General features: G+C 47.3%; 44 protein-coding genes and 2 CRISPR repeat arrays (1 of these 46 running past the window's edge). Of the genes, 34 read left to right on the top strand and 10 right to left on the bottom strand.

Annotation, left to right across the window (positions count from 1 at the left end):
• The 4 genes from SFV55_RS20920 to SFV55_RS20905 form a co-directional block, all read right to left on the bottom strand.
• Nucleotides 1-819: the 5' end (the start) of a tetratricopeptide repeat protein gene (locus tag SFV55_RS20920; RefSeq protein ID WP_320031501.1), read on the bottom strand. It extends 1,515 nt beyond the left edge of the window; the window shows 819 of its 2,334 coding nt (coding positions 1-819); its start codon is at nucleotides 817-819; its stop codon lies off the left edge, out of view.
• 336 nt (nucleotides 820-1,155) lie between these two features.
• On the bottom strand, nucleotides 1,156-1,536 hold the full coding sequence (locus tag SFV55_RS20915; RefSeq protein ID WP_320031500.1) for a hypothetical protein: 381 nt from the start codon (nucleotides 1,534-1,536) through the stop codon (nucleotides 1,156-1,158).
• 35 nt (nucleotides 1,537-1,571) lie between these two features.
• Nucleotides 1,572-4,445 (bottom strand): tetratricopeptide repeat protein, encoded by a 2,874-nt coding sequence (locus SFV55_RS20910; RefSeq protein WP_320031499.1) that lies wholly within the window; start codon nucleotides 4,443-4,445, stop codon nucleotides 1,572-1,574.
• 108 nt (nucleotides 4,446-4,553) lie between these two features.
• Nucleotides 4,554-6,239, bottom strand: coding sequence for a CHAT domain-containing protein (locus SFV55_RS20905; protein WP_320031498.1), 1,686 nt, complete (start codon nucleotides 6,237-6,239; stop codon nucleotides 4,554-4,556).
• Nucleotides 6,240-6,327: 88 nt separating this feature from the next.
• On the opposite strand from SFV55_RS20905, the gene SFV55_RS20900 reads away from it, so the two are divergent.
• Nucleotides 6,328-6,798 carry a helix-turn-helix domain-containing protein gene (locus SFV55_RS20900; RefSeq protein WP_320031497.1) on the top strand — a complete coding sequence of 157 codons (471 nt, stop codon included), beginning with the start codon at nucleotides 6,328-6,330 and terminating at the stop codon, nucleotides 6,796-6,798.
• Entirely contained in the window at nucleotides 6,795-7,445 is a 651-nt protein-coding gene (locus SFV55_RS20895; protein WP_320031496.1) for an IS630 family transposase, read from the top strand. The genes SFV55_RS20900 and SFV55_RS20895 overlap by 4 nt, the downstream gene beginning before the upstream one ends.
• A gap of 217 nt (nucleotides 7,446-7,662) precedes the next feature.
• Here SFV55_RS20895 and SFV55_RS20890 read toward each other — a convergent pair whose 3' ends face one another.
• Complete coding sequence (locus tag SFV55_RS20890; protein ID WP_320031495.1) at nucleotides 7,663-10,968, bottom strand: tetratricopeptide repeat protein; 3,306 nt, start codon at nucleotides 10,966-10,968, stop codon at nucleotides 7,663-7,665.
• A 15-nt stretch (nucleotides 10,969-10,983) separates the two neighbouring features.
• Entirely contained in the window at nucleotides 10,984-11,991 is a 1,008-nt protein-coding gene (locus tag SFV55_RS20885) for a virulence RhuM family protein (protein ID WP_320031494.1), read from the bottom strand.
• A 306-nt stretch (nucleotides 11,992-12,297) separates the two neighbouring features.
• On the opposite strand from SFV55_RS20885, the gene SFV55_RS20880 reads away from it, so the two are divergent.
• On the top strand, nucleotides 12,298-12,519 hold the full coding sequence (locus SFV55_RS20880; RefSeq protein WP_320031493.1) for a hypothetical protein: 222 nt from the start codon (nucleotides 12,298-12,300) through the stop codon (nucleotides 12,517-12,519).
• Here SFV55_RS20880 and SFV55_RS20875 read toward each other — a convergent pair.
• Together SFV55_RS20875 and SFV55_RS20870 are read right to left on the bottom strand one after the other, a co-directional pair.
• Nucleotides 12,514-12,909 carry an SLOG family protein gene (locus SFV55_RS20875; RefSeq protein ID WP_320031492.1) on the bottom strand — a complete coding sequence of 132 codons (396 nt, stop codon included), beginning with the start codon at nucleotides 12,907-12,909 and terminating at the stop codon, nucleotides 12,514-12,516. The two genes, SFV55_RS20880 and SFV55_RS20875, sit on opposite strands and share 6 nt — an antisense overlap.
• Nucleotides 12,906-13,052 (bottom strand): hypothetical protein, encoded by a 147-nt coding sequence (locus SFV55_RS20870; RefSeq protein WP_320031491.1) that lies wholly within the window; start codon nucleotides 13,050-13,052, stop codon nucleotides 12,906-12,908. Before SFV55_RS20870 ends, SFV55_RS20875 begins: the two co-directional genes overlap by 4 nt.
• A gap of 192 nt (nucleotides 13,053-13,244) precedes the next feature.
• Between SFV55_RS20870 and SFV55_RS20865 the strand changes: the two genes are divergently transcribed.
• The 9 genes from SFV55_RS20865 to SFV55_RS20825 all read left to right on the top strand — a co-directional run bounded on the left by SFV55_RS20865 (nucleotide 13,245) and on the right by SFV55_RS20825 (nucleotide 20,195).
• On the top strand, nucleotides 13,245-13,742 hold the full coding sequence (locus SFV55_RS20865; RefSeq protein WP_320031490.1) for a hypothetical protein: 498 nt from the start codon (nucleotides 13,245-13,247) through the stop codon (nucleotides 13,740-13,742).
• Between the two features lie 40 nt (nucleotides 13,743-13,782).
• Nucleotides 13,783-14,013, top strand: a complete 231-nt coding sequence (locus SFV55_RS20860; RefSeq protein ID WP_320031489.1) for a hypothetical protein — start codon at nucleotides 13,783-13,785, stop codon at nucleotides 14,011-14,013.
• Nucleotides 14,014-14,225: 212 nt separating this feature from the next.
• Entirely contained in the window at nucleotides 14,226-14,873 is a 648-nt protein-coding gene (locus tag SFV55_RS20855; RefSeq protein ID WP_320031488.1) for a hypothetical protein, read from the top strand.
• A 68-nt stretch (nucleotides 14,874-14,941) separates the two neighbouring features.
• Nucleotides 14,942-15,148 carry a hypothetical protein gene (locus SFV55_RS20850; RefSeq protein ID WP_320031487.1) on the top strand — a complete coding sequence of 69 codons (207 nt, stop codon included), beginning with the start codon at nucleotides 14,942-14,944 and terminating at the stop codon, nucleotides 15,146-15,148.
• 164 nt (nucleotides 15,149-15,312) lie between these two features.
• Nucleotides 15,313-16,308: an Rpn family recombination-promoting nuclease/putative transposase gene (locus tag SFV55_RS20845; RefSeq protein ID WP_320031486.1), complete on the top strand. Its 996-nt coding sequence runs from the start codon at nucleotides 15,313-15,315 to the stop codon at nucleotides 16,306-16,308.
• Between the two features lie 130 nt (nucleotides 16,309-16,438).
• Nucleotides 16,439-16,783: an element excision factor XisI family protein gene (locus SFV55_RS20840; protein ID WP_320031485.1), complete on the top strand. Its 345-nt coding sequence runs from the start codon at nucleotides 16,439-16,441 to the stop codon at nucleotides 16,781-16,783.
• A gap of 451 nt (nucleotides 16,784-17,234) precedes the next feature.
• Nucleotides 17,235-18,092, top strand: coding sequence for a Bro-N domain-containing protein (locus tag SFV55_RS20835; protein WP_320031484.1), 858 nt, complete (start codon nucleotides 17,235-17,237; stop codon nucleotides 18,090-18,092).
• 45 nt (nucleotides 18,093-18,137) lie between these two features.
• Nucleotides 18,138-18,368 (top strand): hypothetical protein, encoded by a 231-nt coding sequence (locus SFV55_RS20830; RefSeq protein WP_320031483.1) that lies wholly within the window; start codon nucleotides 18,138-18,140, stop codon nucleotides 18,366-18,368.
• A 375-nt stretch (nucleotides 18,369-18,743) separates the two neighbouring features.
• Entirely contained in the window at nucleotides 18,744-20,195 is a 1,452-nt protein-coding gene (locus SFV55_RS20825) for a tetratricopeptide repeat protein (RefSeq protein WP_320031482.1), read from the top strand.
• A gap of 271 nt (nucleotides 20,196-20,466) precedes the next feature.
• Here the strand turns inward: SFV55_RS20825 and SFV55_RS20820 are convergent, their stop codons facing one another.
• Nucleotides 20,467-20,715, bottom strand: a complete 249-nt coding sequence (locus SFV55_RS20820; protein ID WP_320031481.1) for a hypothetical protein — start codon at nucleotides 20,713-20,715, stop codon at nucleotides 20,467-20,469.
• 542 nt (nucleotides 20,716-21,257) lie between these two features.
• Here SFV55_RS20820 and SFV55_RS20815 point away from each other — a divergent pair.
• From SFV55_RS20815 to SFV55_RS20780, 8 genes are all read left to right on the top strand, one after another.
• Entirely contained in the window at nucleotides 21,258-22,595 is a 1,338-nt protein-coding gene (locus SFV55_RS20815) for a toll/interleukin-1 receptor domain-containing protein (protein WP_320031480.1), read from the top strand.
• Nucleotides 22,592-24,304: a hypothetical protein gene (locus tag SFV55_RS20810; protein ID WP_320031479.1), complete on the top strand. Its 1,713-nt coding sequence runs from the start codon at nucleotides 22,592-22,594 to the stop codon at nucleotides 24,302-24,304. The genes SFV55_RS20815 and SFV55_RS20810 overlap by 4 nt, the downstream gene beginning before the upstream one ends.
• Nucleotides 24,301-26,703: a WD40 repeat domain-containing protein gene (locus SFV55_RS20805; RefSeq protein WP_320031478.1), complete on the top strand. Its 2,403-nt coding sequence runs from the start codon at nucleotides 24,301-24,303 to the stop codon at nucleotides 26,701-26,703. Before SFV55_RS20810 ends, SFV55_RS20805 begins: the two co-directional genes overlap by 4 nt.
• A 37-nt stretch (nucleotides 26,704-26,740) precedes the next feature.
• Entirely contained in the window at nucleotides 26,741-29,365 is a 2,625-nt protein-coding gene (locus SFV55_RS20800; RefSeq protein ID WP_320031477.1) for a WD40 repeat domain-containing protein, read from the top strand.
• 37 nt (nucleotides 29,366-29,402) lie between these two features.
• Entirely contained in the window at nucleotides 29,403-32,015 is a 2,613-nt protein-coding gene (locus SFV55_RS20795; protein WP_320031476.1) for a WD40 repeat domain-containing protein, read from the top strand.
• 38 nt (nucleotides 32,016-32,053) lie between these two features.
• Nucleotides 32,054-34,051 (top strand): WD40 repeat domain-containing protein, encoded by a 1,998-nt coding sequence (locus tag SFV55_RS20790; protein WP_320031475.1) that lies wholly within the window; start codon nucleotides 32,054-32,056, stop codon nucleotides 34,049-34,051.
• Between the two features lie 200 nt (nucleotides 34,052-34,251).
• Nucleotides 34,252-35,295: a ComEC/Rec2 family competence protein gene (locus SFV55_RS20785; protein WP_320031474.1), complete on the top strand. Its 1,044-nt coding sequence runs from the start codon at nucleotides 34,252-34,254 to the stop codon at nucleotides 35,293-35,295.
• Entirely contained in the window at nucleotides 35,288-40,264 is a 4,977-nt protein-coding gene (locus SFV55_RS20780) for a hypothetical protein (protein ID WP_320031473.1), read from the top strand. The genes SFV55_RS20785 and SFV55_RS20780 overlap by 8 nt, the downstream gene beginning before the upstream one ends.
• Before the next feature lie 50 nt (nucleotides 40,265-40,314).
• Here SFV55_RS20780 and SFV55_RS20775 read toward each other — a convergent pair whose 3' ends face one another.
• Nucleotides 40,315-41,163, bottom strand: a complete 849-nt coding sequence (locus SFV55_RS20775) for a DUF4113 domain-containing protein (protein WP_320031472.1) — start codon at nucleotides 41,161-41,163, stop codon at nucleotides 40,315-40,317.
• On the opposite strand from SFV55_RS20775, the gene SFV55_RS20770 reads away from it, so the two are divergent.
• The 14 genes from SFV55_RS20770 (at nucleotide 41,147) to SFV55_RS20705 (ending at nucleotide 56,182) form a co-directional block, all read left to right on the top strand.
• Nucleotides 41,147-41,947: a reverse transcriptase family protein gene (locus SFV55_RS20770; RefSeq protein ID WP_320031471.1), complete on the top strand. Its 801-nt coding sequence runs from the start codon at nucleotides 41,147-41,149 to the stop codon at nucleotides 41,945-41,947. The genes SFV55_RS20775 and SFV55_RS20770 overlap by 17 nt on opposite strands.
• Before the next feature lie 210 nt (nucleotides 41,948-42,157).
• Nucleotides 42,158-43,153 carry a CRISPR-associated endonuclease Cas1 gene (gene cas1, locus SFV55_RS20765; protein ID WP_320031470.1) on the top strand — a complete coding sequence of 332 codons (996 nt, stop codon included), beginning with the start codon at nucleotides 42,158-42,160 and terminating at the stop codon, nucleotides 43,151-43,153.
• Entirely contained in the window at nucleotides 43,134-43,436 is a 303-nt protein-coding gene (gene cas2, locus SFV55_RS20760; protein ID WP_320031469.1) for a CRISPR-associated endonuclease Cas2, read from the top strand. The genes cas1 and cas2 overlap by 20 nt, the downstream gene beginning before the upstream one ends.
• 193 nt (nucleotides 43,437-43,629) lie before the next feature.
• Nucleotides 43,630-45,381: direct repeats of the CRISPR family, unit length 36 nt; unit sequence GTAGGAGTTATGTGTGCCGACATTGGGCACTGCGAC.
• Nucleotides 45,382-45,612: 231 nt separating this feature from the next.
• Nucleotides 45,613-46,167: a 3'-5' exoribonuclease domain-containing protein gene (locus SFV55_RS20755; RefSeq protein ID WP_320031468.1), complete on the top strand. Its 555-nt coding sequence runs from the start codon at nucleotides 45,613-45,615 to the stop codon at nucleotides 46,165-46,167.
• Between the two features lie 119 nt (nucleotides 46,168-46,286).
• Nucleotides 46,287-47,930: a CorA family divalent cation transporter gene (locus SFV55_RS20750; RefSeq protein ID WP_320031467.1), complete on the top strand. Its 1,644-nt coding sequence runs from the start codon at nucleotides 46,287-46,289 to the stop codon at nucleotides 47,928-47,930.
• Nucleotides 47,927-48,430 carry a hypothetical protein gene (locus tag SFV55_RS20745; RefSeq protein WP_320031466.1) on the top strand — a complete coding sequence of 168 codons (504 nt, stop codon included), beginning with the start codon at nucleotides 47,927-47,929 and terminating at the stop codon, nucleotides 48,428-48,430. The genes SFV55_RS20750 and SFV55_RS20745 overlap by 4 nt, the downstream gene beginning before the upstream one ends.
• A gap of 13 nt (nucleotides 48,431-48,443) precedes the next feature.
• Nucleotides 48,444-49,823, top strand: coding sequence for a hypothetical protein (locus tag SFV55_RS20740; protein WP_320031465.1), 1,380 nt, complete (start codon nucleotides 48,444-48,446; stop codon nucleotides 49,821-49,823).
• A gap of 2 nt (nucleotides 49,824-49,825) precedes the next feature.
• Nucleotides 49,826-51,454 (top strand): type III-B CRISPR-associated protein Cas10/Cmr2, encoded by a 1,629-nt coding sequence (cas10, locus tag SFV55_RS20735; protein ID WP_320031464.1) that lies wholly within the window; start codon nucleotides 49,826-49,828, stop codon nucleotides 51,452-51,454.
• A complete protein-coding gene (locus SFV55_RS20730; RefSeq protein WP_320031463.1) occupies nucleotides 51,447-52,658 on the top strand; it encodes a type III-B CRISPR module-associated Cmr3 family protein in 1,212 nt (403 codons plus the stop codon). Before cas10 ends, SFV55_RS20730 begins: the two co-directional genes overlap by 8 nt.
• Entirely contained in the window at nucleotides 52,655-53,365 is a 711-nt protein-coding gene (locus SFV55_RS20725) for an RAMP superfamily CRISPR-associated protein (protein ID WP_320031462.1), read from the top strand. Before SFV55_RS20730 ends, SFV55_RS20725 begins: the two co-directional genes overlap by 4 nt.
• On the top strand, nucleotides 53,362-53,781 hold the full coding sequence (locus tag SFV55_RS20720; protein WP_320031461.1) for a type III-B CRISPR module-associated protein Cmr5: 420 nt from the start codon (nucleotides 53,362-53,364) through the stop codon (nucleotides 53,779-53,781). The genes SFV55_RS20725 and SFV55_RS20720 overlap by 4 nt, the downstream gene beginning before the upstream one ends.
• Nucleotides 53,778-55,196, top strand: coding sequence for a type III-B CRISPR module RAMP protein Cmr6 (gene cmr6, locus SFV55_RS20715; RefSeq protein ID WP_320031460.1), 1,419 nt, complete (start codon nucleotides 53,778-53,780; stop codon nucleotides 55,194-55,196). Before SFV55_RS20720 ends, cmr6 begins: the two co-directional genes overlap by 4 nt.
• Nucleotides 55,196-55,936: a CRISPR-associated endonuclease Cas6 gene (locus SFV55_RS20710; protein WP_320031459.1), complete on the top strand. Its 741-nt coding sequence runs from the start codon at nucleotides 55,196-55,198 to the stop codon at nucleotides 55,934-55,936. Before cmr6 ends, SFV55_RS20710 begins: the two co-directional genes overlap by 1 nt.
• A 111-nt stretch (nucleotides 55,937-56,047) precedes the next feature.
• The gene (locus SFV55_RS20705) at nucleotides 56,048-56,182 is read left to right on the top strand and encodes a hypothetical protein (RefSeq protein WP_320031458.1); all 135 of its coding nucleotides are present in this window, start codon (nucleotides 56,048-56,050) and stop codon (nucleotides 56,180-56,182) included.
• Between the two features lie 95 nt (nucleotides 56,183-56,277).
• Nucleotides 56,278-57,661: direct repeats of the CRISPR family, unit length 36 nt; unit sequence GTAGGAGTGATATGTGCTGACAAAGGGCACTTCGAC.
• Nucleotides 57,662-57,671: the final 10 nt, after the last annotated feature.

The raw sequence follows: 57,671 nt of genomic DNA, 5'->3' as shown, positions 1-57,671 counted from the left end.
CTGATTTTCAGCTTTAGCCGGGTCGAAAGTAGCCGAATACATATCCGCCAACAAGCGGAGATTGGTGATTTGTTGGCGTTTTTCTTTTTCCAGGGCGGCGCGGTCGGCTTTGAGTTCGGCTTCGCGTTGTTCCAGCCGTTTTTGTTCCTCAATGATTTTTTGGGTGCGCTTGGCAGGGTCAATGGCCTCGAGTTTGGCAATGGCCAGCTTTACTTCACCTGCTTGGAAAAGTTCCAATGCCTCTTGATACACTGCATCCACGTCGTCAAAATTGACCCGTGCAAATTTTTCTGAAAGCGCGGCTAGGTTATTTTGCTGCTCTTCAAAACTTTTATTGAGTTGTTCCAATTGCTCCGCGTATTTGTCGGCGCTCAGTCGGGCTGCGTCGCGGGCTTGTCGGAGCTTAGCTTTTTCGCGCTCAAAACCTGCTTTCAGCGATTTGTTCGACACGCCATAATAGATGGCTTTGATGGAATCCACCACCCCTGTCCGCGCCAGGATGATGTCCACGCCGAATTGCTTGTCGGCGCTGAGTTTTACTTTTTCGACCTCTTTTTCATTGACCAATTCGTAGCCCGTGCGCTTGATGTCCACTTTGAAGGTCCACTCGCCAGCTTTTCGGTTTTGAAAAAGCAGGCGCACCGTGCCATCAGATTGCGAAACAGCGGCAGGGGCGTCTTCAAAAATGACCTGTACATTGGCGAGGGGCTTCCTCTGCGAGTTTTGCTCGCGGACTTTGCAGATTTGTTCTTTTCCTATTTGGGCTTCGGCGGCAAGGGCGCAAAGTAGGAGGGTGAAAAGTAGGAGGTGCTTTTTCATCTGAGGTGGTTTTGAGCTGCTTAAAGGTGAATTTCAATACCTGCTTCAGGCAAAAATGATTGTGTTAAAGTTAAAGATAAGGGGATTTTTTTACTTCAAATGATTCGTTCATTCCTTACCCACCGCCCCGCTACTTCCCCTCCACTCGCTGCGCTCCGTCGAGCCAGTAGCTTGGCTCTATTGCTCCGAGCCATAGGTACCCAGTCTCGACTTCCACCGCGCAAGGATCTTCGCCAGCACCCTTGCGGCTCGGTAAGCCGCTGCGGGAACTGGCGCTGCGAAGGGTGCATTAGGCGCAAGGTACCAGATCACTCGGTGTTCTTGATCCGTGCAAACTCAAAAGCTGATGCGAAGGTATTCACCCACAACCTCCACCGGATAACTCCCCACCTTCAGCTCAATACCCGCTGCAAACAGCTCCTCCGGCACCTGAAACGCCTCTTCCACCACAAACTTCCCGCTGGCAAAGCGCCGCTCCCACTGCTCCTCGCTCACCGTATTGCGAAGTATCAACAACTCAAACTTACCGTTCTCTCCAATCCCTCCCCAGGCTATGCTGGAGCCACAAGGATTGGCTGTTGTATTGAACAAACTAGACGAAGCCTTAATGAACTTGCAGATGCCCATACCCCGACAGTCTCGAGAAACTAAGCCGTAAACGACTTCGAGAAGCAGGAAGCCGGGTTTGGGGGGTGCGAGAGTGGGTTTGGTACTCATGGTCATTGGTTTGTGAAATAAGTGGTGAAAAATGCTTAGCTGGAAGGATTGAGTTTTTCGTTGACATCATCCAGCCAGTTTACTATCCCTTTATAGCGTGGGTGATTCACTCCTAAGCTTTTTTCAACAGTCTTTAATGCTTGTTCCAAAAGTATTTTTGCTTCATCCAGGCGATCTAATTGATAATAAACCGAAGCGAGATTCCACTGGCTCATGGCGACGTTAGGATGATCCTGTCCAAAGTTGCGCATCGCACTGTCCAGAGCGCTCTCGAGGAGTTGAGCTGCGCGTGGGTATTCCCCTAAATCTTGTAGGACAGAGGCTAAATTGGACTGGCGAATAGCGACAGTAGGATGATCCTGTCCAAAGTTGTGCATCGCACTGTCTAGGGTACTTTGGAGGAGTTGAGCTGCGCGCGTGTATTCCCCTAAATCTTTTAGGACAGAGGCTAAATTGGACTGGTTCATGGCGACGTTAGGATGATCCTGTCCAAAGTTGCGCAGATTACTGTCGAGTGCGCTTTGGAGGAGTTGAGCTGCGTGCGGGTATTCCCCTAAATCTTGTAGGACTAAGGCTAAATTGGACTGGTTCATGGCGACGTTAGGATGATCCTGTCCAAAGTTGCTCAGACTACTGTCGAGTGCGCTTTGGAGGAGTTGAGCTGCGTGCGGGTATTCCCCTAAATCTTGTAGGACATTGGCCAAATTAGACTGGCTCACGGCGACGTTAGGATGATCCTGTCCAAAGTTGCGCAGATAACTGTCGAGTGCGCTTTGGAGGAGTTGAGCTGCGCGATCGTAGTCGCCTAAATCCTTAAGGACTAATCCACGTTCAGTTTGAGCAGCTGCTAGATTTGAATGACTGGCGTAGATTTTTTCCGCCACTTCCAATTGAACCTGACTAAAGTGATCAGCAGCACGAATGTTGCCTGTTCTTCGGCAACAAGCTGAAAGATCATAACAAACCCACCAAAATTGCTCACTCCACTGTCCTTCTTTCTTCTCCACTACATCAAGTAACGTTTTTAGTTCCTTTTCCTCCTCATACCAATACACCAAATCATTGTAGTTTTTGATCAATAATTGATGTAGGGTTAAATAGGCTTCCCCATATTCCAACCAGGGTAAGATGCTTTGCAAATGCGAAACAAACAATGCATTGCCCTTTACCGGGCCATATTCTTCTCCAAAATAGCTCAGCCGGATGGATTCAATCAATCCTTTGAAATACCGACTGTGCTTTGGATACAACTGCATTACCACTTCACGCACTGCATCCGGCAGCCACAGCTCGTCATCCCTTTGCTCCAGCCAGGCTCCTTGCACCAATGTTTCCACAGCATCTTCTAATCCAGTTTTCCGATCCACCAGGTCATTGTCTTCCAGATAGTGCTGGTATCCTGTAGATTGAGGTATGTCTTCATCTTCAGGTAGGCACAATTCTGCAAATGAATCCAGGTCGAATCCTGCTGTCGGCATGGCCGCAAATTGCAATAGCACCCACTGCTGAGCAGGATCACTAATGGAAAGTTGTAACAGTTCTCCCAAAAGCCTTTGTTCAGGCATGGTGGCATTACTGTCCTCGCTTAACGCCTTTTGCAACACGGCAATGGTAGCCTTGGCCTTTTCCAAATTATCATGTGGAATATTTTGGGCAATCAGGCGTGTAAGCAAAGCATTTTGCCCCAACTGTGCCAAAAGCTGCTGCGTAGCCTCATTGGCATTTTGCCCGGTCAGGGCTTTAAACAACTCAACAATCTCAGCCTCGCTGAGGCTGGGCAAAGCATAGACCTGAGCTTGCTCCCAACTGGAATTTCCTGTAATGATCAACAGTAAATCCGTTATGTTTAGCCATTCCAATCGTTCTTCTACATCCGAATCTACCGGAACATTGTTCAGCACCAACAACTTTTTACCAGGTCGGTTTTGAAGCTCATGCAGAATGTACTGTCGTGCTGTCCATTCCAGTTTCTTCTCCGGAGCCTGGTCAAGGTCTATGTATCCGGCATTTTGCGGTGTAATTTCTGCCAGAATGGTATGAATGAGACTCGTTCGATAGTTGAGCCATCCCGCTGCATCAAAATTGAGTTTGTGCTTTTCCCAATACAGCTCCGCTAGCAGCGTTTTGCCAATGCCACTGGCACCACAAATCACAATGGGTTTTGTGCCTGCTTGCTGGGTCAAGGTCTCCAGATGCTGGAGTTCTGCTGTGCGTCCGATCACTGGGCTATCTTGGCGGTGGTGATCGAGGGTGAGGAAATGTGTGCTTCTTTTTTCATTGCTCAGTTTCCACTCCAGCACCTCATCCTCTGCTACATATAGCCTCCAGGGAACTTCCTTTACTGGCTCTTGCCGCAAGCGCAAACCTCGCCAATTCAAGATTTCATCCTCATAAGTACCCCCATCCACTAGCTTCATCGCTCCCTTGGCTCTTATAAAGGCTTCCTCCAGCGTATGCCCCTTGGCCAGCGCAGTGTAAAACACCTCCGCAAACTGCATGGCTTGCCCATCCGCTACCGAACAGGTGGTGGCAATCACGGCGGGCACCCCGGCCTCAAGGTACTGCACCGCCTGCGCCTGGGTGTTGCATCCATTCAGAAATACCAGCTTGAGTTGGGGATGCAGCGATAAGTTTTCGGCCAGCCCCGCTACCTGCCCGCCCGCATCTTTGAAATGCAACTGGCTGCCATCGGCGTGGCCACCAAAGTGCAGGATCAAGAGTTCTTGTTGGTATTGGATCAAGGTGCTGACCAGCTGCCCGGTTTTGGCGCTGGATAAGGGGATATGCCGCAAGTAGGAGAGGGGTGCCAGGATGCCCAACAGACTGTCATGCTCCTTTTCCAGATGACTCAGGTAGGCTTCATCGTAGCTGTTGGCAAAGGTAGTGAGGATGACCGGCAGTTGGGGCATGGTGTTTCTTTTTGGTTATTGGTCTTTTGCTTTCATGTTAATTGATTTTCACTCTGGTTTACGGAAATCCGCTTCATCTACAAGTGTTTTCTTTCTTTCCGCTTTTGGTCAAGCAAGGGGAGAAAAATCACTGTCAAATGGACGATCAATATCGAGCTTGTAGCGTAATGTTTTTTCATCGTTAACATAAAGACTGAAAGGATGGTTATCCATTCGACCTGAAAAAATTTGGACATTAAGCTTTTCTTCAGCACTTAAACAGGCAAATTGATAGGCTTCACGAAGCGTACCTTCCGAAACAATTTTTTGGTAAAAACTGTCCAAAAATATTCGGCTTTGAGCATCCTCCAAGTGTTGTGCTGAAATGATTACCCCAGGAATACCAATTTGTAAAAGTTTTAGCCCAAGTTCTGGTTTACAGCGATTTAAAATTACGACTTGTAAATTCTTAAGTCGGGTTAAAAGAGCAAATATCTCCTTAAATGCACCTTCAAATATTGAAAACCCCTCTTTAAGGGAGTTGATCTGTAGGATAGAGATTGTATCCGCATGCTGCAAAAGTAAGTCGAATACATCTTTGCCGAATGTGTCCATCTCAATACGCTTATTGATTGTTTCGACCCCTGAAAAACTCTTAAGTTCATAGTTTGGATAATATTGTTCATCAGTGATTGAGAAGTTGAGAAAAAGGTATTTTGGAGAAAGATCTTTACGTTTAGGGCTGTTCTCCGTGGAAGACTCAGGATTGGGGGAGGATACTCGAGGCTCAAAATTCGGTATATTGATGGTAATGGTAGAACCATTTACATCTTGAACTACAATATTACCATCTCCTCCTATCTTTATTAGGTTATTAGGCTTTACTGTAGAAATGGCCATAATACTGACATTCGTTGCCACAAAGCCTATTTCTTCATCTGAAACAGCTTCGGCTTCAATTACAATTTTTTCGTCAAAAGTAGTCTCGTGCCTAACATACTCTGAGCCCATTTTTTTGATGATGATCACCTTTAATTCCAATTCGTGTTGACCAACAATGAGTGGTGTGACATAGAACTTCCACTCTGTCACTCTGTCATCATTAATTAGTTGAATGGGTTCACTTGTTGAACGAATCGAAAATGCTGGAGTGCGGGATGGATCGATTAATTTTGCCTCCATTCGATTAGATACTCCAATATTGGGTTCTATTATAGTGTCTGCATCTCGCTGAATACCTTTTATAAGAATCTCCTCATCGATTGCGATACGAACTATGCACTTCGTTTCATGCTGAAGCTGCATGGTTTTTGGGATTTTGTAAAGTACTAAACCCTTTTTCGCATGTTTGGCCTTTGGTAGATTTTGTAAATCGGTTAGTCTAAAATTAAGTACGTTATCCTGGGCATACAGCCTCCAAGGGGCTTCTGTTATTGCTTTCTTCCGTAGTCGAAGACCGCGTACTATGGGCAAGATTTCATCGGTTGGGATATTATTTGCATCAAGTTTGACTGTGCCTTTGGCGCGGATGAATGCTTCTTGTAGAGTATGGCCATTCACTAATGCTTCATAAAAGACCTCTGCAAATAGTCTAGCTTTGCCATCTTCGATTGAAAAAGTGGTAGCGATTACCGCAGGAATACCTACATCTATGTATTGAATGGCTTGGGATTGAGTATTGCAACCATTGAGAAAAACAAGTTTAAGTTGAGGATGCAAAGAGAGTAGATCTGCAAGTCCATTTACATTTCCAGCCTTGTCTTCAAACATCAATTCTTCACCATCGGCATGCCCTCCAAAATGGAATATTAACAACTCTTCCTTATATTGGTTTAAGGTATCAACTAGTGGTGAATAAATATTAAGTTGTCGCAGACAAAAAATAACGTAATTTGCCTTAAAAATGAAGGCAAGATACAGAATATACTTGAGCGAAAAGGAGCGAGAAACGCTGTTGGATTGGATAAAGACCGGCAAACGCAAAGCCCAACATATCCTATACAGCCATATTCTACTGAACAGTGATGAAAGTGAAGGCCGGAAAGTACCTCGAATGACGGATGTAGCAGATCGTTACCAAAGCACAGCAAGAACGGTAGAACGGGTAAAAAAAGCATTTTGTGAACAAGGAATGTCTTTGTTTGAAGCCAAAGAAAGAAAAACCCGCAGCGATAAAAAGCTAGATGCACGAACAGAAGCGCATGTAATTGCACTACTTTGTCAATCGCCACCCAATGATGCACCTCGATGGAAATTACAAATGTTGGCAGATCGCTTAGTGGAATTAGAGGTAGTAGAATCGATCTCTAAAATGTCAATCAGCAAACTGGTAAAAAAAATGAACTTAAGCCCTTCAAAAAAGCACAATACGTGATTCCTGCAAAATCCAGCGCTGCTTTCGTGTATCAAATGGAAAAGGTATTGGAGGTATATGAAAGACCGTACAATGCTGATTTTCCCGTAGTTTGTATGGATGAATCTCCAAAGCAAATAATTGATTACAAACAAATTACGGCTTCAAACGGAAGTAAATTGCAAGATTCGGAATATGTGCGTTTGGGCGTTGCGGAATTATTCGTAGCCTTCGAGCCTCTGGCTGGTCATCGAGAAATGACCATTGAGGATGATCATACGACCACTACTTGGGTAAATTTCATGGCTTCGCAAATGGATACCCAATACAAAGAAGCAAAAAAGGTAACTTGGGTGATGGATAATTTTGTGACCCACAAGCCAGAAAATTTTTACAAAGTATTTCCACCTGCTCAGGCCAAAGCCTATCTGGATCGGATGGATTTTGTCTATACCCCCAAACACGGGTCATGGTTAAACATGGCGGAAATACAATTTGCTTTGGTGGGGCGTGATGCTTTGGACAAACCCTTTAAAAGCAAAAAGGAAGTGGAAGCAGCAGTTAAAATTTGGGAGATTGCGCAAAATCAGCTCCGAAAAGGAGCAAATTGGCAATTCACCACTGAGAAAGCAAGGGTCAAACTCAAGAAATTGTATCCGACTATTTAATGTTTATTCACCACTAGATGTCGGGTTCTAGCCCCAGATAGAGGAACGTGTCTCAAATAGGAGAGAGGGGCCAGCGTTTTTTGTAAAGAATTTAGTTCCTGCCCTAGTTGACTCAAATAGGTAGTATCGAAGCTGTTGGCAAATGCTGTAAGGATGACCGGCAGTTGGGGCATGGTGATTGGGTTGTTTTGGGTAAATATGCTGAAAAAATCAGGTATTAGGTTTCATTTTCTTGAATTTTCCTATACAATTCAGCTAAATACCCAAGCATCAAAAAATCTTTTTGTAATTCTTGAGCCTTTATGGCGCTGATTTCCATTAACTCCTTTTGAACGAATTCGTCTAATCTTGGATCGTGATTGGAGTCCGATCGAAGTGTGATGATTGCCTCTTTTAAAAGAATTTCAGCATCTTTATATCTTTGCTGCCTTTTGTATGCCAAAGCAAGGGCAGTTTGAAAACCAGCAACTTCAAGGTCGCGAATACCTGAGATTTGAATTTTTTGATTCAATAACTCTTCTAAAATACTGATAGCTGTGTCAAAATTACCTAACTTTTGGTGAATCTCCGCTAGTGCATGTTTACGTGCAATCACTCTTTGATCATTTAAGCCAAACATATCGCAATCAATAATAATTGCTTTTTCGTAATGAAGTATGGCTTGATTATGGTCGCCGAGGCTTAAATAAGAAAGTGCGAGATTGGATAAAACAATCGAGTTATTTGGATGGCTTTTAGTAAGAATTTTTTGTTGCAGCAGTAAAAGGTTGCTGTTAATTTCGATTGCTTTGGAATGTTGACCTGTTTGTAAATAAAAAAAGGCTAATTGGCCCCAATGTGGCAGAGTTTGAAAATGCTCTTCACCAAAATTTTTGAACGAAAATTGTAATGCTTTGAGCAGATAGTTCTCCGCTGAAATATAATCACCCCTCATTAAGTGATTTACCCCTAGCTCACTATTAATTGTTGAGAAAATAAGATGACTTTCTCCAAAAAACTTTGGACTGGATTCAAGTGCAGAATGAAGCAATTTGATCGCTTCTTCATGTTTATCAATAGCTCTATAAAGTTGGGAAAGCTGAACTTGCAATTGAAGAATGAGTGGATGGCCATCGTTAAAAAGCTTGCTGTATGCTTCTAATGAGTCATTTAGCAAGGCATTCACTTCTTTGAAGCGCCTTAAACCCAGGTAAGCATTAGCAAGAATCGATTTTGTTGTTAATACATTTTCATGTTCTTCTCCTAATACTTCAATCTGTTTTAACAACACAGCTTCTAAAATTATTGCTGCTTGTGGGTAGTTACCTTCTTGAATATGGTTTTTGGCTATCTCTGCAAGGTTAATAAGAACAATTGGGCTATCTGAGCCAATCTGATTGATTGAAGATGCATACGCTTTATCGAGATAACTTAATGCTATTTCAGTTTTGCCTAAAACCCTACTTACGTTTGCAAGGTTGATTTGTGTTTTGATGACAGAAGGATTTTGAAGGTTATAATATTTTTGACTTTTCTCTAGACCTTTTTGTAACATTTTTTCTGCGTCAAAATATCTTCCAAAATTTTGGTAAATAACTCCTAGATTATTTTCTGTGATGGTCAAAACCTCGTGATCGCTACCGTAAAAAGCTAAATCACTGTAGTATACAATCTCAAGGTAGTTTTTTGCCTCTACATATCTACCCAACGATAGGTAGACTAGCCCTACGTTGTTCCAAAGAGGACTAACAGATGGAAAAAGGAGTTGACCATTCCCAAAATATTTTGCTACTGTTTCGGCATAGATTAGCCAAGGATAGTTGTCTGTAATTCGATTTCCATATTCGCTTACACTCATTTTTATTTTTAGAGCACTTAACAACATTTTAAGAGAGACTTCATTTGGCACATTTTGATACTTCACCACCTCCTGCACCATCCGATGCATCCCCAAGCCCTTCCCCAATTTCCCAATCCAGCCTTTATCATTCAAACCATTCACTTGCCTATTAAGTGACAAGGGCTCTTGTTGCAACAAATCTGCCAAAGTCTTCACTTCAATTGGCATGGCTGGCAATACCGCATACTGCTGCATCAGCCAAATCTCTTCCTCAGACAATTTGGCCAATTCGAAAGCTTTCATTAAGTGAAAAAAAATAGCACGCTCCTCCCCAGCGTGACGGGTCCAAACGAGTTCTTGTAGTCGTGGATCATCTAGTTTGCGCTCGCGCAGGATGACCAGTAGTTCGGGTATAGTGAGTAGGCCGTTGAGTCGATTGAGGGTTTTTGCCATCACCTCGATGGTGAGAGTGTGGTAATTAATTTCGATAAGCAAGTCTTGAACTTCTTCGTCCGTCCCCTCGTGGAAATAGAGCCGGAAAAGGCGCAACGCATCGTTTGCTTGCAGCACCCCCAATTTCATCTCTCGAAAATTTGGTAAGGGCAGCCGCGAAGTGACCAGCACCTGCCAGTTGGCGCCACTTGGCAATTGCCCCGCAATTTCACTGACCTGATCGCCCACGTCGTCAATTACCAGCAGATTTCGCCCTGGCTGGTTGCGTAGTTTGTTCATCAAACGGGCAAAACGATCATCGATCTTTTCATTTTCTACAAAGGGCAGTTCCAGGTTTTTGGCCAGATCTTCATTTAGGGCAAAGCTTGACATCAAGTCATCCCCACTGTTGATCCAGGCGATGTAATCATAATCATTACGTAACCATTGTAAATATCCTGCCGCCAGGGTGGTTTTACCCATGCCACCGAGGCCACTTACCAGCACCACTTTGCTTGACTCATGGAGCAATGTTTGTAGTGTTTCCAGTTCGGTTTCTCGCCCCAGACAGTCTGTTTCCAAATGTAGTGAAGGCAAACGGGTCAGCCCACGCGGATAGCTGAGCTGCCATTCCAAAATCGCTTCTCTGCCTTCCTGAACGTAAAGTTGCCAGGGGACTTGATTCCATTGCTGTTCTCGTAAGCGTACTCCTCGAACAGTTCTATAAGCAGGTAATTCTGCTCCTCGATACTGATCATACTTGGCTTTAAGTGCGCCCACGGCTAGTTGAAAAGCTTTGCGGATGCTATGTCGTTCGGCAATGGCACGGTAAAATTGGGCGGCGAAGTAGCTAGCCTCGCCATCGGCAATGCTGCAGGTCGTGGCCAGTACTAGGGGAATGCCTTGTCGGAAGAAATGTTGAACTTGTGCTTGGGTTTGGCAACCATTTAAAAAAACGAGTTTAAGCTGAGATTGTATAGCCAATTGATCCGCTAATCCTTCTACAAAAATGGAGCCATCTTCAGCTGATAGACTATCGGAATCAGCATGCCCTCCAAAATGGAAAATGCTGACTTTATTAGGATATTTGGCTAAGAGTTGAGGGATGTCTTCATTGCGGCTTTCCGCTTGTTCAGCGAACTGAATGGCTCCCGAATCTGTGGCAGGCTGTAGTGCAGCTTGGATTTGTTTCTGCTCCTCACCTAATGCGGCAAGGTACGTGCCACTAGGAGACTGGGCAAAGGTGGTAAGAATGACCGGCATTTGGGGCATGGTGCTTGGGTTTGCTTATTTGTCTTTTCGTTTGCTCAATTGCTGTTCCAGCTCTCGCAAATCTTCTTCATCCGCTAATTTAGCGTCATAAGCCTTACGTTGTTGGTCAAATACGTCATAAATTTCCCGCACCCGTTCTTCCATCTCCGCATTGCTAATCTTCCCTGCTCCACTGAGCACTTGTTTGTCATTGAACTCCAGCAGCCGATCTACGTTTTCGCGCCAAAACTGCATGGGAATGTCTTTCCGACTTTTGACCCTCAACTCCGCTGTTTCCAGGAAAATAACCACCAATCGGTTCAAGGTGTCCAGTTCGTCTTCGCTCAGGTAGTTTTTGGCAATGAAGATGTCCTGTTTGCGTACCACAGAACCCTTCCAGGATGTCAGGGCCATGTTTGGTGCGTCGGCCTTGGCGCGGGATAGAATCAATTCCGCTGCGGTTTGTCCGGTCACTGCAAAGAGCAACTTGTTTTGGGTCTCTGCAAAAAACATCTGGGTGGCTTTGTCGCTAGCATCGTAGTCGCTGCCGAGGGCAAAGAGGTCGCGTACTTTTTGATAAAACCGCTTCTCTGAGGCTCGAATGTCCCGGATCCGCTCCAGTAACTCATCAAAATAGTCGGGCCGTCCATCCGGGTTTTTCAAACGCTCATCATCCATCACAAAACCCTTCACCATGTATTCCTTGAGGTTGCGGTTGGCCCAAATCCGAAACTGAGTTCCCCTCTTACTCCTTACCCGAAAACCAATGGCCAGAATCATGTCCAAAGCGTAGAATTCCACCTTGTATTCTTTCCCGTCGGTGGCAGTTGTAAAGAAATACTTTACAACTGAATGTTGATCTAATTCTCCTTCCTTCAGTATTTTAGCTATGTGTTGACCGATGTTTTGTTTAGAGGTGGCAAAAAGTTCAGCCAGTTGACTTTGGTTCATCCACACCATTCCATCTTTGGCCAAAAGGGCTACGGATGCTTTGCCATCTGCGGTTTGATAAATGATGAGGTCGTTTGTTTGTGGATCATCCATTGGCCTGAACTTTTGACACGGGGTATTTTGCTTGAAACCCCTGATGAACAAATTTAAGTGTATAATTTTGGAAATAAAAACAATTTGCTTTTCCTGTTGTCCAGTGTTTCAAAAAATCTTCCCCCTCCGGCGCACACCCGGCACTAGCACGAAAAACCCCCATCAAAAAGGACCAGAGCAAGCTAGCAGGTCCTGTTCATAGCTGCAAGGTCGTACGTCCTCGGTCGCATTTTTTTTCTGGTTTGCTCCGCTAAGGCTCCGCACCAGAAAAAAAAATGCTCCCTGCGGGCGCTCCACCTTGCATCCATGCCCAGTACCTGCTACGCATTGCCTGGCCTTTTTTCCGGGGGAGTTTTTCGTACTAGTGCAGTTCCGCAGCAGGCCAGGCATTGTCGGCGGAAAGGCAAAGCGGCGGCTGCGCCACTTTATTATTATGCCTCCGGCGGGGGGGATTTTTTCCCCTATTGCAGTTCCGCCCCGTCTGGGGTGGGGTGGGGGGCTTGGGCAGTTGGGCCCTGGGCTTTATAGCTCCAGTCCCAGCTGCTCCCCTGGCGTTTGTGCTCCGCCGTCGTACAGTTCCACCAGCAGTTTGCCCGCATCTTGCGCCAGCCTGGCCGTGTAGGCGGTGCCCCCTTTGCGCTTGCCTTTGTACAGCGCGATCACCCCATCGGCCAGGTCCACCAGCTCGTGGTTGCGCTTCAGGGGGGCCACTTTGGCGGGCCATTGGCCGTAGTCGGGCCGGATCACCACGGTAGGCAGTCCATGCGCCTGGGCGTATTGCTCGGCTAGTTGGTCGGCACCTATTGCATCACCATGCAGTATCATAGTTGCTTCCGGTGCATGCTTTTGGATGGCCGCAGCCAGGCGCGAGTAGTCTTGCGCCGTGGCTTTGCGGCTGCCCGTGATCAGTAGTTTCATTGCTCCAGGTATTGGACTATGGCTGTGTACAGTTTTTCGGTGTCACCCTCCAGTTCGTTCAGGGCTTCTTCGTGCAGGCTCAGGAGTTGCTCCCAGGTACCGGTAGCCAGCGCTTCGGTGAGTAGTAGTATTTTGTTGTCCATGTTGGTATTTTTCTTTTAAGATACACATTTTGTTTTAATTGTGTAAGTTTTTTTGATAAGATTTTACGTTGTTATTTGTTTTATTTTGTTGGTTTTTAGATGAAAAAATAAGTAAAAAAAGTTAAATAAAACTTGAAAATTAAACACAAAAAGTTTATCTTTACAATAACAAAAGAAACAAAAACTGTGGCAATGACAGCAGACACATTCACAGAAAACAGCTACTACGCCGGCCTGAACCGCGCAGTAGATCAATATTGGGAGGATCTGCTCCAACGGGAATACCAGCCCAAAAATGATTTTACCCTTCGGCGCGAAGCGGAAAACAGGTGGGTGCTTTTCCTACCGGAGCCCGCCCCCACTTCTAAAAGGAAAATTACTCATTTTCTTTACCAGGAGCACGATGTGTACGGCCTCCTCCTAGAGGAACAAACCCTGGTTTTGTCCTGCCTGAATCCCTGCAACGATGTGGACGATCACCAGCACATCCTCCGCACCGCTGATCTGCTGCTCGACTTCATGCAGGCCCAGTTCCAACTGACCGCCGCCCGCATCGAAGCGCAAATGGCGCAGACCAAATTCCGCTTGCTGAGGCAACAAGTCCAGCGGAAATTCTACCGCACAGCCTTGCCCGGCAGCCTGGCCCAGGAACCCATCTTGCAACTCTACACCCCGCAACGCTGCGCCTAGTCATCCAAATTTTTCACTTTCCACTTTTCACTTTTCACTTATGAAAGCCATCAAAGACCAGGTCCGCACCTTGCTGGGCCCCTCCCTCGCTGTGTCCGATACCGAGCTCAACCGGGCTTACCGCCGCTTTTTGCGCTACAATGGCGCAGGCTGCCACACCTTTTACGCTGCCTGTAGTATCGCCGATTTCCTGACCATCAATGGCCGCGTTCAGCCTAGCCCCCCTAAACAGCTTGAATGTAATCCCCCTAAGGTGCTCTCAGGTGCCTAAGGTGGTTCACAAACCCTCTGGCTACCGTCAGGTAGCCCCTCATTTCAGCTTAGCCCCTAAACACCTTTCAGCTAATACCCCCTAAGATGCCCCTTAGGTGCCTTAGGTGGTTCATAAATCAATGGCTACCGTCAGGTAGCCCTTCTTCATAACCACTTTTTAATTTCCTTTTACTCAGTCTACATTTTCTCACTTATAAAACCGTAAAAACAATGAAAACAGCAACCTTATTGCCGTTAAATGCAACTGGTATTGACCAACTGTTCAACGCCGAAACTGCGGAGGTCGCGCCCATCGCTTACCTGCCCGGCCGCCCCCGCCAGTACCGCTTCGATGCCAGCCGGGGCATGTTCAATCTGAAAGGGGAGACCCCCATCACCAAACCCAAAGAATCTTTGACCCTCATTCCGATCGCTTTCCGGATTTTCCGCGACAGCATCCTGGGCCAAAGTACCAAGCGCTGGGCGGAACTTTTTTTCCTCAACCAGGGCAACCAGGTCTGCAACCTGCTGCTGCACGGCTACAGTGTCGACAACCTGATGGGCCTCAACGAGGAGATTTTTTATGACCAGGTCAACCTCTGCCAAATCGAATTGACGATCACTCCCGTCGAACGCACCAGCAAGGCCCCCGAGGCTAAAAACAGCCGCTTTTTTATCGCAGAGTTTAGTTTCAAACGCCTGAGCGCCGAGGCGATCGCAAGGCAGGAGTCGGTTTTTAAAGGGATGCCGCTATGGAGAGAAGATACCCTCACCGGCGACGCGGAACCGATTCTGAGCTACAACTATAACCCGCCGGCGGAGTCCTGCCCGCAAGTGAGTGTGGCTGAACCGGCTACAGAGTTGCCGGCAGCGGCTTAGGCGGTTATTCCAGGCTATCGGGAACCGAGCACCCGATAGCATTCCAAATACCTTCACAATCCTGATCCATGAAATTTGATGATGAAAACCAAATGAGCCTGCTGCGCCAGATCCAGGGGGCTGAACACCTGGCCAACCGCTGGCGAACTGGCCTCCTCAAGCCGACCCGCCGCAAACGTGGCCTGGCTTTGCGCTACTTATTGACCTGGGGCGAGTTGTTGGACGAAGAGACGAGCGACGCGCTGCGGGATTTGTGTGTGGCCACAACGGTTTGACCCTTGATCGATGGAATGAATTGAATGATTTACTTGATTACAAAAATCGGAGCGAATGAAAAAATATGCTCATGTGCATGTGACAATTCTACTTTAAAATGCCCAACAAAAAATTGGATTAAGCTGCAAAAAAGCCTTAACTTTGTCAACAAAAGCTAGTTTTTATGAACGAGCCATTATTCATCAATCCTTTTACTGATTTTGGTTTTAAGAAAATCTTTGGCGAAGAGCAAAACAAAGACTTGCTCATCGATTTTTTGAATGAATTATTGGCTACTCAAAACCAACACATCAGTGATTTGGTGTTCAAAAAAAACGACCGTTTAGGCAGTGACGACCTGGATCGCAAGGTCGTTTTTGATCTGTATTGCGAAAACGAGGAGGGTGAGAAATTTACGGTCGAATTACAGAAGGCCAAACAGGCTTTTTTCAAAGACAGGATGCTGTATTACAGCAGTTTTTCGGTTCAGGAGCAAGGTCAGAAGGGAGATTGGGATTACCAACTCAAAGCGATTTATGTGATCGCTATCCTGGACTTCATCATGGATGAAGACAATAATGACAAAATAGTAGTAAGCAAAAATAAGATGATGGACATAGAACGTTACAAGGTGTTTTATGACAAATTGACCTTCGTAACCTTACAGATGCCCAACTTTTCCAAGAAAGAACATGAGCTGGAAAGCAATTTTGACAAATGGTTGTATGTAATCAAGAATCTGCACAAACTGGATCATATTCCCGAAAGAATTCAAGAGCGGGTATTTCAGAAGCTGTTCAAAGTAGCCTCATACACCGCCTTAAGCAAAGAGGAAAAAGCCAAATACGAAGACAGCTTGAAATATTACAACGATCTGAAAAACTCCTTGGATACTGCTCAACAGGAAGGTTATCAGGAAGCGCGGGCTGAATATGAAGCTAAATTGGAAGAAGAACAAAAGCGGACTGAGCAGGAAAAACAAAGAGCAGAACAGGAAAAACAAAGAGCAGAGCAGGAACGTACCCTAAAAGAGGAAGCTTTGGCCACATTGGAAAACGAGCGTAAAACCTTTGTGCAAAGTGTCCTAAATATGCACAACCTGGGACTGGATAAAGCCCAAATTGCTCAGATCACGAATCGGAGTATTGCAGAGATTGAAGTATTGCTAGAAAAAGAATGAAGTGAAACTTCACCTTCACTTAAAATGTATAATATGAAACCCATTTTTTGCGCCAAAGAGTACGCCTTTCTATTGAAAAAAACCAGATCAAGCTATTGATCTACAATTCGTTGACCAAAACAATTGAAAAATGGATGCTATAGACGAAAAAATCATCAAATACCAAGAAATCATCTATCAATACCTTGAAGAACTTGCTGCAAAGCGCAACAATGCCTCTGCACAACACCTAGAGTACCAGGTTATTTCAGATACCAAGCGCAATCACTTTCAATTGGTGCGTTTGGGCTGGGTCAAATATAAATTTGTACACTTGGTGCTCTTGCACTTCGATATAAAGCCAACTGGGGAAATTTGGTTGCAATTGAACAATACGGAAATATTGGTTGATCGAGAACTCGTGTTAAGAGGTGTAAATCCTGCTGATATTGTGATTGCGTTTCAGCCTGAATACATGAGGCAGGCTTTGGCGTAAAATTAACCAAAATTGACCGGGCACCCCCCCCACTTTTGCTTCCTGAGGCTTCCAGAAATGGCAGCGGATTTGTTGGGGCAAATTAGTGCTAAAGCTGCATAAATTTCTTTGCCTCTGCCTCCAGTTAAAAGCCTAACCCTGCTAGTGTAGATCTACCCCCAAGTTTCTAGTCGCTGACTTTCCCGCCCTTTTGACTCAGTGCCCCGTCAACGTCTCACCTTTGTGTCCCTTGTGCTGCCTTTGCGTCCTTTGTGCTAAAAAATGTCCCTTTAGGCTCCTCCTGACATCTCAATAGCCAGTCAATGGAACCAATGCCGTCAATGCTATCAATGGAGTCAATGTAATCAATGCGTAAATGATTCTGTAAAAGGGAGAGGTTTAGCCTCAAAATATTTATCATTTTGTGTTTATTTTGAATTAAATTAATTATTTTGTGTGACAAATCCACCCAATGGAACAGCAACATAAACTCATCATTTTTCAGGAAAAAGAAATCCGCCGCAACTGGCACCAGGATGAATGGTGGTTTGCCGTGCTGGACGTCATCGAGTTGCTGACGGAAAGTGTAAACCCTCTTGAATACTGGGATAGACTGAAAAAACGAGAACTAGAAAATACTGGGATTGATCTGTCGACAAATTGTCGACACTTCAAAATGACGGACTCGGATGGTGACACCCAGGAAACGGAATGCGCCAATACGGAAACCTATTTCCGCATCATCCAATCCATCCCTTCTCCCAAAGCCGAACCCTACAAACAGTGGCTGGCCAAAGTCGGTTACGAGCGCATGCAGGAGATCGAAAACCCGGAACTGGTCGCTGTACGTGCCCGCCAATACTACAGTGATCTGGGCTACAGTGAAGAAGCGATTGAACGGCGCATGCAGTCGATCGCTATCCCCACCCAATTAACCGAGGAATGGAGCAACCGAGGAGTACAGAAAGATAAGGAACACGCTATCCTCACTGCCGAAATCAGCAAAGCAACTTTTGGCCTGAACCCCACTGAACACAAACAATTGAAGGGGCTAAATCGCGAAAATCTACGCGATCACATGACCAACCTGGAACTGATCTTCACCATGCTAGGGGAGGCGGGGACCCGCATCGAAGCGCTGAAGGCTGATGCGCAGGGCTTTGATGAAAACAAGGACGCGGCGCTCAAAGGGGGTACGGCTGCTGGTAAGGCCTTAGCTGCTTTTGAGGAAAGTATCGGGAAAAAAGTGGTGACTAGCGAGAATTTTAAGCTGCAAATTGCGGAGGCGAAGCAGAAAAGGTTCTACAAGCAGAAGAAGAATTGGCCTTGAATTGTTGACTTATTTGGCTTATTTTCGAAAAAAATTGATCGTTCAATGAACATCCACACAGAAAAACTAAAATTGATTGAATGGTTGGTACAACTCAACGATACTTCCGTGTTGTCCCAGGTCAAAGAAATAATGGATAATGTTAAACCGATTGAAAACCTCTCGATCATTTCTCCTGATGAGTTAAAGAAAAGAGCGCTAATTGCCAATCAAGACATTGAAGACGGAGCTGTTTATTCTTTGGAGGATGTGTTGAATGAAGATTGGGACCAATGATCATTTTATAACAAAGAAATTGGCCTCCTTCAGTGTCCCTCAAGTCCCTTCAGTTTCTAAGGTGGTTCAAAAAAAACGCAGCGAAGCTGCCCCCGTCAACGCCTAACTTTGTGTTCTCCGCGCCCTCTACTTTTATCCTTTGTGCTAAAAAAAAAGCCACTTTTGGCCTCCTTCAGTGTCCCTCAAGCCCCTTCAGTTCCTAAGGTGGTTCAAAAATAAAACGCAGCAAAGCTGCCCATCGGCCTAACTTCGAACCTCTCTTTTCTCCTAAAAAATCCCCGCTTTTGCCCCCTTCCCCTTCCAAAAATCAAACGCCTAAACAAGAAGAAACACCAACACTACCCAATTCCCCAAAATCCCCTTATTTTCATCCCCATGAACGATTCCTCCCAAACCGACGCGGAATACTACCACCAACAAGGCCAGTCGAAAGCCAACGCCGACGAGCATGCCATTGCCATTGACCACTTTGAGCGGGCCATTCAAATGGATCCACTCAACCCTCAATTTTTCCTTAGCCTGGGCGTTTCCCTAATCCACTTGAACCGCTACGCCGAGGCCATCCGCAGCATCCAGCACGGACTATCCTTGAAGCCCGATTTTCCCGAAGCTTACAACTCCCTGGGACTCGCCTACATGCACCTGGAACAGTTCACCGAGGCGGCCAACTGCTACCAGGAGGCCATCCGCCTGAATCCTGCCGATCTTGCAGCCTACCACAATTCTGCCAACATGCTGGCCATCCTTGAAAGGTTTGACGAGGCGATCGAACGGTACGAGCAAATCCTGCAACAGGCGCCCGAGGCTACGGCTACCTACAACAATTTGGGCAATGTACTGATGTTGATGGGGCGTTTCGCGGAGGCCATTCCGCATTACCAACGCGCCCTGGAACTCAATCCGACCGCTGCCGAAACCTACCACCACCTTGGAGCTGCCTTGATCGAACTGGAACGCCACGCCGAAGCCATCCAGGTATTGCAGCAATGTCTGGCGATTGATCCTCTCGATGCCGAAGTCTGTAACATGCTGGGCACTACCCTGGCTAAAATGGGCAGCTTCCAGGAGGCCCTGGAACAACTGCAAAGATCCGTGAAACTTCGCCCGGATTATGCCTTGGCGCATTCCAACATCGGGCTGATCCAGGCGCAATTGGGTGACCTCCCCGCCGCCATTGCCGCCAATGAACGGGCCATTTTGCTCCAACCTGATTTTGCTTCGCCGTATAGTCACCTGGGAGAGCTTTATCTGCGCCTGGAACGCCCACTGGAGGCCCTCAAGTGTTTTGAGCATTTGTTGAACATCGCCCCGGATTACCCCGACTTAGCCCGCAATCTGGGGGATGTGTACTACGACCTGGGCGACCTGCCTCGGGCGATCGCTATGTACGAAAAACGACTCGAAACCCAACCCAACGATTTTATTACCCGCTATATGCTGGGGTCTTTTTATTTTTTACAGCGGGACTTTGATTCCGCACTGAGACATTACGAGGGGGTACTGGAACTGACGCCAGATGATCCCGATGTTTGGAACTCCATCGGTTGTATTTATTTGTCGATCGAGCGTTTTGAATTGGCCGAAACGGCGCTACTCAAGGCCTGGACACTCTGGGACGAAAGTAATTTTTTGCCTGCCATGAACCTGGGACACCTGGCGCTAGCCCAGGGACTCCTGGACACGGCACTTCATTGGTACCGACTGGGCTTGCACCTGGCCCCGGATCGAAAACAGTTTTTTGAGGGGCTACACTCGGATTGGAAGGACTTGAAAGTGCTTAAAGAAGTATGGATGGAATGGGTTATGGGGGAGTTGGAAAAGGTCTGAAACCGATTCAGTGCTGGTTGAATGGTTGGGCTCAAAAGCAACGAGTCAATATCAATCCGTCATTCGTTACCTTGCGACCACTCCGCCAGTTTAGCGTTGACATAATCCCTTAACTCTTGTTTTTTTGACACTGGCACTCGATAGGAAATAGTAGTGGTTGCTTCGTTAAACTTGTCTCCGGCTTTTTGAGGAAGCCCTTTGGGGCGGCCATCTACCTGGCCTTTGGCATGGGCAGCACTTACCCGGCTTTGGTTCGATCAACAATGCACGCCTATTTTTCAAGTGGCCCTAAATAAAGTTCAAACTCTTTTTTCATGTTATACAAAGCATATGCCCCTTCGATGAATGCATTTTGCTCCTGCTCAGTCAGTTTTTTCCAGTCCTCAGTTTGTTCAGCCATAGTCACCAGCATGACTGCCTGTTTTTTGCTTTCTTCCAGCGTTACCCGCTTTTGCTCGCGGCGGATGCACTCGACAATCATTTCCACGATGTAGGGTGAAATTTCCTTTTGATCTTCCATTTTGGTGCTTTTTTTGCAGGCTCTGAATGCGGAAAGGCTGTCTTCCAGGTCTACAAGAGTTATTTATTTTATCCGATATTCCTATTTCCCCAAAAGACGATTGAAAGGGCAATATCTGAAACTTAGTTTATTGAAACCAGTTTTTGAGACTTTTTTACACGGAGTTAGGAGCGGGTAGGGGAGAGGCGTTGCAGTTTCATGAAACGAGGGTTTTGTGGGATGAGCTTGAATTGAATCATTCAATCCGTGATTCGCTACCTTGCGACCACTCTAACAGTTTAGCGTTGACAGAATCCCCTAGCTCTTGTTTTTTGATACGGATATTTTTGATATCTAAATAGTTATTTGCGTATTGTCAAAAGTTTCTCTTCGAAGTGCTATGAAAAATCGTGACAGAGAGATACAAATATTATCAAACCAATTTCGAAATATCTTTAGATTCTATTATAATTGTTACCTTAACAGATGACATTGAAAAATCTTGTAGTATAACCTCCCAACCTAAATTTTTTATATTTACGTATACAATTGATTGAATAAAAATGACGAACGAACAATGGAATGAACTCCTTTTCTCTATACGTAAAGGCAAATGCCTCTTACTGCTTGGGGCAGGAGCATCTACACTGACCAAAAACGGAACCACTCGCCCATATACCGAATGGTTGGCAATTGAACTCGCGGACCAACTCCGTCGCGACCAGCACCCCCTGGAAGAAAGTGAAACGGGCAGTCTTTTGTACGTAGCGACAGAATATTTGTCTTTCTACAAGTCAGCCATTAAGCTACAACAAGAAGTAGAGCGTTTTTACCGCGAGCAAGCCAAACAACCCAATGCTTTGTTAAAAACCATCGCCGACCTGCCTTTCCCTTTGATCATCAATACTGCTCCAGATACCTTGTTGGAAAAAGCCTGGTTGGGCTTGGGAAAAGACTACCGCACTGCCCATTACAGCCTGCAGAAAGAACGCAGTAAGGAAGAAGCCGACCTGCAAATTGAAGACCCCAGCGGTGATTGCCCGATGCTTTACAACCTCTTTGGGTCGGTAGGGGATCCCGCCTCTTTGGTGCTCAGCGAAAGGGATCGCTTGAAATTCATTGAAGATATCATCCAGCACAACAATGCCATTCCCAACGCCATTTTGAAAGAATTCAAGGAAGACAAAGTGGTGCTGTTTTTTGGCTTCGATTTTGAGCATTGGCACCTGCGTATTTTGCCCAAAAAGATTTTCCAAAAAGAGGAAATCAGTGCACCAGTGATTGTGCCCAATGGCAGCCAGCCCCTCTCCCGAGGCGCGATGGTATTTTACGAAAAGCAGTACAAAATGGAGTTCTTGCCTGAAGAGCCTCTGGCCTTTGTACAAGAACTGAGCCGTCGCTGGGAAACCCAAAAAGACGAAGACCTGCCCGAAATAGCTGCCCCCATTCGGGCCATGTACCTCTACGACCGGGCCGATGAAGCCTACAAAACCATGCTCGACAAACACCTTTCCGTGCTGAAACGTGCTGAAGGCATTCAAACCTGGGACGAATCCATGATCAGTGCAGGAGAGGAAGTAGACGAACGCATCCGCCAACAACTGGATCAGGCTAACCTGATCTTGCTACTGGTTAGTGCCGATTTTTTGGCGAGTGACAAACTGTATGAAGAACAATTGCGGCAAGCCTTGCAGCGCAACCGGGAAGGAAAGGCCTACATCATCCCCATTCTCGTGCGCGCCTGCACCTGGGAAAACGCAGTGTTTGCCAAGTCTAAATTCATCTTGCCCCGGAAACAAAACCCTGTGGCCAGTTGGGAAGACAAAGATGCCGCCTGCCGCCATATCGTGATGGAATTGGAAAAATACATTCCCCATCTCGTTGAAAACCTGCAAGTATGAACTACCGCTACCCTGGCCCACAATCGTTCACCGAGGAGGATGAACAGCTCTTTTTTGGTCGAAACCGCGAAACCAAAGCGCTCTACGACCTGATCATGGTGCAGCCACTGGTGGTATTGTTCGCCAAATCCGGCATGGGTAAAACCTCCCTCTTGCAGGCGGGCATCATCCCTCGCTTGCGTTTTACGGAGTACGATCCACTCATTTTTCGCCTCAACGATGTAGCGGTGAGCCCCGAACAGCAGGTGCTGCGCAAAATAGCGCCCACCGCCGCTTCCGATACTACCCTCTGGACCGAGATCATCCACTACAACCGCGAACACCAGGGCACCCCTTTGTTGATTTTTGACCAGTTTGAAGAACTCTTCACCCTGTATTCTGACGAACAACGCGCTGCTTTGGTGCGTCAATTGGCCGATGTGATCAACGGCACCTTGCCCACATCCATCCGCCAGCACATCCTGGAAGGCCTGGAGGCCGGGACCTTAAACACCTCCGACGTAGCCGAATTGGAACGCAAGCCCAGGGTGAAAATCGTACTCTCCATTCGTTCCGATTTGCTGCATTACCTGCACCTTTTGTCGCCAGAAATCCCTTCGATTTTGCGCAACCGTTTTGAGTTGTTGGGTTTGCGGCCCGAACAGGCCCAGGAAGCCATTGTCAATCCAGCAGCACAGGCTCAGGAGGTGGGGGACTATTCCTCGCCGACTTTCAAATATTCCCCCCAGGCACTGACCCAAATCCTCTCTTACCTCTCGCGGAGGCAACATTCGCTGCTGAGCACTACCCGCCAGGAGCCAGAAATCGAGTCTTTTCAATTGCAATTGTTGTGCGAATACATTGAACGCAAAATCATCGCCGAACGGGAAAAATTTCTCACAACGCATGCTGCTGTGGTCACCCCTGAGTTTTATGGTGGGGAACCCGGCATAGAACAAATCCTTTCCCAATTTTACAGCAACACCCTTGCCGCTATCCCCGACCCCCGGCAACGCGAAAAAGCACGCCGACTGCTCGAAGACCACTTGATGAAAAACGAACGACGGGTGAGCGTGGATGAAATCACCATTGTACAAACCCACGGCGTAAGCTCCGAAACCCTGGATTTATTGGTCAATAAACGCTTGCTGCGGCAGGATGTGCGCGAGACTGGGGATTATTTTGAGGTTTCGCATGATACCTTGTTGGGGCCGATTTTGCGGAGCAAGGCGGAATGGGAAGCTAAGCAAGCGGCTAAGTGGAGGCGCCAATTGATAGCTACCGTATTAGGACTATCGCTAATCGTGTTTGCTGCTTTTTGGTTTGTATTTTGGGCGTTACGGCAAAGAGCAGATGCTTTAGAGCAAAAAGCAGAAGCTGAAAGGCAAACCAAAATTGCAGAAGCAGCCAAACGCAGTTCTGATAGCTTATTAATCCGTTCCGACAGCTTATTAAAACGTTCGGAAAGTTTGTTGAATCAAGTTTTGGCGGAACAAGGAAAGACCAAAGCTGCGCTGGAAGATGCCCGACAAAAAGAATCCGCACGTAAACAAGAGGAAGATGCAAAGAATAAACTCCGTTTTGAGGACCTGATGAAACAAGCAGAGATATTATTCAAAGCGAAACTGTACCCTAACGCCAAGCAAAAATACCAGGAAGCTCTGAAATTGGCACCAACACCAGAGAAAGCACGCGAAATTCAATCTAAAATTAAAGAATGTGACCAATGAAGAATCAATTGTTGTTTACGTCTTTATGCGTATTGATTACAGCTATTGGCCAAGCCCAATGTGATCTTAAAGAATACACCCGTATCTTCAAGGAAGCAGTCGACCTACAGGGAAAAGGGGCATTTATAGAGGCAAAAAACAGGTATGAAGCGGCGAAAATTTATGCCTGTAATCAAAAGGAGGTAGACGCAGCAAATACAGCAGTGGATAATTTGTTTGACCAGGTAAACTCATTGCGCCTGCAATCTATAGCAGACAGGAACAGAGCAGATAGTACTGCCGCCGCCAATCGCCGCCAGGCTCTTACTGCTTACGCCAATGACTTGGCCTATAAAAGCCAAACTGCTTTGCATGATGGTGATCGTACCACTGCCTTCCAAATCGCCACCTTTGCCCATCATTATGTAGAAGAAGGCAATGCCAACGTCACCCGTGCCCTGATCGAAGCGCTTTATTTTAATGATGCACTCACTCACGCTGCTTTACCCTGGTCTGCAACGCTGGAAGGGCATATTTCCTCCGTCACGAGCGTCGCTTTCTCCCCCGATGGCAAAAAACTTGCCACCGGGTCTGAGGATAATAGTGCCAAAATTTGGGACCTGGAGTCCGGTAAACCAGCCCTCAGCCTCATTGGGCATACGGCCGACGTCACGAGCGTCGCTTTCTCCCCCGATGGCAAAAAACTTGCCACCGGGTCTGAGGACAATAGCGCCAAAATTTGGGATCTGAGCTCTGGTAAGCCAACCCTCAGCCTCATTGAACATATATCCTCCGTAACCAGTGTTGCATTCTCCCCCGATGGGAAAAGACTCGCAACTGGGTCTTCCGACCACAGCGCCAAAATTTGGGACCTGGAGTCCGGTAAACCAGCCCTCAGCCTCATTGGGCATACATCCTCCGTATTGAGTGTTGCCTTTTCTCCCGATGGTAAAAGACTCGCCACCGGGTCTGAGGATAATGGTGCCAAAATTTGGAACCTTGGCTCCCATAAACTAACTCTAACTCTCAGCCTCTCCAGGCATACATCCTCCGTATTGAGCGTTGCCTTCTCTCCCGATGGCAAAAAACTCGCTACCGGGTCTGAGGATAATAGTGCCATAATTTGGGATCTCGACTCCGGTAGACCTACCCTTAGCCTCATTGGACATACGGAATCCGTAAACAGCGTCGCCTTCTCCCCCGATGGCAAAAAACTCGCCACCGGGTCTTCGGACAACAGCGTAAAAAAATGGGACCTCGACTCCGGTAAACCAACACTCAGCCTCAGTGGGCATAGGTCCATCCTATTGAGTGTCGCCTTCTCCCCCGATGGCAAAAGACTCGCCACCGGGTCTGGAGACAACACCGCCAAAATTTGGGACCTTAACTCCGGTGAACTAACCCTCAGCTCCAACGAGCATACGGACAACGTCAGGAGCGTCGCCTTTTCCCCCGATGGCAAAAAACTCGCCACCGGGTCTGCCGATAATTCCGCCAAAATTTGGAACCTGGACTCTGGTAAACCAACCATCAACCTCATTGGGCATACGGCCTCCGTATTGAGTGTCGCCTTCTCCCCTGATGGCAAAAAACTCGCCACTGGGTCTGCTGATAATACCGCCAAAATTTGGGATCTCGACTCTGGTAAACTAATCCTCAGCCTCATTGGGCATACGGTCTCCGTATGGAGCGTCTCCTTCTCCCCCGATGGCAAGAGACTCGCCACCGGGTCTTCCGACAATAGTGCCAAAATTTGGGATCTCGACTCCGGTAAACTAATCCTCAGCCTCATTGGGCATACGGACAACGTAATGAGCATCGCCTTCTCCCCCGATGGCAAGAGACTCGCCACGGGATCTTTAGACAATAGTGCCAAAATTTGGGATCTCGACTCCGGTAAACCAGTCCTCACCCTAAGTGGGCATAGTGACAAAGTATGGAGCGTTACCTTCTCCCCCGATGGTAAAAGACTCGCTACGGGGTCTTACGACAATAGCGCGAAAATCTGGGAGATCAATCCAGAAGGAATTATTCATGAAGCCAATAAAAACACGCGCTTATCCCCGCTCAGCGGCCCGCAACTGATCTCCTACAACCTCGAAACCCTCCTCGATCTCCACCCCGACAACGAAGCCAAACTCATCGCCACCCGCGAGGTCTGGCAGATCAAAGCCTTTGCCGATCTCGCCGCAGCACAAGCGGGGGGGAGCAATGTACTCAGCAGGGTAGAAGTCCCGTACGCCCGTGCCAATCGGCTCTACACCGCCGCACTGGCGCTGCAGGATGAACTACGCATTCGGATGGATTACGCTGAGATGTTGCGCCGCTGGGCGGAGGTGTACCAGTCAGATGGACTGGAAGAAAAAGCAGGGGTGTTGAGGACCAAGGCCAATGAATTATTGAAGAAAACTAAAAACTAGGATTAGCTGATCTTTATCTTTTATAAAACAACCCACCATGCGCCACAAAATTTTAATCACCTTATTATTGCTAGCCAGCGTCTTTCAGGTTTATGCCCAATGCAACCAGAAAGAATACACTCGCATCTTCAATGAAGCTGTAGCCTTGCAGGGGAAAGGGGAGTTTATTGATGCCAAGAATAGGTATGAGGCTGCGAAAATTTATGCCTGTGGGCCGAAGGATTTGGATAAAGCAGATAAAGCAGTGGATGCTTTATTTGAGCAGATCAATAGATTAAGAAAACAAGCAGATAGTATAGCAAATGTCAATCACCGCCAAACCCTTACTGCTTACGCCAATGATCTGGCCTATAAAAGTAAAATTGCTTTGGAGAGTGGGGATCGGACTACTGCTTTTCAATTGGCTACTTTTGCTCATCGTTATGTAGAAACTGGTAATCCCAATGTGACTCGTGCTTTGGTGGAGGCGCTTTACTACAATGATGTACCCACCCACCCACCTTTGCCCTGGTCAACAGCACTACATGGGCATACATCTTTCGTCAGTAGTGTCGCCTTCTCTCCCGATGGCAAAAGACTTGCTACAGGGTCTGGGGATAAAAGCGCGAGAATTTGGGATCTGATCTCCGGTAAACAAACCCTCAGCCTCGAAGGACATTCGGATGAAATCTACAGTGTTGCCTTCTCTCCAGATGGCAAAAGACTTGCCACGGGGTCTAAAGATAAAAGCGCGAAAATCTGGGACCTGGACTCTGGTAAACCAATCCTCAACCTTAAGGGGCATACATCTTTCGTCAGTAGTGTCGCCTTCTCCCCTGATGGGCAAAGACTCGCCACCGGGTCTGGGGATAAAAGCGCGAGAATTTGGGATCTAATCTCCAGTAAACCAATTTTCAGACTCGAAGGGCATACGGAATTCGTTACCAGTGTCTCCTTCTCCCCGAATGGACAACACCTTGCCACTGGGTCATCAGACAAAACCGCCAAAATTTGGGATCTGATCTCCAGTAAACCAATCCTCAGTCTCGAAGGGCATACGTCCGATATAACTAGCCTTACATTCTCCCCGGATGGCCAACGCCTCGCCACTGGGTCAGAGGACTGGAGCGCCAAAATTTGGAACTTGGCCTCCGGTAAACTAATTCTCAGCCTCGAAGGGCATACGTACGATATAACTAGCCTTGCCTTTTCGCCCGATGGCCAAAGCCTTGCCACCGGATCTTCTGACAAAAGCGCCAAAGTATGGGATCTGGCCTCTGGTAAACCAATTTTCAGTCTAAAGGGGCATTCAGCTGCCGTATTGAGCGTCACTTTTTCTCTTGATGGCCAAAGCATTGCCACTGGGTCCTACGACAAAAGCGCCAAGACCTGGAGCCTCGTTTCTGGAAAACAAACCCTGAATTTGGAAGTAGGATCGAGGGTTACCTGTGTCGCATTTTCCCCTGATAGCCATACACTGGCCACTGGGTCCTACGACAATAGCACCAAAATCTGGGATCTGGACACTGGTAAATCAATCCTCAGCATCAAAGGGCATAAAGACTACATTTCCAGCATTGCATTTTCTCCCAATGGCAAAAGTCTTGCCACTGGATCTTTAGACAAAACCACCAAAATCTGGGATCTCGCCTCTGGTAAACTAATCCTCAGTCTTGAAGGGGATACATCTGAAATCACTAGCGTTGCATTTTCTCCCGATGGCAAAAGAATTGCTATGGGGTCTGTAGATAAAAGCGCCAAAATTTGGGACCTCACCACAGGTAAACAAATGCTTAGCCTCCAGGGGAATGCAGAATCTGTAAGGAGTGTTGTCTTCTCGTCCGATGGGCAAAAACTCGCTACAGGGTCTGTAGATAAAAGCGCCAAAATTTGGGACCTCGCCTCAGGTAGACCAATCCTCAATCTCGAAGTAGGTACGACTGTATTGAGTGTTGCATTCTCGCCCGATGGCCAAAGACTTGCCACCGGGTCATCAGACAAAACCGCCAAAATTTGGGACTTGGCTTCAGGTAAACAAATTCTCAACTTAGAAGGGCATAATAGCTATGTCAACAGTATCGTGTTCTCTTCAGATGGCAAAAGACTGGCTACTGGATCTTTTGACAACACCGCCAGAATCTGGGATCTGGCCTCGGGTAAACCAATCTTCAGCCTGGAAGGGCATGCGGATTTTGTCAACACTGTTGCATTCTCACCCGATGACAAAAGGCTTGCTACGGGGTCTGATGACAACAGCGCTAAAATATGGGACTTAACACCCGAAGGTTGGCGCAATACCCCGAAGGGTAAAACCCAACTATTGTCTGGTCTTGAGGCCATGCAATTGGCCTCCTACAACCTTGAAACCTTGCTTGACCTCCACCCCGACAACGAAGCCAAACTCATTGCTACCCGCGAAGTCTGGCAAATCAAAGCTTTTGCTGATCTCGCCGCAGCGCAAGCAGGGAATAGCAATGCGGCCAGTAGGGTAGATGCGCCGTATGCCCGTGCCGAGCGGCTATACAGCGCAACACTCGTCCTGCAGGATGAACCACTCATCCGCATGGACTATTCCAAGATGTTGCGCCGCTGGGCGGAAGTAAACGAGGCGGATGGATCGAAGGAAAAAGCAGCAGCGTTAAGGGCCAAGGCCGATGGATTGTGGAAAGAAACTAAAAACTAGCATAAAGAGATCTTCATCCTTTATAAAACAACCCACCATGCGCCACAAATTTTTAATCACCTTCTTATTGCTAGCCAGCACCTTTCAGGTTTATGCCCAATGCAACCAAAAAGAATACACCCGCATCTTCAACGAAGCCGTAGCCTTGCAGGGGAAAGGGGAGTTTATTGATGCCAAGAATAGGTATGAGGCTGCGAAAATTTATGCATGTGGGACGAAGGATTTGGATAAAGCGGATAAAGCAGTGGATGCCTTATTTGAGCAGATCAATAGATTGAGGAAACAGGCGGATAGTACTGCAGTGAATGCTTATGCTAATGATTTGGCGTATAAAAGTCAGATTGCTTTGGAGAGAGGTGATCGGACTACTGCTTTTCGGCTGGCAGAATTTGCACATCGTTATGTGGAAGAGGACAATGCCACCGTTACCCGAGCATTAGTAGAGGCTTTGTACTATAATGATGTACCCAACCACTCGCCTTTACCTTGGGTATCTAATCTACAAGGGCATACGTCCTCCCTATTGAGCGTCGCATTCTCCTCAGATGGCAAAAACCTCGCCACCGGGTCTGCCGACAACACTGCCAAAATATGGGACCTCGACTCCGGTAAACAAAAACAAACCCTCAGCCTCATTGGGCATACGGAATACGTCTTGAGCCTCGCATTCTCCCCAGATGGCACAAAACTTGCTACCGGGTCTTACGACAACATCGTCAAAATTTGGGACCTCGACGCCGGTAAACAAACCCTCAGCCTCAGTGAGCATACGGAACCTGTCTTCAGCGTTGAATTCTCCCCCGACGGCAAAAAACTTGCCACTGGGTCTGCCGACAACACCGCCAAAATTTGGGACCTCGACTCCGGTAAACTAATCCTGAGCCTGGAAGCAAGCGCGGGTGTTAGTAGCGTTGCTTTTTCCCCAGATGGCACAAAACTTGCCACGGGGTCTTCTGATACCAGCGCAATAATTTGGGACCTCAACTCCGGTAAACAAATCCTCAGCCTCATTGGGCATACGGAATACGTCTTGAGCCTCGCATTCTCCCCAGATGGCACAAAACTTGCCACGGGGTCTTCTGACAACAGCACCAAAATTTGGGAACTCAACTCCGGTAAACCAATCCTCAGCCTGTTTGGGCATACGGACGATGTCAACAGCGTCGCATTCTCCCCTGACGGCAAAAAACTTGCCACGGGGTCTTCTGACAACAGCACCAAAATTTGGGAACTCAACTCCGGTAAACCAATCCTCAGCCTCTTTGGGCATACGAAACCGATCACCAGCGTCGCATTCTCCCCCGATGGCAAAAAACTCGCCACGGGGTCTTTAGACAACACCGCCAAAATATGGGACCTGGACTCCGGTAAACCAATCCTCAGTCTCTTTGGGCATACGGAACCGATCACCAGCGTTGCTTTTTCCCCCGATGGGAAAAGACTGGCCACGGGGTCTTGGGACAAGAGCGCCAAAATATGGGATTTGGACTCCGGTAAACAAATCCTCAGCCTGGAAGGACATAGTTCCTACGTCAGTAGCGTCGCTTTTTCCCCCGATGGGAAAAGACTCGCCACTGGGTCTAACGACAATAGCGCGAAAATCTGGGATTTGGCCTCCGGTAAACAAATCCTGAGCCTGGAAGGGCATAGTTCCTACGTCAGTAGCGTCGCATTTTCCCCCGATGGGAAAAGACTGGCCACGGGGTCTTTAGACAACACCGCCAAAATCTGGGACCTGGACTCCGGTAAACCAGCCCTCAGCCTCTTTGGGCATACGGAATTCGTCATCAGCGTTGAATTCTCCCCCGATAGCAAAAGACTCGCCACTGGGTCTGCCGACGAAACCGCAAAAATTTGGGACCTCGACTCCGGTAAACAAACACTCAGTCTCAGTGGGCATAAGTCCTCCGTCACCAGCGTTACTTTCTCCCCAGATGGCCAATTCGTTCTCACCGGAAGTAACGACGAAACCGCCAAAATATGGGATCTCGACTCCGGTAAACAAACCCTCAGCCTTAGTGGGCATAGGGAACCCGTCACCAGCGTCGCATTCTCCCCCGATGGCAGAAAACTCGCCACCGGGTCTTTAGACAAGAGCGCAAAAATTTGGGACCTCGACTCCGGTAAATCAAGCCTTAGTCTCGAAGGGCATACGGACTACGTCACCAGCGTCGCATTCTCCCCCGATGGCAAAAGATTCGCCACGGGGTCCAAGGACAAAAGCGCGAAAATCTGGGACTTTACCTCCGAAGGCTGGCGCAGCACTCCGCAGGGTAAAAACCAACAGCTTTCTGGTTTGGATGCAGTTCAACTGGCCTCCTACAACCTCGAAAACCTCCTCGACCTCCATCCCGACAACGAAGCCAAACTCATCGCCACTCGCGAAGTCTGGCAAATCAAAGCCTTTGCCGATCTGGCCGCAGCACAGGCAGAGGAGAGCAATGTGCTCAGTAGGGTAGAGGTGCCGTATGCCCGTGCCGAGCGGCTCTATGCAGCTGCACTCGCCCTACAAGACGAACTGCTCATTCGTATGGACTATGCCAAGATGTTGCGCCGCTGGGCGGAGGTGTATGAGGCGGATGGGCTGAAGGAAAAAGCAGGAGCGTTGAGGGGCAAGGCGGATGGATTGTGGAAGGAACCTAAAAACTAGCATTGAGTTGATCTTCATCTTTTACAAAACAACCCACCATGCGCCACAAAATTTTAATCACCTTATTATTGCTAGCCAGCGTCTTTCAGGTTTATGCCCAATGCAACCCGAAAGAATACACACGCATCTTCAACGAAGCGGTGGTCTTGCAGGGGAAAGGTGAGTTTATTGATGCCAAGAATAGGTACGAGGCTGCTAAAATTTATGCCTGTGGGCCGAAGGATGTGGATAAAGCAGATAAAGCAGTAGATGCCTTATTTGAGCAGATCAATAGATTGAGGAAACAGGCGGATAGTACTGCCGCCGCCAACCGTCGCCAGACTCTTAATGCTTACGCCAATGACCTGGCGTATAAAAGCCAAATAGCGTTGCGGGCCGGCGACCGTACTACTGCCTTCCAAATCGCTTGTTTTGCTCACCGTTATGTAGAAGAGGGCAATGGCAACATCACCCGCGCCCTGGTTGAGGCTTTGTATTACAACGACATGCCCACACACTCGTCCTTACCCTGGTCGGCTGTGCTGTCAGGGCATAGGTCCTACGTCTTGAGTGTCGCCTTCTCCCCCGATGGCAAAAGACTTGCAACAGGGTCTGACGACAACAGTGTCAAAATTTGGGATCTCCAATCGGGTAAAGAAACCCTCAGTCTCGAAGGGCATATAAAATCTGTCACCTGCGTTGCCTTCTCCCCTGATGGCAAAAGCCTTGCCACGGGATCTGACGACTACAGCGCGAAAATTTGGGACCTCCAATCCGGTAAAGAAACCCTCAGTCTCGAAGGGCATACGTCCTCCGTCAGTAGCGTCGCTTTTTCCCCAGACGGCAAAAGTCTGGCCACGGGGTCTTGGGACTACAGCGCGAAAATTTGGGACCTCCAATCGCGTAAACCAACCCTCAACCTCGAAGGGTATACGTCCTCCGTCAGTAGCGTCGCTTTCTCCCCAGATGGCAAAAGTCTCGCCATGGGATTTGACGACAACAACGCCAAAATTTGGGACCTCCAATCCGGTAAAGAAACCCTCAGCCTCGAAGGGCATATGGCCTCCATCAGTAGCGTCACTTTCTCCCCAGATGGCAAAAGTCTCGCCACAGGGTCTTACGACAAAAGCGCGAAAATTTGGGACCTTCAATCTGGTAAACAAACCCTCAGCCTCGAAGGGCATACGACCGAAGTCAGTAGCGTCGCTTTCTCCTCAGATGGCAAAAGTCTCGCCACGGGGTCTTACGACAAAAGCGCGAAAATATGGGACCTCCAATCTGGTAAACAAACCCTCAGCGTTGAAGGGCATGCGTCCCTCGTCTTGAGTGTCGCTTTGTCCCCAGATGGCAAATGGCTCGCCACGGGGTCTCACGACCACAGCGCGAAAATTTGGGACCTCCAATCCGGTAAACAAACTCTCAACCTCGAAGGGCATACGGCCTCCGTCTGGAGCGTTGCTTTCTCCCTAGACGGCAAAAGTCTCGCCACGGGGTCTAAAGACCACAGCGCGAAAATTTGGGACCTCCAATCCGGTAAACAAACCCTCAGCCTCGAAGGGCATACAGCTTCCGTCAGTAGCGTCGCTTTCTCCCCAGATGGCAAATGGCTCGTCACGGGGTCTGACGACAACAGCGCCAAAATCTGGGAGATCGCCCCCGATGGGATTATTCGGGAAGCCAATAAAAACAGGCACCTATCCTTACTCAGTGGCCCGCAACTGATCGCTTACAACCTCGAAACCCTCCTCGACCTCCACCCTGACAACGAAGCCAAACTCATCGCCACCCACGAGGTCTGGCAAATCAAAGCCTTTGCCGATCTCGCCGCAGCGCAGGCGGGGGGTAGCAATGTACTCAGCAGGGTAGAGGCACCTTATGCCCGTGCCGAGCGGCTCTACAGTGCCGCACTGGCGCTACAAGATGAGCCACTCATTCGTATCGACTATGCCACCATGCTGCGTCGTTGGGCGGAGGTGTACCAGGCAGATGGACTGGAGGGAAAAGCAGCAGCGTTAAGGGTCAAAGCAGATGGATTATGGAAAGAAACTAAAAACTAGCATAAAGCAGATCTTCATTCTCTATAAAACAACCCACCATGCGCCACAAATTTTTAATCACCTTAATTATTGCTAACCAGTATCTTTCAAGGTTTACGCCCAATGTAACCTGAAAGAATACACCCGTATCTTCAATGAAGCCGTGGAGCTGAATTGAAACATATAACGCCTGAATCAACCTTCACAACCTGACCTAAACCATGCTCCAATTCACTTGTAAGTTTTTTTCAGCTGGATGTGCCGATGTGATTTCCATAAGTTTTAAGGATATCTCAGGTAAAACCCAGCACATTTTTATTGACAGTGGCACAGAGACTGCTTATAACTTGCTGCGCCCAGAACTATTGGCTATTGCTGACCAAGGTGAAGAAATTGGACTATGGGTCGTTTCTCATTGGGACAATGACCACATCTGTGGAATCATCCGGGTTTTGCAGGATAACGACATTCGGTCTCGATTGCCCATCAAACAGGTTTGGTTCAATGCCAATTATCGAATGCCCCACAACTCGGGGGCGACTTCAGGCTGGATAGGTTTGAAAGAGGGTGCCTTACTGCGTGATATGCTACAGGATGAGTTGGGTGTCCCTTCTCCAGTCATCACCACCGAGAACCCGATCATTGATGAATTAGGCTTGAAATTCACTATCCTATCCCCATCTCCCGAAATCTATCGAGAGGCCATTGCTAAGATAAAGAAGCGCTTCCCTTTAGGAGTTAAGCAATGGGATCATCAGCAAAAGCTTGAGTTATTGGCTCACCTACCTTCACATCTTGACCGTAGCCCGGCAAATCGCAGCAGCATTGCTTTTTTGCTCGAAGCCGGAACTTATCGGATGCTGCTCTTGGCTGATGCAAGCCCGCTTGACCTGGTCGAGCAACTTCAAAAATTAGGTTATTCACCTCAATTTCCTTTACAAATTGATTGGATCAAGGTTCCCCATCATGGGAGCAAACGAAATATTTCAGACGCATTACTAGCCCTAATCGAGACCGACCAGTTTGTTTTTACTGCCGATGCATCCACTCGGCATAAATTACCCGATAAAGAGCCCATTGCTCGTATCCTTTGTCACCCCCAGAGAGACTATACGCGCCACATCAAGTTGCTTTTTAACCATCGCAATAACCAATTGGAACGTATATTTGATGTTGACGGTCAGGATGTTTTTGAGCGTTTGAATTTTTCAGTCCACTTTCCTGCCCCCCAGTCTAATGCTTTAATTATTACTGCAAATGTCTAAATTTTTTGAACCTACAGAGATAAACGAACTGCTGCGCAGAACTACAGTTAAAGTAACTTCACCCCATGAAGAGGGCAGTGGTGTTTTGTACAAACCTGTTCCAGAATCTCCTTTTGTTTATGTACTTACTGCTCGACATGTGCTATTGGGCATAGATGGATTGCCAGAAGATGTTTCACCCAATCAGATAATTCTGAAGTTTCTATTCAATCCGAATTCGAATAGCTATTTTGAGTACCAACTGCAGGTCAGCGATTTGATGCTGGTCTCTGATAATTCCCAAGAAGATTTTGCCGCTTTGGTGGTGCCTTCAGTAGCTATTGAACAGCTTACAGGAGTACTGCCCATCTTGACTTTGATTCGAGAAACCCATGGCCTGATCAATTGTCGTTTTAGAGGCTTTCCTGATGCTTATGAAGCAGAAGTGCCCATTTTGATGGAAGGTAACATCACGGAGAGTACAAAGGGTTCGGTCTATCAGTTTGAATGGGAGGTTTTACAAAGGCTTGATGATCAATGGGTATCTAGTGAGTCAAGAACAGCCTATGAAAATGTGCGGGGTTTTTCGGGAAGTGGTGTTTTTTTTGTTATTGAGGATGAGCTATACCTACTGGGTATCGCATCAAACTTTGATGCGTTCAACCGTTTTTTTGGCGAAAAAGTGGCTTTTCTAGAATACTTGATCAAAGGGATTGATCAATTACCAAACCCTGATTTTTGCATCCCTGAAGTGCGGCCAGAGGTGCGAACAGCAATCAAAAAACTGGATGCCAATGCAAAAACAGAGGTACTCAATCGCATTAAGGCTACAATTGGTGAAACCCACTGCCTGCCTAGAGAGCAACTCATCAACGATTTGACTAAAGCCATCGAAACAAACCCTGTAGTGATTGTGCACGGCGATGCTGGTGCCGGGAAGTCTGCGGCAGTTAAAAATTGTCTTGTTGATGGAAAGCAGCGGTTTTTTGCCATCAAAGGTGAACAGATTTGTGCAGAGAGTTTTCACACAACGCTTAAATCAATAACTGGGACGGATGTCGATCTGAAAACCTTGTTGACCAGCCCCTTGCTCAAAGAGCCAGTAGTGATTTGGGTAGATGGTGCTGAAAAAAGCATTGAACGCAACCAAACCAATGCATTGATTGACTTAATTCGTATGACCGTCGATTTCCCTGCCTTACGTGTTGTCATCACCATTCGCAAATACGCGCTGGAGCATTTCAGATTATTGGTGCTGAATGCTACCCGCCGCTTTCATGTTTATGAAGTCCCTTTACTTTCACTCGAAGAGCAAGAGCTGATCGGGCAACAGTTTCCAGCAGCCCGATCTTTTTTAGACAATCCAAAGTTACGCCGTTTACTCAGGGTACCCTTTTACCTCAACTATGCAGTGCTGCTGAATGAGCCAACCGAAGCGGGCAAGGAACTGGATGAATTTACTTTCAGGGAAGAGATTTGGCGTTTGGCTATAGCAGGAAGAACCAGAAATTTAGACCGCACATTAGTTTTTACCGACCTCGTAGTAAAACGCGCAACCCAAATGGCATTGTACGTCAGGGTGGATAAAGCGGATTTTGAAGTAGTAGAACAATTGGAGCGTGAACACATACTGGTTCGGGAAAAGGATACTAATCGTTTTGCACCAGCTCACGATATTTTTGAAGATTGGGCTCTAGTTAGACATGTTCGCTCTACTTTTCAAGATCATGGTTTACCTGCTGACTTGTTTCAGCATCTAGGCTCAGCATATGCCATTCGCCGAGGGTTCCGTTTTTGGTTACAGGAAGAAGTGAAGCACCAGCCCAGTGAGATTCTACGTTTTGCTACACAGTGTATTATGGGGGCCATTGATCAATATTGGAAAGATGAAACTTTTATAGTCCTGGTGCAGTCAGAGGAGGGGGCACGCTTTCTAAACGAAAACCATACCCTTCTCTTGAATAACAATGCCCGCTTATTGCTGCGTTTTATTCATCTTTTTAGAGTAGCCAGCAAGGAGCCGGATGCATCTCTTCCAGGTTTAAGGGAGATTTGGAAACTTTATAGCTCCACTTTTATACCAGTTGGGCATGGTTGGGCTACATTGATACATTTTTTGCATCAACACCTCGGTGTAGTTAATAATAATGAGGCATTGTATCTGTTTCTGAAGGATTGGAGCTGTAAGCTGGTGTGGAACAAACCTTTGCCATCAGAGGCTCGTGATGCTGGATTGATCCTTTTGACTGTATTTCAGCGGATGAGAAGTGGACATTTGGAGTTACTGAATAGCCCTCAAAATGAAATTAGAAAAGACACCCTTCGGTTAATCTTTAGATTAACCGAAGTCTTGCAGGAAGAAGTTAAGACTTTATTAGAAGAAACACTGGATGAGATTATACGAGCACACACGCATCGCGACGGACTTGGAAAAGGATTTGGATTGATCTGGGAACAGATGCTTTCTTTTTTTCACTGTGTTGAACTTTGTCGGTATTTCCCAGGCCTTATAATGGAAGCCGCTTGGATGAAATGGGTAGATGACAAACCATCAATAACCCAATCTTATAGCTGGACATCAACAGACGTTAATAGATCTTTTGGACTAGCTTCAGAACATCATTTGGACGATTTTCCTGAAAGCGCCTGGCAAACACCTACATTATGGTTACTCCGGTATCATCCTACCGAGACATTGAATTGGATAATCCGCTTCTTTAATTATGTAACCCAGAAGTACGAAGATTCTGAGTATTCATCAAATGATGACTGTACTGAAATTGAGCTCGTTTTAAATGATGGAAAGACAATAATTCAGCGGGGCAATTTGGTGCTTTACTTAATGTTTCGAGGTACAGGTAAAGTCACACCCTATTTGTTGCAATCTACCTTGATGGCTTTAGAAAAATGGCTTTTAGAATTAGCTGAAATCAAAACAGATTGGAGTCGAAAACTACTTCAGGAATCATTTGAGCTTTTGTTGAAGGATAGCCAGACTGTAGCAACTACCTCTGTGCTAGTCAGTGTTGCCATTGCTTACCCAGAAGAAATAGGCGAGCCAATTTATCCTTTACTCACAAGCCCCGAGATATATCAATGGGATACCAATCGAATGAATCAAGAGTTTGAGGCAGAAGCTTTGGCTTCCATGGGAACTGGGATGTACGACTCTTTTTACCAAAAAGAAAGGGTAGAAGCCAATCGTATGCCCCATCGGAAGACACGGTTAGAAGAATTTGTCGTTGAAAGGGCTTTCAATAATCTGGATTTTCGGAACAGGTTTTTTCCGATCCTTGATCGATTTTGGGAAGAAGTCCCTCCTGGTTCATCTACTTGGCGCATCTTTTTAAATCGTATGGATATTCGAAAATGGGAGACTACCAAAATAGAGGAGTTTGAAGGTAAATATAGAATGATGGTGCAGCCTAAAATTGAGGATGATATACGCCTTATAGTTGACCAAGCACGACAAGAACTAACAGAAACAAGCCTCATTATTGCAGCAAACCTCTGGGCTAAAAATATTTTTGATCAAAAAGAAGGGTATTCATTCTCAATAGACGAATGGCTAATTCACTATAACTATGTTAGAAATTTTGATCTCTCAAATCATGCAGGATATATAAAAACGAAATTCCCCGCAGCTCTCCTTGCTTCTGTTGCAATTCGTGATGGTATAAATGATTTGAGTGTAGAACAAATTGAATGGTGCGAACGTCAAATCCTTGATCGGGCTAAGCTGGAATTAGAAGATAGTAAAAGGCCATATACCGACTTAAGGTTCTCGAAAAACCTGTTTGAAGGGGTTCCTGCACTATGTAGTCTCGTCCCATTGCTGAGAAAAAGACATAGCCAGGCAATTCGACAACTGGTCATTGAACTACTTTTTGAAGCTTTGTTGCAAACTGAGCTTTCGGATAACCTTAAAAGCAAGTTTTTTGATTACGTGGGAGACAATCTTTGGGCAATAGATCAACAGGTTGCTTATGCCTGCTGGGCTGGATTGATTAACTATGCAGCACTCTGGAGAAAGTACCCGGGATATGGTTATTACATCCGACCTCATGATAGAGCCACACGTAAGGAGTTTAAAAATTTTGAGAAAGAAAAGGTCAGGCTAATTCAATCTGTTGTAAATCTTAACATTAAATCGGAGCCCTTGCCAGATTTTTTGGATGTAAGAAGTCGTTGGTGGTTCGATAAAGCGCTTAGAATTCTCCCAGCGAATATTCCAATTGAAGAATGTAGAGAATTCGTTGGACAATTTCTCTCTTTGCTGTTAAGAATCGGAAACCGAAAGAGTGGTGACGGGGATCGACCAAGTGACTTCTATATGTCCTACCTCCTTTTTTCCGAATACTTTGCAAAATTCATATTTGCACAGCCTAAAGAACTAGTATTACCACTTTTTGATCAACTCACTCAAACGATCTTACAAGCTAAATCTTACAATCGACGCATTTTTGAATTCGTTCAAAAATGTTTGGATCAAATTACGACCACAATCGCCCAGAATCCTGATCTAGATACCCAAATCTTCGGGTTTTACTGGAAGCGATTACTCCATGCGTCCATTGCTTCGAGCAATAAATACTTCACTGCTACACTTTTATTAGAATCCCCATATTGGCATGATCATGTCAGCGATTGGAAACCCATTCGTGACAACAAAGCCCTCTTTATTGAGATCATTCAAAAGATGGGGGAACATGCTTCCGACTCAGTCGTTCGCTTACTGGCAGGTATTGGCTCAGATATTTTATTGCCAGATGGTCTGTTATGGCTTCATGAAATACTTCAAAAGCGAGGTATAGAGCAGGTCAAAATCCACGACATGGAACGTTTATTAAACCGCGTTTGGGTTTTTCATGCGCCTGGCATCAGGAAAAATCGTGACTTATTACAGAGTTTAATGGCTATCCTGGATTTGATGGTTGAAAAAGGGTCTTCTTTGGCGTTTTTTATGCGGGAATCTTTGTTTGGGGGCTGATTTCTCAACTGCTATGCACACCCGATACGATGTCCGAGGGCAACACCCTATCACACCCTCATAAGCTCCCCCCACCTTGTCGTAAACCGCCCCGATCTTCTCTCGGCCTTCGGTCCCCACTCCGGCCTATTCCCACAAGCCGCGAAGTACACCGTATTCCGCCCCATTTTCCGATTGATCCCGTCCAGCGCTTGCATCAACTGCGCCGAGCGCAACGACGACGCCTCATCCACAAACAAATTCATTTGTACATTAGTCTGTGGCCGCAGCGCCGTAGCCATGATCCCCGCCTTTTTGTAGCGCACCCCCGGCTGATACAACTTGCGCACCAAGAGCCACGCCCAGTGGATTAACTCATTGGTATTGCTACTGGCCAGCGGCAACTCCATACTCAAGGCACTACACTGCAAGGGCATATTCTCCTGCGGCTTGAAGCGATTGGCCCATACAAAGACCGTGATTGCCTCCGTCTGTTGCCCATAGCGCCGCAATTTTTCCCCCAGGCGCGTAGCATACCTCGCCACTGCCTCGCTCAGCACGGACAGCTCCAACACATCCTGCGCAAAGGATCGGGATACAATCATCGACTTCCGACTTTCCACCGGAGCTTCTAGCCCGTAACAAGCCTCACCCCGCACTTCCTTGAGCAGCCGCAAGCCCACCACCCCAAATTCCTTTTGCATCCAGGCCTCAGATACCCGGGCCAGGTCGGCTACAGTTTTGACGCGCACTGCGGCCAGTCGCCGCTGGTAGGCTGCCCCCACGCCCCAAAGCTCCTCGATGCCGAGCTCCGCAAGTTCCGGGCTGCTGGCTTCCAGGTGGTAGGTGCCATTCAGACTGCGCTTTTTTGCCAGGTGATTGGCCAACTTGGCCAGGGTCTTGGTGTTGGCTAGTCCCACGGAAATGGGAATGCCAGTGGAGGATGTTGCACCTCGCCACGTGCTCAGCAATGCCCTCCGACACCTAGGCAGCCCCTGGCTCCTGAACATGGACATGGAGGATTTTTTCCACACCGTTAGCCGCGAGGAGGTCCAGCGCTTGTTTCAAGGTACTTTGTTCAGCCTGGATAAAGAGGCCGCCGAGCTGCTTGCGCACCTGGTCTGCTTCAAAGACCGCCTGCCGATGGGTGCTCCAACCAGCCCGGTACTGAGCAACTTTGCGACGATTCCCCTCGATAAAGATCTCCTGGCCATCGCAGCTACCAACAATTGGAGGTACACACGCTATGCCGATGACATGAGTTTTTCAGCTGATCAGGCGTTTTCGGACACCCACCTCCAGCTGATCAGCAACTTGGTGCACAATCATGGGTTCAAAATCAATACCAGCAAAACCAAACGTTTTGGCCCCGATGACCCCGAAAAGGAAGTAACCGGAATTTTGGTGGGAGGCAAAACAGTACAACTCCCCCCGGACTATTTTCCCAATCTTGAATCTACGATCGAAACCTTGCGCCAGGTCATGGAGGCACAGGTGCAGTTGCGCGGAACGGCCCAGCCTGAAAACTGGGTGCTGAACATGCAGCAACGGGTGAGTGGGAAATTGAATTTTGCGCGCGACGTCCTAGGTGATCACCATCCCGAGGTTGCACGCCTCAGTGGAAAATATGCCGATGCGGTCAACCCACTTGACGAATATGGCCCGATTGCCTGGCTGGAATGGGGTTATGACATCACGTTTTGAACAAGCAGGTGAAAGTTTAACACCCCCACCGCCGATGGAGTGTTTTTTGGAGATTTAGCCACAAACTTGAGTTTGTGCTTCCGACACGAACGAAGTTCGTGCCCCTATTTGTGAAAATTTGTGTCATTTGTGGCTAAAAAAAATGTTGTCGTGCTTCGCTGAAGGCGAGGTGACAAACACTATTACATAAGCACTTAAATACGCCCACTTATGCAAATGGTACTGAATACTCCGGGCCTGGCGCTCAAAACCCGCGATGGGGCCTTCGAGGTGGCTGCGGGCGAGGAGCGCCGCATCGTGAGCCCCCAACAATTGGAAAGCATCGCTGTTACTGCGCCTTGTTTGATCAGTTCTTCAGCCATTGAACTGGCCATAGAGTATGATCTTTCCATCTATTTTTTCAACGAAATCGGCGATGCGGTGGGCTGCCTGCGTAGCCCCTACTTTGAAAGCATCGCGACCTTGCGCCGCAAACAGGTCTATTTTTCAGATAGCCCGCAAGGTGGCAATTGGGTTATTCTGTTGTTTCGGCTTAAAACTGCTCATCAGATTGATGTGCTGGAGTATTTGGCCAACCGAAGGCCCAGTTTACTGGAAAATTATCAGCGGATTATTACTCAATTGCAGGATGGCATACCAGAGTTAGACCTGCTGAAAGATCAATCTACTGATTTTGTGGGCAACAAATTGATGGGCTGGGAAGGCAATCAGGCAAAACTCTATTGGAGTGCTGCTTCTGAAGGAATGCCTGAACCCTGGAAATTCAAGGGACGCAGCCGCCGACCCGCTGAAGATGGTTTCAATGCAATGCTCAACTATTTGTATGGCATGATGTACACCATCGTTGAGCAAGCCATTTTTGCTGCTGGCCTTGATCCTCATTTGGGTATTCTCCATTCCGATGAATACGATCGCCCTACGCTGGCTTTTGACCTCATTGAACCTTTCCGACCTTGGGTAGACCAACTATTGGTAGAACAATTTCTGGCAGACCAGATCAAACTGGAGTTTTTTGACCAGGTTTACCAAGGGTGGAGACTGAATGCAGCGGGAAAAAAATTCATCATCCCAACTTTTAATAGTTGGTTGGAGGAAAAATGCCGCTTGGACGGCAAACAGTTTTCGCGCAAAGGACATATTTATCGTTATGCCGCAGAACTGGCTCAATTAATTCAAAATACAGCATATGATCCTGGTAAGTTATGACATTGAAAGCGACCGCCTACGCATGCGAGTGGCTAAAAAACTACTGGCTGCTGGGTTGCATCGGGTACAATACTCGGTTTTTATGGGTACCTTAGATGCTGCTGAAGAAGCAAAACTGAGGACCGAAATGGCTAAAATTCCTCAGGCAGCGGAGTTTGTTCCTCATGATAGCATCATGTTTGTTCCTCTGCACGATTATTCTTTGCAGCATATTGAATTGTTTGGCACAATTCCTCAACGCTGGGAAGAAATAACCGGAGAAACGCATACTTTAATTTTTTAAACCCCTGAACTTGTTTTAACTTCACTATTGTTGGTATTTTAGTGCAAATTTACGTTCTTTGACATCTGGAAAAAACACTCCCAATGCATTGTTTTTTAACGATTTTTGAATCTGCGTGGGAAGAAACACGGAGATTTTTACAGCTAAATGATAGTCATTTAGCTGATAATGAGCTTTTTATTTGTTAAGACGGGTAGGAGTTATGTGTGCCGACATTGGGCACTGCGACCAGTCCACAGAGAATAACCGCTTCACCATGCCACAGTAGGAGTTATGTGTGCCGACATTGGGCACTGCGACTTTTTATACGCTTCGCAGAGCCTTTTTTTGTCGTGGTAGGAGTTATGTGTTCCGACATTGGGCACTGCGACCGAAGAAAAATACGTAGGACTTACCATCAAGTAGGAGTTATGTGTGCCGACATTGGGCACTGCGACACTTCTTCTGTGTATCGCAGTCAGTCGGACGACCAACATGTAGGAGTTATGTGTGCCGACATTGGGCACTGCGACATTAGTTTTTCTTTTTTTTACGATAGTAGATTACAAGAGTAGGAGTTATGTGTGCCGACATTGGGCACTGCGACCTCTTGGTTTTAAGGTTGAGGGCGTAGACTTTTTGTAGGAGTTATGTGTGCCGACATTGGGCACTGCGACACAATTCCGCCCCACATATATCCTGCGGAGACGGTAGGAGTTATGTGTGCCGACATTGGGCACTGCGACATTTCTTCAATCACAATGATCCTTACGGGTACTGCGATTCCAAGTAGGAGTTATGTGTGCCGACATTGGGCACTGCGACAGGCACGCGGTGTCGAACGGTCAACTGGATGGTTTGTAGGAGTTATGTGTGCCGACATTGGGCACTGCGACCATTTTTTGCCAAGCAGGTTTCGTCCACCATGGGTAGGAGTTATGTGTGCCGACATTGGGCACTGCGACACCACCAAGCTTTTTGCCGGAGTAGTGGACTTTGGTAGGAGTTATGTGTGCCGACATTGGGCACTGCGACAGTTCGTCCTCGATATCATCAAGGCGACGGTTAATGGTAGGAGTTATGTGTGCCGACATTGGGCACTGCGACCCACCATTATCACGCTGATAATGCCGAGTACCAGCAGGTAGGAGTTATGTGTGCCGACATTGGGCACTGCGACCGAAAGTAGGGATATGACAGTAAATGCCAAAAAGTAGGAGTTATGTGTGCCGACATTGGGCACTGCGACCATGTTGGTCGCGGCGCTCACGGCGCTCGTTGCGCTGTAGGAGTTATGTGTGCCGACATTGGGCACTGCGACAATCCACACCTTGGTGTTACCCTCGACGGTGGTTTTGGTAGGAGTTATGTGTGCCGACATTGGGCACTGCGACCTTGGATGTATGTGTTGATGACAGGGAGTTGGCTCTGTAGGAGTTATGTGTGCCGACATTGGGCACTGCGACAAAACGCCACGACCAGATTTTGGCCAGTTTTGCTGAGTAGGAGTTATGTGTGCCGACATTGGGCACTGCGACCAGTTCAATTTCGAGCAAGCGATTGTATTTACTGTAGGAGTTATGTGTGCCGACATTGGGCACTGCGACAGTACTACGTACCCTGCGATAATTAGAACCAGATTGTAGGAGTTATGTGTGCCGACATTGGGCACTGCGACAGTTCCACAGCGTGGAGTGCCCCTTTTTTTGTTCTGTAGGAGTTATGTGTGCCGACATTGGGCACTGCGACCACTTTGGCGCCAGGGCATACTCTTTGGGGTATACATGTAGGAGTTATGTGTGCCGACATTGGGCACTGCGACCGGAAACGGAAGTTTTGGTGCCTTCCGTGTGGCTTGTAGGAGTTATGTGTGCCAACATTGGGCACTGCGACCTTCTTCAATGCGCAATAGCTGGTTGTACTTCGCCATTTAGGAGTTATGTGTGCCAACATTGGGCACTTTAGGGAAGTTTCGAGCGCGACGCCCCCACACTCACACGATCACACTCACCCCTCACACTATATCGTGTGCCAACATTGGGCACTAGCGAGTCACGCACGTACCATACCCACACCTGCGCAATCATTCCTAGCATTCAGTCGTGCCGTAGAAAAAATTAGATCAAAGCTCTATTCCAAATTTGCAGAAATAACAATAAAAACATATATTGCTCAACCTTAACACTTAAACCCATTTATGCGGATATTTCTGGATACAGAATTTACAGAACTGACTCGAGATGCCCAACTCATCTCAATTGGCCTGGCTGCCGAAAATGGCGACTGGTTCTACGCCGAATTAACCGATTACGATTCCACATTCATCAATCCTTGGGTAAAAGAAAACGTACTTACCCTGCTCACTGGACCTAAACTTTCCAACGCTCAATACGTGCACACCAAGCCTTACATGGCCTGCCGAGGCGATATCGTTGATGTTAGTCGAGCCTTGCGTCGCTGGCTTGCTCGTTTTGGTGAAAAAAATAGCGTCCACATCTGGGCAGATGTTCTGGCTTGGGACTGGGTGTTGTTTTGCCACGTTTTTAATGGTGCCTTTTTTATCCCTGAACAAGTCTTTTGGATTCCCTTTGACCTGAGTACCCTCTTGCTCACCAAAGGTTTAGACCCCAATGTCACCCGAGAAACCTTAGGCCAGGTAGACCTTCAGGTGCCCAAACTCAAATTGGCTAAACACCATGCCCTTTACGATGCCTGGTTGGAGAAAGTCATTTTCGAAGGGTTGGGGGGCTAAAACCCGACTCTTGATCGCATTTGCATCCAGGTTAATAGAATTTTACTGCACGAAATACAGAATGATGACAAATTGATGGACCGTTTTACCTAATCCTGAAAATTTTGACTGTAACCTCAATGGAAAACGCCTTATTCGAAAAACCTATAGCCACACAGGAACCCCTGTACAGCACCCACGCTTTTTTGTTCCCTTTTGAGTGGACCTACCAAAAAACCAAGAGCCAATTGCTGGAGGATCAAACCGATCTGCTGCGGATTGAACAATTGATGGCCTTAGATTCGAGTCGTTGGGAACGCCGAGCCTCCTGGCTCCAGCCACAGTCCTTGGTGCAATTCAATGAGCTGGTTTATTTTTATGAGTTTGTGCGCCCAGTGTTGTACGACTCCGGAAAGGACGATTCCCTTCAACGTCATTACTACTTCAAAGCTCCTGCCGAATCCTTCGAATACGTCATCGAACTGAACAATGGCAAAACCTACCGCCTGGATATTGATGACATTGTGGTCAGTTTTTTCAACACGGGCGTGGGGGTGCTGGCTTTTCACCTGTTGAATAAAGACCAAAAGCAATCCGCGCCGCAGGACATTTTAAACATCAACGCCTTCGGACGTAGGGTGTACCCTCCTTTTTTGCAGACCCAAAAAGATTTGATCGGGCAGCAGGCTTTTTTCGAAGACAACAACTGGTTGGCTGGCCTACAAGGAACGCAGAAAGCGAATCAAATGGCCAAAAGTATTCGATTGGAAGCCAATGCTAAACCCTGGATTGTTGAGGACTTTTTAAGTTGGGTAGTAAACCAGAACCCGGAAAGAGAGCCTGAATTGATTCAGCAGTTGTTACCCATCCCACTCCGGGAAGAAGTGCAGTTTGCTCCCGTGCTCGACGACCGAATGTTTACGGTTTGCTGGTATGGCAACAAAGCGCTGACCGAGTACATCAAAGGTAAAGATTTTGAACAAGACTTTAAGACGAATCCCTGGTGGTATCGTTACCTTTTTGTAGATAGTGGAGATGCTACCTGTCCCAACTTGGCGATGCGCCATCGGTTATTAGAAGAGGCCACCAATGCCCGTTGGGCCAATTACGGCACTTTTTATGGCATCAGCCGCTATTCCTTTGTGACTTTGACGGATGAGATGTCAGTCTCTTACGAAGGGTTCGCCAAAATCATCTGCTCCCATGTCCAGACCATGTACTACAAAGTTTCCCTGCTTGGCCTGGTACAGCGCGCCTGTCTACTCCGCTTCTCCCAAGAGATAACCGCCATCAGCCAACTCCCCAAAAAAGACCCCAACATCGGTGCCCGTGTCAGCAGCCTTTTCAAACAGTACATCCGCTTTGTCAACAAAATTTACTTCCGCGAAGTAACCGCCCAGGAGCAAGGCATCGAGCTATACGACATCCTGCAAAGTCAAATGCGCCTGGAAAAACAGGTCAAAGACCTGGAACACGAAATTCAGGAACTACACGGCTATGTATCGATGCTGGAAGAAGAACAGCGCAACGACAAGCTGGATGTGCTGACCTATATCGGGGCGCTGTTTGTGGTGCCCTCGTTTATTGGTACATATTTTGGTGTGAATAATTTTAAAATCGCCGAGCATTGGTTAGGTCTTTCTTTACTCAGTCTGACTTCCGCCATCCTGGCGCTTGCTGTCGTGCGCGGTAACCGCAAAATGCGGATAATCTGGCTCATCATCCTGGCGATTTTGATGGTCTATACTTTGATTATTTACCCTATAAATAAGTTTGAACAATGAGTACAAACACTGAAAAAGAGTGGCCTTACTTGATCATGCGATTTAATGTTGGGTGGCTACTTTTCATATTATTGGCATCAGTAGGAATCGTGGTCTTGCTTAAAAGGTTTGAGGTCATCGAATCGGAAGACGTACTTACACTTGCATTGGTTTTTGCATTTATCCTCTTTGTTTTTGCAGCACTGGAGGCTTGGAAAGCATACTTGTGGCACCTGAAATCGGAGGCAGATCGGGCTGAAGGGCTACAGAAATGGCTAGAAGAAGAAGAAACGAAAAGAAAAGGTGCACTGATCACAAAAAGTGAAGCAAAAGAAGTAGCCAACAAACACGAAGCCTTAAGGAAAGCTCTTCAGGAAGAATTACTGAGTCTTGCGAAAGAACTAAAAGAGACTAAAGAAGAACACTATGACAAAGAACAAAAATTGACAAAGAAAGTGATCCACTATGTGCCTGATGATGTACGTAAAAAGGTATTGACTCATTTCCCGATTACCCAATAAAAAGATCAAGAAAATGGAAAATAAATTCAAACTGGAAATTCATTTGAAACAACACACCCCGATCATTCACTTTCAACACGCACAGCCGGGAGCGACGCTGCGAGCAACGGAGGTGAAGCCGAAATTGGATCGGTTTATTCGAGAAAATTTTAAACGATTGTTTATCAGTGCTGAAGATCATTTTTTATACTCAAAACTTGACTTGTTTGAGCCGAGTGAAAAAAAGCAGTCTTCCTATAAACTGAGTATAAACAGAGAGGGAACAGAAAAACCCAATGAGTATTATCTCGCTTCCTATTTGAAAGGGGAACTGCAAAATAGGCTAGCGCAGCATGATAAAGACTATCTACATGGGACTGCTTTTTTTGCGCAGGAGAATGAAAGTAGTAAAGTATTCCCCAAAGTTGATTTGACTAACGGGATTGATGGATTTAACCTTGAAGCATATCAGTCATTGCCTAAACTCGGACTTTTAGAGACAGGCAAAATTAAGCTTACCATTTTTTCTTTTGATAAAGATATTCTATCCATTATTTCAAAATCGATCCCCTATTTTTTTGCTTATGAGAATTTTGGCACCAGACAAAATAAAGGCTTTGGTTGCTTCTCAGTAGTTGATCCAAAGCCACTGGAGAGTATGGACACCATGATCAAAAAGCTCTTTCCTGTTTTTGCAGCAAAAGTTGAATTAACGAATCTCTCCTCGGACGCAATGCAGAGGCTTCAAAAAATAATGGAAACCATACAATCAGATTATAAACTGCTCAAATCAGGGAAAAACCCAAAAGAAAATCGCGGGAAGTACTCAAAATCACTTCTGTTTTCTTACGCTGTGACCCGTAATATACCAGTGCGTTGGGAAAAGCGGAAGATTAAACAGCAGATTAATGCAGGAAAATTTGAACTTGAAAACTCGCCTGTTCCATTGCAATATACAAATCAGGACATTGGCCCTGTAGAGGATGATGCCAACAAGCGGAACTGGGATGACCCTGCAAAGGGGTATAAGTACCAATTTATCAGAGCAATGTTAGGCTTAGCTGAGCAGTATGAGTTTCTTACTTCAAGAAGAGATAGCAATGGCAGAGAAGCCAAATATGTAGTTAAAGTAGAAGCTCATTCACCCGCCATACAAAGGTTCAAATCCCCTGTTTTATTCAAGATTCACAATAATACCATCTATCTTATTGCTGAAGATGTCAATTCGGCAATGCTGAATCAAGGGTTCAATTTCGGGCTTGAACTGAAAATTGGAAAAAATATCAGCAAGGCAAATGGGCATAAAATGCCGCTGGATTCTATCAATACTCCAGAATCTTTCAACATGAAAGAATTTCTCACCTATGCGCTACAAAAGGGTAAAGGTGAATTATCGGACTATAAACCCTTATAGATATGCTTCAGGAAAAAACCTTTCCATCCACCTACCTCGCCATCACCATTGGCCCCATTTACGCCACCATCCAACAAGCCCGACGAACGCGGGAACTCTGGGCAGCCAGCTACATATTCTCCTTGCTGATGCGGGAGTTGCTGGAGGTGCTTGAAAAGGAGAAAATTGGAGAATTGCTCGCCCCGGTAGTGGCTGCAACCAACTACAACGGCGCAGGCATCTACCCCGATCGTTGTTTTTGGCTGCTGAATGAAAAAGGGGAAAAACTCCCCGCTGCAGATTGGCAGAATTTGATCCGACAAGCCATTCGCAACGTGGAGCAAATCGCTCAAAAAAACAATGCTCAACGTAAATTTTTTGAGCCTTTTTTTAGAGTTTTTGCCGCAAAACTGGAGCTCAAATCTTCCGAAGAGAGCGCCGTACTGCAACTCAACCGTTTGCTCGATGCGCAGGAACTACAAGCCCTGTTGCCTCAAAGCGATGATCAACTAATTAACATCTTGAGTGAGGACAACAACATCTGGGAACTCTACCACGATAGTTCAGCGAGTACCTCAGCGGTGTTTATTCCCTACGATTCAAAAGGCAACCACCGCTTACCCAGTTTGGTTGAATTGGCTACGAGTGAGCTTAAAAAAGTAGATGAGGCCACTTACGAAGGCATTTTGACGCACCCTGCCAATACCGCCATCATCAAACGGCGGGAAGGAAAAGTTGATCCCAAAGAGGAGGCTTTGGCCCAGGAAGAGGCGCTGCTAAAACTGAAACAAACCTTTAAGGACGACTTCAAGTTTCGCCACAAATACGTTTGTTTCGTCAAAGCCGACGGCGACAGTGTCGGCGCCACCCTTGGGGCAATTGGCAATCACCACCAGGAAATTCAGGATTTCTCCAAACTTCTGGCCAAATTCGCCCAGGAAGCAGTGGACAAAATCATTGCATTTAATGGAATCCCCGTATATGCTGGAGGTGATGACCTCCTGTTCATTGCACCCATCCAAAACCAAAATGGGCAGCACATCTTTAATTTGTTGAGTGACCTGGATCAGATATTCCCTTCCACAGATTTGCAAGCGCTGGGCAAGTCGGTCAAAGCTGATTTTTCAGCCCAACCCGCCCTTTCCTACGGCCTCTCCATCGCCTATTACAAGCACCCGATGTTTGAAGCCCTGGACAAATTGAACGAGCTCTTGTTTGAAGAGGCCAAAGGTTTTCCCGGAAAAAATGCAGTGGCTTTTCGGGTGCTCAAACACAGTGGGCAGGCCTTCGGCGCTACCCTGAGCAAAGGTGGAGGGGCATATACCCAATTTGCCGCCTTATTGAAAGCCTGTCAGACCCAGGAGCTGAGTTTTTTGACTTCAGTAATGCACAAACTGGCTTCCCTGGAAGCTTTCCTGGAGGATGCCTTGCAACATGGCCAAACCAAAGCTTTTTTCAAGCACCATTTCAACGAGTCCGCCCACCAGCAGTCCGAAACCAATGCCTACATCCAGGCGGTACACCACTTGGTGCAAACTTTGTGGAAGGAAGCCGGGGAGCAAAAACAGGAAAACCCCATTGCAGTGGTTCGCCAGCAGTTGTTTGCCGCCCTGCGTTTTATTCAATTCCTAAACCAACCCGATCATGACTAAATCAAAAAGTATCCTGCTGACCCTGCGGCCAGTGGACTACTACTTTTTTGGCGGGGAAAATACCTTTGACTCGGATCCAATCCGCCGCAATTACCTGGTGCGATCCAATAAATTGCCGCAACAAACCGGTCTCTTGGGTTTGATTCGCCACGTGTTGTTCCAGGAAGGAATGAGCATTGGAGATGCCAGTTTCAGCCCCGCTCAAACTGTCACCAACTTTGGGGATTTGGAGCAGCTTTCCCCCTTGTTCATGCAATGGCAGCATGCCGGAAAGCGTCAGTTTTTTTACCCTGCTGCTCGCCTGCACCTCGATACGAAGCAAGAGTTAAAGGTAGACTTGAGTGCCAGTCAGGGGCAAGGCCTAAATTTCTTGGGGGGAGACTGGGAGAATTTGCCCCACCTGAGTTTTAATAAGCAGGAAGATGAACAAGAAGTAGAAACAACCTACTCCGAAAAGGAATACCTCAACGAGGTGTGGGTCAGCGCTGATGGCACGGCCCTTAAAATTCCGGCAGCGGTACCTGCTGATAAACTGTCAGAGCTACACAAAACGCCCAAACCAGAGCACGGCATCTTCTACTCCAACTTCCAAATTGGCATCGATAAGGCCAGTCGGATGAAGCCGGATGCTACCGCTGGGAGTGATGAAAATGGCTTTTACAAACAGGAGTTTTACCGCCTGGCCCCCGGCTTTTCCTTTGCGGTCAAGGTGGACTTCAAAGGGGAGATTGACCCCGCTATTTTTAAGCGCAGTATGCCATTCGGGGGCGAAAACCGCTGTTTCATCATGGAGGCAGAACCCTGGACTGCGGCGCTGGATGCCCAGCTGAAACCCGCTCAGGCTTACCCTTACACCGACGGTCGGGTGGTGTTGTTCAGTGATGCGTTCATTACCAGCAGCGACTGGAAAAAAATCATCAAGCTCTGCTATTTTACCGCAACCCAGGCCATTCCATTTCGCAACCTGCAACTGGCAACCAAGGCTTACGAAAATCAATCGGCAGCAGCGCGCCGACGCATTTTTGCCAATTTACAAAGCGCTCGAAACAGCACCCTGCTGTATTTGCTGGAACGGGGCTCGGTACTCTTTCCTAAAGCCGGGGAACAAGCCAACTTGCTGAAGCTCCTGGAGGCTGCCACCCATTTTCAAGCCATTGGCTATAACCACATTTATCCTTCAACAACAAAAAGCGAAACAATATGAGCACCTACGTATTTAAAATTACCTGTTTGACCAATTTACACGCGGGTAGCGGCGACTCCGGTGGCTTTGGCGTTGTAGATAAAACGGTGCAACGCGACCCCGCTACCAATTTACCTACCATCCACGCTTCGGGCTTAAAGGGTGCACTGAGGGAACATTTCAGGCATGAACCCTGGGTGAACTACGTCTTTGGCTCTGATCAAAATAACCGCGCTCCTGGTTCTTCACAGCAGGGGGCGTATCATTTTTTTGCAGCGGATTTGTTGGCTTTGCCAAAACCAGCGCAGGAGGCTCCATTCTTTGAGATAGTAACCAATCAAGAGTACCTTAAACCCATTGGAATCAAATACCAGCAGTTGGGGGCCAAAACGCTAACTGTAGCTCAATTGGCAGAGGGTTTAAACAACGATCCTCAGTTTTGGGAACTGGCCGAAGATTTACCCGTAATTGCCCGCAACCAACTGGACAATGGCGTCAGTAAAAACCTTTGGTACGAGGAGGTAGTACCTCGCCAAAGTATGTTTGTGGTAGCGATTCAAATACCGGACGTCGATGGAAAAATCACTTCGGGAAGCGACGATACGGAGCAAGCCGTAGATCGGGAAGTGTTGACCAAAGCGTTGAAAGAAGCGGTTGTCCAAATTGGCGGCAATGCCACGGTAGGGTATGGTTTTTGTTTGTTCACTCAAATTTATCCCAAGCCATGATGCACAAAAAAGACGTAGAAAAATACATCGCCAAGGCCATTAAAGCTGCCCGTGAACACCTCAGCATCAGTGGCGATCCCAAAAGTGTCAACGCTGAATACGATGGCTATGCAGCTTCGCTGGGTGCCTCTATTGTCACCTCGGGGCTAAAACCTGCACTAGCGTTTTACAGCGATTTGGGGGTGCGCGAAGGTGTCGCACGACACAAAGTACTCCAAGCCATTGCGCAGATTTTGCAAGAAGAAGCCCTTTTTTCAGGGCTCGGCAGCGAAGCTGATGCCTTGCTGGATTTTGTGTTAAAACCTGAAAATGAGGCCAAACAACGCCAGTTGAAAGCCAAAATCCTGGCGGCTTCGATTGCGCTAAAATTAGCCTTGCGGAATTTCACCCAAGTCAATAAAACTGGCCAGTCATGAACCTGAAAAAATATTATTACCAGGACTATTATCAGGGGCAGGATATCGATCTTCACTACGAGGCGATGAAAGCTGGTGTGAACAAAGGCAAGTTTGAACAAGCCAATTTCAACCTCTACGAATTTGCTTTGACAAAACGCCGGGGTGACTTGTGTGCTGCAAAACTCAACCTGGCTCAGGCTGCGAACAAAAGTAGTGCGACAGACACCACCACTGGTCTCGCCTGGTCGACAGCACAACAGTGGCTTCCCCTGGAACTGGTCACCACGTATCCTGGCTTGCTTGCCGGGATTGGGTACAAACACGAAACCAAAAGTGAAGGGGAACTCAAACTGGGCTTCTTTTTTGATCATACCACCGGCTTACCCATTGTGCCTGGTAGCAGCATCAAAGGAGCTTTGCGCAGCGTATTCCCCCAATTCGAATGGATTGCCGGCGACCCCTTGCGCCCTAAACTTGATGGCAATGACGACCTGTGCAATGCCAAAGCGGAATTCATTGCCGATCTTTTGAGTCCTAAAGACGGGCCAAAGCTCTCATACCTGGATGTACATCGCCTGGAACTGGCCATTTTTGAGGGACTGGATTGGGAAAAAACTCAGCTTGCCCGCCAAAACCGGTTTAGTGTACCTCAGGATGAAGCAGAAGCGCAGGAAATGCTGCTGGAGTATTTGCCAATGACCCAGCGCGACATTTTTCTGGACGCTTACGTAAGTGGTTCTTTTTACCAGGAGCAGTATATTTTGGGACCAGATGCCCTAACTCCGCATGGGGATGCCCCTTTGCAAAATCCGATTCCTCTGCCATTTTTAAAAATCCTGCCGGGAGTGAAGTTCCAGTTCCAGTTTTTGCTGAGTGCTTCAGGAAACGTTACTGCGCAGCAAAAACAAACGGCGTTTCAGGAAATTTTGACCACCATTGGAGTTGGTGCCAAAACCAATGTAGGTTATGGGCAATTGATCACTGTGGAGGAATTTGCCAGGCAATACCCAACCCCATTGGCTCGACCCTTCTCTTCCCGACCAGCCCTGGAGGATACGCCCCGGCCGGCACGAGACAGAAGGCAGCAGGATCGGCCTCAAATGCGAGAAAGACAGTCTCCTCATCCGAACCGGGATCAGGTGCCAACGCAAGGTACAGCCCGACCTGCTCAGGAGGCTCCACCACCACCGCCACCACCGCCAGATCGGGGAGCCCTGCAGCAATTTGAAAAAGACAAGGAATACAAGGGCAAGATATACAAGCTGGACTCGAAGAAAAGTACCATACGTTTTATCGTGACTGGAAATGCCGAGGTTCTCAAGTTTTCGGACAAGACGAATTTCAGCCGGTATAAAGAAGGTGACCTCATCCGCATCATCGTGACAGAACTGGAACCTAATGCTCAGATCAAAAGCTTCAAAATTCTCGAATAATGCAACTCCTCACCCTCACGCTCCCTTGCCCCCTCCACCCAGGGAACATCCCTGCCTTCCGTTCGGCCATCATCGAACTGGTTGGCCAGGAGCAACACCTCTTTCACAACCACGACAACCGCCAGCCCGGTGCTGATCACCACCACTACGGCTACCCCCTCATCCAGTACCAGGTGCGGCGGGGCATGGCCACCATCTTGGGCCTCAACGAAGGGGTTCAGGCGATAGAGCAGTACTTGTTGCCGCGCCTGCGACCCGAACTGGAGTTTGCCGGCCAAACCCATACCCTGGAGGGTTACCACCTGCATCCGCACGAGTACGCCTTGCAACTAAGTGAGCGCCCACAGGTCTTTGGCCTCCAGGGCTGGCTGGCCCTCAATACCGAAAATTACAGCCGCTGGAAAGCAACCGATGATGAAGCGGACCGCAAAAAAATCCTCAGCTCCGCCCTCACCGGGCACCTGCGCAGCCTGATGGAAACCCTCGGCACCGCCGCCTGGCGCAGCCTGGTGGAGGCCCGGGTGTTGCAGGTCGACCAGCAGAAATGCATCCAATGGCACGGCACCGAACTGGTCCGTTTTGACGTGCTGGCCGAAAGCAACCTTCGCTTCCCCACGGGCATCGGGATCGGCCGGGTGGCCGCTTTTGGCTTTGGGGAGGTGATGAGCGAAAAGGCGTATACCCGTTACCGCGAATGGGCCAGTCGGCAGTTGCCCGCAGCATTGGAAGGCGAAGAGTGATTTTGGATGATGAATTTCAGGAATGACGAATTTTTCGAATGACGAATGACGAATTGGGGCAATGTCCGACAAATTCGTCATTCGTCATTCGACAAATTTGTCATTCCAAACATGTTCTTTGACATCTTGGAAATAGCAATTATCTTTGGAAATACAATGCCACCATTGGGCAATGTGCTGGTTCGTCCAGCACGGGATACCGGGTTCGGAAAGCAGGTTTTACCCCTGCCCAAACCCAAATTTTGAAAATTTGATAATCTCCTATGTTCGTGTATGTCGAGTTATCTACAGCTAAACTACTCCTACTCTCTTCATTATCAGTCATATGATGATTTTTAAGGGTAGGAGTGATATGTGCTGACAAAGGGCACTTCGACTAGATGGTTTTAGAAGTGATTTAAATAAGGTGATTGTAGGAGTGATATGTGCTGACAAAGGGCACTTCGACATAAACAGACTCCGAGGATCGCACCCACCCATTGGATGGTTGTCAGTAGGAGTGATATGTGCTGACAAAGGGCACTTCGACTTGCCGGATCGTGTAGCTCTCTTGCAACAAGCACGTAGGAGTGATATGTGCTGACAAAGGGCACTTCGACTCCACGGATCCTGCCGACAAAATTAAGTGGTTCATAGTAGGAGTGATATGTGCTGACAAAGGGCACTTCGACTTTCATATCGGTAGAATCGGGCACTTAAGAGTTGTAGGAGTGATATGTGCTGACAAAGGGCACTTCGACCATTGATGCCGCCTTTTTGCCTTTTCGGCTCTTGGTAGGAGTGATATGTGCTGACAAAGGGCACTTCGACTTGCATCAACCAACTGTTGTGGCGTGCGGACAGGAGTAGGAGTGATATGTGCTGACAAAGGGCACTTCGACAGTCGCCGTGGCGACCTCAACGCCGTTCAATTCGAGTAGGAGTGATATGTGCTGACAAAGGGCACTTCGACAAACAAACAAGTTGTCCATATTAGTGGAGTTATGGGTAGGAGTGATATGTGCTGACAAAGGGCACTTCGACCGTAAATGTTGCATTCTCGATTTGTGGGAAATAAAGTAGGAGTGATATGTGCTGACAAAGGGCACTTCGACTTGTCGTTTTCTGCGCTAATGAAATCGCCATAGAGTAGGAGTGATATGTGCTGACAAAGGGCACTTCGACATAAATGCCTGCCTTTTTCATATGTTGGCGGTTGTAGGAGTGATATGTGCTGACAAAGGGCACTTCGACTTGGATGTCATAATCGACTTCTTTCCAGACATAGTAGGAGTGATATGTGCTGACAAAGGGCACTTCGACTTGCGAATAGCTTCCTCATGATTATGGAGGTTTGTGTAGGAGTGATATGTGCTGACAAAGGGCACTTCGACTTGAATCAGCTGTAACATGGTTTTTTATTTTGGTAGGAGTGATATGTGCTGACAAAGGGCACTTCGACTCATCAGAGCTAGTTTCTAATTTTGACGTTTGTTCGTAGGAGTGATATGTGCTGACAAAGGGCACTTCGACTTTTTCATGTTGTGTGTTTTTGAATTTGTGTCGCGTAGGAGTGATATGTGCTGACAAAGGGCACTTCGACATTCTTTTTCATGTTCTTTTTGTTTTTTTTAAAATGTAGGAGTGATATGTGCTGACAAAGGGCACTTCGACTTACGCCCATCAGCTTTTCCATGTGAGTTGGTTTAAGTAGGAGTGATATGTGCTGACAAAGGGCACTTCGACTCTGTGCGTG

This window comes from Haliscomenobacter sp. (genome assembly GCF_033763495.1).
Classification (GTDB): Bacteria; Bacteroidota; Bacteroidia; order Chitinophagales; family Saprospiraceae; genus Haliscomenobacter.
The sequence above is the reverse complement of the archived record's forward strand: the minus strand, read 5'-3'. Positions and strand labels throughout refer to the sequence as shown.

Bases quoted from the DNA above. Each gene is read 5' to 3' on its own strand.
- SFV55_RS20835 (WP_320031484.1), top strand. From the start codon at position 17,235: ATGGAACAGCAACATAAACTCATCATTTTTCAGGAAAAAGAAATCCGC.
- SFV55_RS20900 (WP_320031497.1), top strand. From the start codon at position 6,328: ATGAAGGCAAGATACAGAATATACTTGAGCGAAAAGGAGCGAGAAACG.
- SFV55_RS20850 (WP_320031487.1), top strand. From the start codon at position 14,942: ATGAAATTTGATGATGAAAACCAAATGAGCCTGCTGCGCCAGATCCAG.
- SFV55_RS20885 (WP_320031494.1), bottom strand. From the start codon at position 11,991: ATGGATGATCCACAAACAAACGACCTCATCATTTATCAAACCGCAGAT.
- SFV55_RS20805 (WP_320031478.1), top strand. From the start codon at position 24,301: ATGAAGAATCAATTGTTGTTTACGTCTTTATGCGTATTGATTACAGCT.
- SFV55_RS20825 (WP_320031482.1), top strand. From the start codon at position 18,744: ATGAACGATTCCTCCCAAACCGACGCGGAATACTACCACCAACAAGGC.
- SFV55_RS20870 (WP_320031491.1), bottom strand. From the start codon at position 13,052: ATGGACAACAAAATACTACTACTCACCGAAGCGCTGGCTACCGGTACC.
- SFV55_RS20865 (WP_320031490.1), top strand. From the start codon at position 13,245: ATGACAGCAGACACATTCACAGAAAACAGCTACTACGCCGGCCTGAAC.
- SFV55_RS20800 (WP_320031477.1), top strand. From the start codon at position 26,741: ATGCGCCACAAAATTTTAATCACCTTATTATTGCTAGCCAGCGTCTTT.
- cmr6 (WP_320031460.1), top strand. From the start codon at position 53,778: ATGAACCTGAAAAAATATTATTACCAGGACTATTATCAGGGGCAGGAT.
- SFV55_RS20740 (WP_320031465.1), top strand. From the start codon at position 48,444: ATGGAAAATAAATTCAAACTGGAAATTCATTTGAAACAACACACCCCG.
- cas1 (WP_320031470.1), top strand. From the start codon at position 42,158: ATGCAAATGGTACTGAATACTCCGGGCCTGGCGCTCAAAACCCGCGAT.
- SFV55_RS20860 (WP_320031489.1), top strand. From the start codon at position 13,783: ATGAAAGCCATCAAAGACCAGGTCCGCACCTTGCTGGGCCCCTCCCTC.
- SFV55_RS20755 (WP_320031468.1), top strand. From the start codon at position 45,613: ATGCGGATATTTCTGGATACAGAATTTACAGAACTGACTCGAGATGCC.
- SFV55_RS20730 (WP_320031463.1), top strand. From the start codon at position 51,447: ATGACTAAATCAAAAAGTATCCTGCTGACCCTGCGGCCAGTGGACTAC.
- SFV55_RS20790 (WP_320031475.1), top strand. From the start codon at position 32,054: ATGCGCCACAAAATTTTAATCACCTTATTATTGCTAGCCAGCGTCTTT.
- cas10 (WP_320031464.1), top strand. From the start codon at position 49,826: ATGCTTCAGGAAAAAACCTTTCCATCCACCTACCTCGCCATCACCATT.
- SFV55_RS20720 (WP_320031461.1), top strand. From the start codon at position 53,362: ATGATGCACAAAAAAGACGTAGAAAAATACATCGCCAAGGCCATTAAA.
- SFV55_RS20780 (WP_320031473.1), top strand. From the start codon at position 35,288: ATGTCTAAATTTTTTGAACCTACAGAGATAAACGAACTGCTGCGCAGA.
- SFV55_RS20785 (WP_320031474.1), top strand. From the start codon at position 34,252: ATGCTCCAATTCACTTGTAAGTTTTTTTCAGCTGGATGTGCCGATGTG.
- SFV55_RS20810 (WP_320031479.1), top strand. From the start codon at position 22,592: ATGAACTACCGCTACCCTGGCCCACAATCGTTCACCGAGGAGGATGAA.
- cas2 (WP_320031469.1), top strand. From the start codon at position 43,134: ATGATCCTGGTAAGTTATGACATTGAAAGCGACCGCCTACGCATGCGA.
- SFV55_RS20710 (WP_320031459.1), top strand. From the start codon at position 55,196: ATGCAACTCCTCACCCTCACGCTCCCTTGCCCCCTCCACCCAGGGAAC.
- SFV55_RS20880 (WP_320031493.1), top strand. From the start codon at position 12,298: ATGCCCAGTACCTGCTACGCATTGCCTGGCCTTTTTTCCGGGGGAGTT.
- SFV55_RS20875 (WP_320031492.1), bottom strand. From the start codon at position 12,909: ATGAAACTACTGATCACGGGCAGCCGCAAAGCCACGGCGCAAGACTAC.
- SFV55_RS20815 (WP_320031480.1), top strand. From the start codon at position 21,258: ATGACGAACGAACAATGGAATGAACTCCTTTTCTCTATACGTAAAGGC.
- SFV55_RS20750 (WP_320031467.1), top strand. From the start codon at position 46,287: ATGGAAAACGCCTTATTCGAAAAACCTATAGCCACACAGGAACCCCTG.
- SFV55_RS20745 (WP_320031466.1), top strand. From the start codon at position 47,927: ATGAGTACAAACACTGAAAAAGAGTGGCCTTACTTGATCATGCGATTT.
- SFV55_RS20830 (WP_320031483.1), top strand. From the start codon at position 18,138: ATGAACATCCACACAGAAAAACTAAAATTGATTGAATGGTTGGTACAA.
- SFV55_RS20890 (WP_320031495.1), bottom strand. From the start codon at position 10,968: ATGCCCCAAATGCCGGTCATTCTTACCACCTTTGCCCAGTCTCCTAGT.
- SFV55_RS20910 (WP_320031499.1), bottom strand. From the start codon at position 4,445: ATGCCCCAACTGCCGGTCATCCTCACTACCTTTGCCAACAGCTACGAT.
- SFV55_RS20725 (WP_320031462.1), top strand. From the start codon at position 52,655: ATGAGCACCTACGTATTTAAAATTACCTGTTTGACCAATTTACACGCG.
- SFV55_RS20915 (WP_320031500.1), bottom strand. From the start codon at position 1,536: ATGAGTACCAAACCCACTCTCGCACCCCCCAAACCCGGCTTCCTGCTT.
- SFV55_RS20840 (WP_320031485.1), top strand. From the start codon at position 16,439: ATGGATGCTATAGACGAAAAAATCATCAAATACCAAGAAATCATCTAT.
- SFV55_RS20845 (WP_320031486.1), top strand. From the start codon at position 15,313: ATGAACGAGCCATTATTCATCAATCCTTTTACTGATTTTGGTTTTAAG.
- SFV55_RS20705 (WP_320031458.1), top strand. From the start codon at position 56,048: ATGTTCTTTGACATCTTGGAAATAGCAATTATCTTTGGAAATACAATG.
- SFV55_RS20795 (WP_320031476.1), top strand. From the start codon at position 29,403: ATGCGCCACAAATTTTTAATCACCTTCTTATTGCTAGCCAGCACCTTT.
- SFV55_RS20855 (WP_320031488.1), top strand. From the start codon at position 14,226: ATGAAAACAGCAACCTTATTGCCGTTAAATGCAACTGGTATTGACCAA.
- SFV55_RS20820 (WP_320031481.1), bottom strand. From the start codon at position 20,715: ATGGAAGATCAAAAGGAAATTTCACCCTACATCGTGGAAATGATTGTC.